At 65.8% G+C, this 54,316-nt stretch carries 61 protein-coding genes, 4 tRNA genes and 2 pseudogenes; 31 read left to right on the top strand and 36 right to left on the bottom strand.

Annotation, left to right across the window (positions count from 1 at the left end):
• Window positions 1-34 precede the first annotated feature (34 nt).
• The gene (locus EYZ64_RS06000; protein WP_135452652.1) at window positions 35-1,024 is read right to left on the bottom strand and encodes an LLM class F420-dependent oxidoreductase; all 990 of its coding nucleotides are present in this window, start codon (window positions 1,022-1,024) and stop codon (window positions 35-37) included.
• Window positions 1,025-1,080: 56 nt separating this feature from the next.
• Between EYZ64_RS06000 and EYZ64_RS05995 the strand changes: the two genes are divergently transcribed.
• Together EYZ64_RS05995 and EYZ64_RS05990 are read left to right on the top strand one after the other, a co-directional pair.
• Window positions 1,081-1,506: a pyridoxamine 5'-phosphate oxidase family protein gene (locus EYZ64_RS05995; protein ID WP_135452651.1), complete on the top strand. Its 426-nt coding sequence runs from the start codon at window positions 1,081-1,083 to the stop codon at window positions 1,504-1,506.
• Window positions 1,507-1,510: 4 nt separating this feature from the next.
• A pseudogene (locus tag EYZ64_RS05990) lies at window positions 1,511-2,099 on the top strand (class I SAM-dependent methyltransferase).
• Between the two features lie 104 nt (window positions 2,100-2,203).
• Here EYZ64_RS05990 and EYZ64_RS05985 read toward each other — a convergent pair.
• The 3 genes from EYZ64_RS05985 to EYZ64_RS05975 form a co-directional block, all read right to left on the bottom strand.
• On the bottom strand, window positions 2,204-3,214 hold the full coding sequence (locus tag EYZ64_RS05985) for a zinc-dependent alcohol dehydrogenase family protein (RefSeq protein WP_286174645.1): 1,011 nt from the start codon (window positions 3,212-3,214) through the stop codon (window positions 2,204-2,206).
• A gap of 175 nt (window positions 3,215-3,389) precedes the next feature.
• The gene (locus tag EYZ64_RS05980; RefSeq protein WP_135452649.1) at window positions 3,390-3,842 is read right to left on the bottom strand and encodes a hypothetical protein; all 453 of its coding nucleotides are present in this window, start codon (window positions 3,840-3,842) and stop codon (window positions 3,390-3,392) included.
• 182 nt (window positions 3,843-4,024) lie between these two features.
• Window positions 4,025-5,860, bottom strand: coding sequence for a S9 family peptidase (locus EYZ64_RS05975; protein WP_286174644.1), 1,836 nt, complete (start codon window positions 5,858-5,860; stop codon window positions 4,025-4,027).
• 234 nt (window positions 5,861-6,094) lie between these two features.
• Between EYZ64_RS05975 and EYZ64_RS05970 the strand changes: the two genes are divergently transcribed.
• From EYZ64_RS05970 to EYZ64_RS05955, 4 genes are read left to right on the top strand one after another with little or no spacing between them, the layout of a single operon-like run.
• The gene (locus EYZ64_RS05970) at window positions 6,095-6,919 is read left to right on the top strand and encodes a type VII secretion target (RefSeq protein ID WP_135452648.1); all 825 of its coding nucleotides are present in this window, start codon (window positions 6,095-6,097) and stop codon (window positions 6,917-6,919) included.
• Between the two features lie 18 nt (window positions 6,920-6,937).
• A complete protein-coding gene (locus tag EYZ64_RS05965; protein WP_135452647.1) occupies window positions 6,938-7,696 on the top strand; it encodes a hypothetical protein in 759 nt (252 codons plus the stop codon).
• A 12-nt stretch (window positions 7,697-7,708) separates the two neighbouring features.
• Window positions 7,709-9,061, top strand: coding sequence for a bifunctional WXG100 family type VII secretion target/C40 family peptidase (locus tag EYZ64_RS05960; protein ID WP_286174643.1), 1,353 nt, complete (start codon window positions 7,709-7,711; stop codon window positions 9,059-9,061).
• A 30-nt stretch (window positions 9,062-9,091) separates the two neighbouring features.
• A complete protein-coding gene (locus EYZ64_RS05955) occupies window positions 9,092-9,802 on the top strand; it encodes a sensor domain-containing protein (protein WP_135452646.1) in 711 nt (236 codons plus the stop codon).
• Between the two features lies 1 nt (window position 9,803).
• Here EYZ64_RS05955 and EYZ64_RS05950 read toward each other — a convergent pair whose 3' ends face one another.
• Entirely contained in the window at window positions 9,804-10,349 is a 546-nt protein-coding gene (locus EYZ64_RS05950) for a TetR/AcrR family transcriptional regulator (protein ID WP_167857723.1), read from the bottom strand.
• 75 nt (window positions 10,350-10,424) lie between these two features.
• On the opposite strand from EYZ64_RS05950, the gene EYZ64_RS05945 reads away from it, so the two are divergent.
• Genes EYZ64_RS05945 through EYZ64_RS05935 form a run of 3 tightly spaced genes read left to right on the top strand, consistent with a single transcriptional unit; the run spans window position 10,425 to window position 12,543 of the window.
• Entirely contained in the window at window positions 10,425-11,630 is a 1,206-nt protein-coding gene (locus EYZ64_RS05945) for an FAD-dependent monooxygenase (protein WP_135452645.1), read from the top strand.
• Window positions 11,631-11,662: 32 nt separating this feature from the next.
• On the top strand, window positions 11,663-12,085 hold the full coding sequence (locus EYZ64_RS05940) for a PPOX class F420-dependent oxidoreductase (RefSeq protein ID WP_135452644.1): 423 nt from the start codon (window positions 11,663-11,665) through the stop codon (window positions 12,083-12,085).
• Between the two features lie 11 nt (window positions 12,086-12,096).
• Window positions 12,097-12,543 (top strand): TIGR03618 family F420-dependent PPOX class oxidoreductase, encoded by a 447-nt coding sequence (locus EYZ64_RS05935; RefSeq protein ID WP_210115473.1) that lies wholly within the window; start codon window positions 12,097-12,099, stop codon window positions 12,541-12,543.
• A gap of 64 nt (window positions 12,544-12,607) precedes the next feature.
• Here the strand turns inward: EYZ64_RS05935 and EYZ64_RS05930 are convergent, their stop codons facing one another.
• Both EYZ64_RS05930 and EYZ64_RS05925 read right to left on the bottom strand, forming a co-directional pair.
• Window positions 12,608-14,755, bottom strand: coding sequence for a 3-hydroxyacyl-CoA dehydrogenase NAD-binding domain-containing protein (locus EYZ64_RS05930; protein ID WP_135452643.1), 2,148 nt, complete (start codon window positions 14,753-14,755; stop codon window positions 12,608-12,610).
• A 15-nt stretch (window positions 14,756-14,770) separates the two neighbouring features.
• Window positions 14,771-15,982, bottom strand: coding sequence for an acetyl-CoA C-acetyltransferase (locus EYZ64_RS05925; RefSeq protein ID WP_135452642.1), 1,212 nt, complete (start codon window positions 15,980-15,982; stop codon window positions 14,771-14,773).
• A gap of 432 nt (window positions 15,983-16,414) precedes the next feature.
• Between EYZ64_RS05925 and EYZ64_RS05920 the strand changes: the two genes are divergently transcribed.
• Entirely contained in the window at window positions 16,415-16,924 is a 510-nt protein-coding gene (locus EYZ64_RS05920) for a hypothetical protein (RefSeq protein WP_135452641.1), read from the top strand.
• Window positions 16,925-17,119: 195 nt separating this feature from the next.
• Window positions 17,120-17,587: a hypothetical protein gene (locus tag EYZ64_RS05915; RefSeq protein ID WP_135452640.1), complete on the top strand. Its 468-nt coding sequence runs from the start codon at window positions 17,120-17,122 to the stop codon at window positions 17,585-17,587.
• Between the two features lie 47 nt (window positions 17,588-17,634).
• Here the strand turns inward: EYZ64_RS05915 and EYZ64_RS05910 are convergent, their stop codons facing one another.
• The gene (locus EYZ64_RS05910) at window positions 17,635-18,729 is read right to left on the bottom strand and encodes an alkene reductase (RefSeq protein ID WP_502703007.1); all 1,095 of its coding nucleotides are present in this window, start codon (window positions 18,727-18,729) and stop codon (window positions 17,635-17,637) included.
• 156 nt (window positions 18,730-18,885) lie between these two features.
• Here EYZ64_RS05910 and EYZ64_RS05905 point away from each other — a divergent pair, with 156 nt between their 5' ends.
• Window positions 18,886-20,052 (top strand): pyridoxal phosphate-dependent aminotransferase, encoded by a 1,167-nt coding sequence (locus EYZ64_RS05905; RefSeq protein ID WP_135452638.1) that lies wholly within the window; start codon window positions 18,886-18,888, stop codon window positions 20,050-20,052.
• Here the strand turns inward: EYZ64_RS05905 and EYZ64_RS32320 are convergent.
• Entirely contained in the window at window positions 20,049-20,420 is a 372-nt protein-coding gene (locus EYZ64_RS32320) for a WhiB family transcriptional regulator (protein WP_353653665.1), read from the bottom strand. The two genes, EYZ64_RS05905 and EYZ64_RS32320, sit on opposite strands and share 4 nt — an antisense overlap.
• A gap of 249 nt (window positions 20,421-20,669) precedes the next feature.
• Here EYZ64_RS32320 and EYZ64_RS31990 point away from each other — a divergent pair, with 249 nt between their 5' ends.
• From EYZ64_RS31990 to EYZ64_RS05890, 3 genes are read left to right on the top strand one after another with little or no spacing between them, the layout of a single operon-like run.
• Window positions 20,670-21,020, top strand: coding sequence for a hypothetical protein (locus tag EYZ64_RS31990; RefSeq protein WP_167857722.1), 351 nt, complete (start codon window positions 20,670-20,672; stop codon window positions 21,018-21,020).
• On the top strand, window positions 21,017-21,985 hold the full coding sequence (locus tag EYZ64_RS32315; RefSeq protein ID WP_286175362.1) for a hypothetical protein: 969 nt from the start codon (window positions 21,017-21,019) through the stop codon (window positions 21,983-21,985). Before EYZ64_RS31990 ends, EYZ64_RS32315 begins: the two co-directional genes overlap by 4 nt.
• Complete coding sequence (locus tag EYZ64_RS05890; RefSeq protein WP_286175256.1) at window positions 21,885-22,454, top strand: sensor domain-containing protein; 570 nt, start codon at window positions 21,885-21,887, stop codon at window positions 22,452-22,454. Before EYZ64_RS32315 ends, EYZ64_RS05890 begins: the two co-directional genes overlap by 101 nt.
• Here the strand turns inward: EYZ64_RS05890 and EYZ64_RS05885 are convergent.
• On the bottom strand, window positions 22,451-23,368 hold the full coding sequence (locus EYZ64_RS05885) for a TIGR03564 family F420-dependent LLM class oxidoreductase (protein WP_135459834.1): 918 nt from the start codon (window positions 23,366-23,368) through the stop codon (window positions 22,451-22,453). The genes EYZ64_RS05890 and EYZ64_RS05885 overlap by 4 nt on opposite strands.
• 457 nt (window positions 23,369-23,825) lie before the next feature.
• Between EYZ64_RS05885 and EYZ64_RS05880 the strand changes: the two genes are divergently transcribed.
• A complete protein-coding gene (locus EYZ64_RS05880) occupies window positions 23,826-25,190 on the top strand; it encodes a hypothetical protein (protein ID WP_135452634.1) in 1,365 nt (454 codons plus the stop codon).
• 61 nt (window positions 25,191-25,251) lie between these two features.
• On the opposite strand, the gene EYZ64_RS05875 is transcribed toward EYZ64_RS05880, so the two are convergent.
• The 4 genes from EYZ64_RS05875 to EYZ64_RS05860 form a co-directional block, all read right to left on the bottom strand.
• Window positions 25,252-25,695 (bottom strand): SRPBCC family protein, encoded by a 444-nt coding sequence (locus EYZ64_RS05875; protein WP_135452633.1) that lies wholly within the window; start codon window positions 25,693-25,695, stop codon window positions 25,252-25,254.
• Window positions 25,696-25,778: 83 nt separating this feature from the next.
• Window positions 25,779-26,657, bottom strand: coding sequence for a universal stress protein (locus EYZ64_RS05870; protein ID WP_135452632.1), 879 nt, complete (start codon window positions 26,655-26,657; stop codon window positions 25,779-25,781).
• Complete coding sequence (locus EYZ64_RS05865; protein WP_135452631.1) at window positions 26,650-27,555, bottom strand: universal stress protein; 906 nt, start codon at window positions 27,553-27,555, stop codon at window positions 26,650-26,652. The genes EYZ64_RS05870 and EYZ64_RS05865 overlap by 8 nt, the downstream gene beginning before the upstream one ends.
• Before the next feature lie 58 nt (window positions 27,556-27,613).
• A complete protein-coding gene (locus tag EYZ64_RS05860; protein WP_135452630.1) occupies window positions 27,614-28,696 on the bottom strand; it encodes a CaiB/BaiF CoA transferase family protein in 1,083 nt (360 codons plus the stop codon).
• A gap of 17 nt (window positions 28,697-28,713) precedes the next feature.
• On the opposite strand from EYZ64_RS05860, the gene EYZ64_RS05855 reads away from it, so the two are divergent.
• On the top strand, window positions 28,714-30,381 hold the full coding sequence (locus EYZ64_RS05855; RefSeq protein WP_135452629.1) for an alpha-keto acid decarboxylase family protein: 1,668 nt from the start codon (window positions 28,714-28,716) through the stop codon (window positions 30,379-30,381).
• 12 nt (window positions 30,382-30,393) lie between these two features.
• Here the strand turns inward: EYZ64_RS05855 and EYZ64_RS05850 are convergent, their stop codons facing one another.
• Window positions 30,394-30,834, bottom strand: a complete 441-nt coding sequence (locus tag EYZ64_RS05850; RefSeq protein WP_135452628.1) for an SRPBCC family protein — start codon at window positions 30,832-30,834, stop codon at window positions 30,394-30,396.
• A 33-nt stretch (window positions 30,835-30,867) separates the two neighbouring features.
• On the opposite strand from EYZ64_RS05850, the gene EYZ64_RS05845 reads away from it, so the two are divergent.
• Complete coding sequence (locus EYZ64_RS05845; protein ID WP_135452627.1) at window positions 30,868-31,215, top strand: UBP-type zinc finger domain-containing protein; 348 nt, start codon at window positions 30,868-30,870, stop codon at window positions 31,213-31,215.
• Here EYZ64_RS05845 and EYZ64_RS05840 read toward each other — a convergent pair.
• Both EYZ64_RS05840 and EYZ64_RS05835 read right to left on the bottom strand, forming a co-directional pair.
• On the bottom strand, window positions 31,212-32,768 hold the full coding sequence (locus EYZ64_RS05840; protein ID WP_135452626.1) for a phytoene desaturase family protein: 1,557 nt from the start codon (window positions 32,766-32,768) through the stop codon (window positions 31,212-31,214). The genes EYZ64_RS05845 and EYZ64_RS05840 overlap by 4 nt on opposite strands.
• Window positions 32,769-32,817: 49 nt before the next feature.
• On the bottom strand, window positions 32,818-33,423 hold the full coding sequence (locus EYZ64_RS05835) for a TetR/AcrR family transcriptional regulator (RefSeq protein WP_135452625.1): 606 nt from the start codon (window positions 33,421-33,423) through the stop codon (window positions 32,818-32,820).
• An 88-nt stretch (window positions 33,424-33,511) separates the two neighbouring features.
• On the opposite strand from EYZ64_RS05835, the gene EYZ64_RS05830 reads away from it, so the two are divergent.
• Window positions 33,512-33,988: a DUF2834 domain-containing protein gene (locus EYZ64_RS05830; protein ID WP_135452624.1), complete on the top strand. Its 477-nt coding sequence runs from the start codon at window positions 33,512-33,514 to the stop codon at window positions 33,986-33,988.
• On the opposite strand, the gene EYZ64_RS05825 is transcribed toward EYZ64_RS05830, so the two are convergent.
• Genes EYZ64_RS05825 through EYZ64_RS05815 form a run of 3 tightly spaced genes read right to left on the bottom strand, consistent with a single transcriptional unit; the run spans window position 33,981 to window position 35,438 of the window.
• Complete coding sequence (locus EYZ64_RS05825) at window positions 33,981-34,580, bottom strand: TetR/AcrR family transcriptional regulator (RefSeq protein ID WP_135452623.1); 600 nt, start codon at window positions 34,578-34,580, stop codon at window positions 33,981-33,983. The genes EYZ64_RS05830 and EYZ64_RS05825 overlap by 8 nt on opposite strands.
• Window positions 34,581-34,604: 24 nt before the next feature.
• On the bottom strand, window positions 34,605-34,847 hold the full coding sequence (locus EYZ64_RS05820) for a hypothetical protein (protein WP_135452622.1): 243 nt from the start codon (window positions 34,845-34,847) through the stop codon (window positions 34,605-34,607).
• A gap of 21 nt (window positions 34,848-34,868) precedes the next feature.
• The gene (locus tag EYZ64_RS05815) at window positions 34,869-35,438 is read right to left on the bottom strand and encodes a YdcF family protein (RefSeq protein ID WP_135452621.1); all 570 of its coding nucleotides are present in this window, start codon (window positions 35,436-35,438) and stop codon (window positions 34,869-34,871) included.
• A gap of 288 nt (window positions 35,439-35,726) precedes the next feature.
• On the opposite strand from EYZ64_RS05815, the gene EYZ64_RS05810 reads away from it, so the two are divergent.
• From EYZ64_RS05810 to EYZ64_RS05795, 4 genes are read left to right on the top strand one after another with little or no spacing between them, the layout of a single operon-like run.
• Window positions 35,727-36,635 (top strand): TIGR04222 domain-containing membrane protein, encoded by a 909-nt coding sequence (locus EYZ64_RS05810; protein WP_135452620.1) that lies wholly within the window; start codon window positions 35,727-35,729, stop codon window positions 36,633-36,635.
• On the top strand, window positions 36,632-37,498 hold the full coding sequence (locus tag EYZ64_RS05805; RefSeq protein ID WP_135452619.1) for an MbnB/TglH/ChrH family RiPP precursor modification enzyme: 867 nt from the start codon (window positions 36,632-36,634) through the stop codon (window positions 37,496-37,498). The genes EYZ64_RS05810 and EYZ64_RS05805 overlap by 4 nt, the downstream gene beginning before the upstream one ends.
• Window positions 37,495-37,677 (top strand): SCO6045 C-terminal-like domain-containing protein, encoded by a 183-nt coding sequence (locus EYZ64_RS05800; protein ID WP_286174642.1) that lies wholly within the window; start codon window positions 37,495-37,497, stop codon window positions 37,675-37,677. Before EYZ64_RS05805 ends, EYZ64_RS05800 begins: the two co-directional genes overlap by 4 nt.
• Window positions 37,678-37,716: 39 nt before the next feature.
• On the top strand, window positions 37,717-38,535 hold the full coding sequence (locus EYZ64_RS05795; protein ID WP_135452617.1) for a L,D-transpeptidase: 819 nt from the start codon (window positions 37,717-37,719) through the stop codon (window positions 38,533-38,535).
• A 120-nt stretch (window positions 38,536-38,655) separates the two neighbouring features.
• On the opposite strand, the gene EYZ64_RS05790 is transcribed toward EYZ64_RS05795, so the two are convergent.
• Entirely contained in the window at window positions 38,656-38,856 is a 201-nt protein-coding gene (locus tag EYZ64_RS05790; RefSeq protein WP_135452616.1) for a helix-turn-helix domain-containing protein, read from the bottom strand.
• A 163-nt stretch (window positions 38,857-39,019) separates the two neighbouring features.
• Between EYZ64_RS05790 and EYZ64_RS05785 the strand changes: the two genes are divergently transcribed.
• Both EYZ64_RS05785 and EYZ64_RS05780 read left to right on the top strand, forming a co-directional pair.
• Window positions 39,020-39,523 carry a hypothetical protein gene (locus EYZ64_RS05785; protein WP_135452615.1) on the top strand — a complete coding sequence of 168 codons (504 nt, stop codon included), beginning with the start codon at window positions 39,020-39,022 and terminating at the stop codon, window positions 39,521-39,523.
• The gene (locus EYZ64_RS05780) at window positions 39,523-39,993 is read left to right on the top strand and encodes a hypothetical protein (protein WP_135452614.1); all 471 of its coding nucleotides are present in this window, start codon (window positions 39,523-39,525) and stop codon (window positions 39,991-39,993) included. Before EYZ64_RS05785 ends, EYZ64_RS05780 begins: the two co-directional genes overlap by 1 nt.
• A 384-nt stretch (window positions 39,994-40,377) precedes the next feature.
• On the opposite strand, the gene EYZ64_RS05775 is transcribed toward EYZ64_RS05780, so the two are convergent.
• The 5 genes from EYZ64_RS05775 to EYZ64_RS05755 form a co-directional block, all read right to left on the bottom strand.
• Window positions 40,378-40,839, bottom strand: a complete 462-nt coding sequence (locus EYZ64_RS05775; RefSeq protein WP_167857720.1) for a hypothetical protein — start codon at window positions 40,837-40,839, stop codon at window positions 40,378-40,380.
• Between the two features lie 48 nt (window positions 40,840-40,887).
• A complete protein-coding gene (locus tag EYZ64_RS05770; RefSeq protein ID WP_135452613.1) occupies window positions 40,888-41,667 on the bottom strand; it encodes a DUF2185 domain-containing protein in 780 nt (259 codons plus the stop codon).
• Window positions 41,668-41,676: 9 nt separating this feature from the next.
• On the bottom strand, window positions 41,677-42,732 hold the full coding sequence (locus EYZ64_RS05765; protein WP_135452612.1) for a hypothetical protein: 1,056 nt from the start codon (window positions 42,730-42,732) through the stop codon (window positions 41,677-41,679).
• Between the two features lie 61 nt (window positions 42,733-42,793).
• Window positions 42,794-44,077 (bottom strand): hypothetical protein, encoded by a 1,284-nt coding sequence (locus tag EYZ64_RS32200; RefSeq protein WP_210115472.1) that lies wholly within the window; start codon window positions 44,075-44,077, stop codon window positions 42,794-42,796.
• Window positions 44,074-44,352 (bottom strand): hypothetical protein, encoded by a 279-nt coding sequence (locus EYZ64_RS05755; RefSeq protein WP_135452611.1) that lies wholly within the window; start codon window positions 44,350-44,352, stop codon window positions 44,074-44,076. Before EYZ64_RS05755 ends, EYZ64_RS32200 begins: the two co-directional genes overlap by 4 nt.
• Window positions 44,353-44,773: 421 nt before the next feature.
• On the opposite strand from EYZ64_RS05755, the pseudogene EYZ64_RS32735 reads away from it, so the two are divergent.
• Window positions 44,774-45,854: pseudogene (locus EYZ64_RS32735) on the top strand (site-specific integrase).
• Window positions 45,855-45,995: 141 nt separating this feature from the next.
• Here EYZ64_RS32735 and EYZ64_RS05745 read toward each other — a convergent pair.
• The 3 genes from EYZ64_RS05745 to EYZ64_RS05735 form a co-directional block, all read right to left on the bottom strand.
• A tRNA-Phe gene (locus EYZ64_RS05745) sits at window positions 45,996-46,072 on the bottom strand.
• Window positions 46,073-46,113: 41 nt separating this feature from the next.
• Window positions 46,114-46,190 (bottom strand) — tRNA-Asp (locus EYZ64_RS05740).
• A gap of 35 nt (window positions 46,191-46,225) precedes the next feature.
• Window positions 46,226-46,298, bottom strand: a tRNA-Glu gene (locus EYZ64_RS05735).
• A gap of 133 nt (window positions 46,299-46,431) precedes the next feature.
• Between EYZ64_RS05735 and EYZ64_RS05730 the strand changes: the two genes are divergently transcribed.
• Window positions 46,432-46,504 (top strand) — tRNA-Lys (locus EYZ64_RS05730).
• Window positions 46,505-46,779: 275 nt separating this feature from the next.
• Here the strand turns inward: EYZ64_RS05730 and EYZ64_RS32300 are convergent.
• Window positions 46,780-47,013 (bottom strand): hypothetical protein, encoded by a 234-nt coding sequence (locus EYZ64_RS32300; RefSeq protein WP_286174638.1) that lies wholly within the window; start codon window positions 47,011-47,013, stop codon window positions 46,780-46,782.
• Between EYZ64_RS32300 and EYZ64_RS32615 the strand changes: the two genes are divergently transcribed.
• The 3 genes from EYZ64_RS32615 to EYZ64_RS05715 all read left to right on the top strand — a co-directional run bounded on the left by EYZ64_RS32615 (window position 46,982) and on the right by EYZ64_RS05715 (window position 49,170).
• Window positions 46,982-47,299: a DUF732 domain-containing protein gene (locus EYZ64_RS32615; protein ID WP_353653702.1), complete on the top strand. Its 318-nt coding sequence runs from the start codon at window positions 46,982-46,984 to the stop codon at window positions 47,297-47,299. The genes EYZ64_RS32300 and EYZ64_RS32615 overlap by 32 nt on opposite strands.
• A gap of 74 nt (window positions 47,300-47,373) precedes the next feature.
• A complete protein-coding gene (locus EYZ64_RS05720; protein WP_135452609.1) occupies window positions 47,374-47,934 on the top strand; it encodes a DUF2510 domain-containing protein in 561 nt (186 codons plus the stop codon).
• Between the two features lie 321 nt (window positions 47,935-48,255).
• The gene (locus EYZ64_RS05715; protein WP_135452608.1) at window positions 48,256-49,170 is read left to right on the top strand and encodes an LAPAL motif-containing putative phage structural protein; all 915 of its coding nucleotides are present in this window, start codon (window positions 48,256-48,258) and stop codon (window positions 49,168-49,170) included.
• A 440-nt stretch (window positions 49,171-49,610) separates the two neighbouring features.
• Here EYZ64_RS05715 and EYZ64_RS05705 read toward each other — a convergent pair whose 3' ends face one another.
• Complete coding sequence (locus EYZ64_RS05705; protein WP_135452604.1) at window positions 49,611-49,808, bottom strand: hypothetical protein; 198 nt, start codon at window positions 49,806-49,808, stop codon at window positions 49,611-49,613.
• A gap of 187 nt (window positions 49,809-49,995) precedes the next feature.
• Here EYZ64_RS05705 and EYZ64_RS05700 point away from each other — a divergent pair, with 187 nt between their 5' ends.
• The gene (locus EYZ64_RS05700) at window positions 49,996-51,039 is read left to right on the top strand and encodes a ParA family protein (RefSeq protein ID WP_210115471.1); all 1,044 of its coding nucleotides are present in this window, start codon (window positions 49,996-49,998) and stop codon (window positions 51,037-51,039) included.
• 170 nt (window positions 51,040-51,209) lie between these two features.
• On the opposite strand, the gene EYZ64_RS05695 is transcribed toward EYZ64_RS05700, so the two are convergent.
• From EYZ64_RS05695 to EYZ64_RS32195, 5 genes are all read right to left on the bottom strand, one after another.
• Window positions 51,210-51,626, bottom strand: coding sequence for a hypothetical protein (locus tag EYZ64_RS05695; RefSeq protein WP_135452600.1), 417 nt, complete (start codon window positions 51,624-51,626; stop codon window positions 51,210-51,212).
• Window positions 51,623-51,865 carry a holin gene (locus EYZ64_RS05690; RefSeq protein WP_135452598.1) on the bottom strand — a complete coding sequence of 81 codons (243 nt, stop codon included), beginning with the start codon at window positions 51,863-51,865 and terminating at the stop codon, window positions 51,623-51,625. The genes EYZ64_RS05695 and EYZ64_RS05690 overlap by 4 nt, the downstream gene beginning before the upstream one ends.
• A gap of 11 nt (window positions 51,866-51,876) precedes the next feature.
• Window positions 51,877-52,896 (bottom strand): hypothetical protein, encoded by a 1,020-nt coding sequence (locus EYZ64_RS05685; RefSeq protein ID WP_135452596.1) that lies wholly within the window; start codon window positions 52,894-52,896, stop codon window positions 51,877-51,879.
• Window positions 52,893-54,053, bottom strand: coding sequence for an N-acetylmuramoyl-L-alanine amidase (locus tag EYZ64_RS05680; protein WP_135452594.1), 1,161 nt, complete (start codon window positions 54,051-54,053; stop codon window positions 52,893-52,895). The genes EYZ64_RS05685 and EYZ64_RS05680 overlap by 4 nt, the downstream gene beginning before the upstream one ends.
• 72 nt (window positions 54,054-54,125) lie before the next feature.
• A partial coding sequence (locus EYZ64_RS32195) for a hypothetical protein (RefSeq protein WP_210115470.1) occupies window positions 54,126-54,316 on the bottom strand: 191 nt, incomplete at its 5' end.

The following is a 54,316-nucleotide window of genomic DNA, read 5'->3' as shown; positions in this document are numbered from 1 at the left end:
CTTTGCGCGCGGGCGGCGTCCGTGGTCGGTACGCCTAGCTGAGCGCGGGGATGACCTTCTGCTCGAACAGTTCGATACCGGACCGGTCGTAGGCGGCCTCCGGGAAGTACAGAATCGCGTACTCACACCCGAGGTCGCGCATCCTCTGGAGCTTCTCGATGACCTGTTCGGGTGTACCGCTTGCCGATTCGGGGGCGGTGACGTTGGCGAGCATGGCATCGACGGTCGCCTCACCGGCCACCGGCACCTGCCGTGCCCGCAACCGCGCGACCCGCTCGGCGACGTCGGCTTCCGAGTCGCCGATGACGGCGTTGAAGTTGGCTGATCGCACGATCGCGCCGTAGTCGGTTCCCACGTCGCGGCAATGGTCGGCCAACACCTGTGACTTGTGGGCAAAGCCCGCCGGCTCAGAGGTGAAGTTGGTGTACTGCGCATACTTGGCGGCGATACGCAGCGTCACCTTTTCGCCGCCGCCGGCGATCCACAACGGGATGCCACTGTCCTGCAAAGGCTTCGGAGCGACGATCGCACCGTCGACCTGGTAGTGCCTGCCCTCGAAGCTGACCCGCCCGTCACGCCATGCATCACGCATGATCTGGACGCCCTCGTCGAGCCGGCCCAGCCGCACCCCGGCCGACGGGAAACCGTAGCCGTAGGCCCGCCATTCGTGTTCGTACCAACCGCCGCCGATACCCATCTGCACCCGGCCGCCCGAGATGATGTCGGTGGTGGCGGCGATCTTGGCCAGGTAGACCGGATTGCGGTAGCTCATCGCGGTACACATCTGGCCGAGCTTGATCCGCGACGTCGTCGCGGCATACGCCGCCATCAGCGACCACGCCTCGTGGGTGGCCTCGTCGGTCGGCACCGGAACGGTGTGGAAGTGGTCATAGACCCACAGCGAGTCCCAGGTGCCTGCGTCGGCGTAGGTCGCCAGGTCACGCATCACCTGCCACTGGCTTTCGATGGGAATGTCGACGAGGTCAAGGCGCCAGCCCTGCGGGATGAAGAGTCCGAAGCGCATGAATGCCGACTCTACGACGCCGACGCGTGTCGTGGCACGGCGCTAGCCTGAGTTTTATGGCCCTTTCCAAAGAAGAACGCGAACAGTTTCTGGCCGAGCCGCACATCGCCGCCCTCTCGGTGTACGCGGGCGACAAGCGCGGTCCGCTGACCGTCCCGATCTGGTACCAGTACAGCCCTGGTGGGGAGCCGTGGGTCCTGACCGGGGTGGGATCACGCAAGCACCGGCTGATCGAGGCGGCCGGGCACGCGACGCTGATGGTCGAGCGGCTGGAACCGACGGTGCGTTACGTCGCCGTCGACGGTGCGGTCTCCCGCATCGAACCGGGCACCGACGAGCAGCTCGTCGAGATGACCAAGCGCTACCTGGCTCCCGAGAAGGTGGAGCCGTATCTGGAGTTCGCCCGCAGTGAGCACGGTGAGAGCGTCGCGGTGTTCTTCAAGCCCGAGCACTGGCTGTCCTCTGACCTGGGGGCGCTGTGACGCCATGAGCTCGCGCCAACGGGTGTTCCGGTGGCTCTACCGGCTCGGGGTCACGCCCTGGGACGGCCACCCGTTGGCGCACAGCCTGACCGATCTGGTCGAGAGAACATCGTTGCCCCCCGGGACCGCGCTCGATCTGGGCTGCGGGACCGGGGACAACGCGGTGTACCTGGCCCGACACGGTTGGCGGGTCACCGGTGTGGACTATGTGGCCAAACCGCTGAAGAAGGCTCGGGCCAAGGCTGAGGGCCTGCCCGCGTGTTTCGTCAAAGCCGATGTGACACAACTGAGTTCATCAGGCTTCGGGACGGGGTTCCAGCTGATCATCGACAGCGGATGCCTGCACGGCATGAACGCCGCCGACCGCGATGCCTACGTCCGGGAAGTCAGCGCGGTAGCCGCCCCCCGGTACACAACTGCTGATCGTGGCGTTCATCCCGGGAGCGTCGATGGGCGTACCCGGCATCGGGTTCGATGAGGTGCAACGACGTTTCAGCGACGGCTGGACGTTGCTGTCCAGCGGGGATGAGCCCGTGATGGACCAGAACGGCGCTCACCGGGCGCGGCATTATCTGTTCGCACGTGCGGCATAGATGTGGTTCGAGCACTGAGATAACCCGACCCTCATCGAATCACGCTACGGTGCAGTGCAGTTGGCGCGTCGTCAACGGGAGCATGTTTGCCCGCCGGATCTGCGCTACGGCTCGAACACCAGCAACGGCTTGCCTCCGTGCTCGGGAGCTTCGGCCAGATGGACAGCATCGCTGAACTTTTCGACCGGAATCGGCTGGCCCTCCGGAACCCGCAGGGCCCCGCCGGCCGCGAGTTGGACCGTCCGGTCGATCGTCGCGGCCATCCGGTCTTTCGGGGTCTCGGTGAACCAGCGGAACAGCCAGAACCCCCGAACGGACTTGGTTTCGTAAATCAGTGAACGCGCGAAAATCGGGATGGTGAGTTTGGCGGGGTCGGTCTGGCGGTGCGTGGACAGTGCACCGTAGACGACCAGCTCGCCGTGCGGTGCCAGAGCCCGCGACACGTCCGCACCCACCTGACCGCTGACACAGTCGATCGCTTTGGACACCCCACCCTCGCCCGCTATGTCGGCCACGCGCTCACGCAGGTCCTCGTCCTCGGTGCAGATCACCGCGGTGCCACCCAACGCGAGAATGTCCTCGACGGCGGATCGACGCCGCACCACATTGAGGGTCTTGAAGCCGACGTGTGTCCCGAGTTGGATGACCAACTGACCAACGGTTGATCCGGCCGCCGTCTGCAGCAGCCATTCACCCGGCCGGACGTCGAGCACGTCACTGGTCAAGATCACGGCGGTGAGCGGATTGCTGAGAAGCTGCGCGGCCGTGGACGTGCTCAGGCTCGCGGGAATTGGCAACACCCGCTCGGCATCGGCAACGATGTACTCCTGCCACGTGCCGGTGACCCCGATCGTCACGACACGTTGCCCGACGGTCAGACCTTCTGTGTCGCTGCCGATTTCGTCGATCTCACCGACAGATTCGATGCCGGGCACCGCCGGGAACTCCGGGGTGAATCCGTATCGGCCGCGGATCGTGTGCAGATCGCTGGCCTCGACAGGCACCGCGGCCACCCGGATCCGAACTTGGCCGGGACCGGGCTTCGGAATTGGGCGGGCCTGTAGACGCAGCACCTCGGACGGTTCGCCGACCGTCTCGGCGACGACAGACCGCATCGTTGCCATCATCCTGCTGCCCCTTCAGTCGGATCCCGATCTCGGGGTGGTTCGGTGTCCAGAGCGTCATCCCCAACTCATGATGCTGCCACCATGACGGCGTTGTCGGTGCAAGGAAAGCGACGACGCCCTGGCCTCGCGCAATGACTACCGCGACGGCGATACGGATCGCCGCTCAGCTCTGGACGGCCGCGCGAGCCTCGATCGCCTTGACGCTGCTACTGAACGCCTTGGCCAGCGAGCGCTTTCCCACTGTGCCGAGAACTCCCGCGACAATTCGTCCTCTGAGATTCTTGCCCTCGCGCACGAGCACAGCGTCGATCTGAGTCGTGCCGTCAGGTTGTGGTGTCAGCGTGTAGGTATGACCCGAAGCGCCACCGAACAGATTGGAGTCGATGGTGGTGAGCTTCACGTACTGCGGATGCGACCAGTCGTAATGCAGACGTTCCCAGATACCGCCCGAGCCCTCCGTTACGTCAGCCTCATGGAGCCCCAGGCTGTGCACCTTCAGGTAGCCATCGGCGCTGTTCTTGAAGAGCTTCGATCGACCGGGCCCGAAATCGGTGAGCCCGGCGATGAACTGTTCGGGTGTTGCGGTGGTTGTCTCGTGAAAACGGATGATCGCCATTGGACAGTCCTCTCAACAGGGGTTTGTTGTCGATAGACCCAACAACCGCCCGCCATCCGTCGCCGATTCCGCCGATTGGGCCGCCAGCCAGTCCCTGTCATTACCGGGATTGGCAGGGACAGTTTCCCGACAAGCTCGTCGTAGCGTCGAGGGACGGCCGCACACTCCCTACCAGGCGGCACTCACTCGGCGCGACCGCCGAGATGCTTGGCCAGGAATCGGTCGGCCCGGTGGTAGAAGTCAAGGCGGTTCTCGGGTTTGACGAAACCGTGGCCCTCGTTCTCGTACATCGCATACTCGTAGTCGAGGCCGCGTTCTTCCATTGCCGCCACGATCTGCTCGGACTCCGCCCGCTTCACCCGCGGATCGTTCTCGCCCTGACCGATCAGGATCGGAATCCGGATGGCATCCACCCGCGACAGCGGCGACCGGGACCACAGGAAGTCCGGGTCCTCGCCAACTCGCTTGTGCCACAGCATGATCATCGGCTTCCAGTACTCGGGGAACGACTCGATGAGAGTGTTCAGATTGGACGGGCCGACCATCGAGATCGCGCACCTGAACACCTCGGGTGTGAAGGTCGCACCGACCAACGCCGCATACCCGCCATACGAGCCGCCGTAGATCGCCACCCGATCCCGGTCGACGATCCCCTGCCCGACCAGGTGATCGATGGCGTCCAACAGGTCCTCGTGCATTTTGGCGGCCCACTCATGGTTGCCGGCGTTGAGGAAATCCTTGCCATAGCCGCTGGAGCCGCGGAAGTTCACCTGCACACAGAGGTAACCACGGTTGGCCAGCCACTGCGCCTCGGGATCGAGGCCCCAGCCGACACGGCCCCACGGCCCGCCGTGCACGTCGAGGACGGCGGGTAGATCCTTGCGGTCCACCCCCGGCGGGAACGACAGGTAGCCGTGGATCGTCAGGCCGTCGCGGGCGGTGTAGCTGAACGGTTCCATCGGCACCAGCGGGTAGTCGTTGAGCTCTGGCCGGTGATCGAACAGGAAGGTCGCCGTTTGCGAACCACGGTCCCAGCGATAGAACTTCACCGGCCCGCAGTCTTGGTCGAACGCGACGAGCCAGGTGCTGTCGTCATCGTCGCGGTCGCTGATCACCAGCTCGCCCGGATGCAGCTGCTCGAGTGCCTCGACGTCGCCACGAATCGACTCGTCGAAGATCCGGTATTCCAGCCGCTCGCCGTACACCGTCACGCCCTGGACTTCCCGGGTGTCGGGATGGATGATCACGCCGCTGATGTCGTAGGTGGGATCTTCGGCGATCACCTCGGTCGCGCCCGATTCGATACCCATCCTGACCAGGCGGCTGGTGTTCGAGCCGACCGAGGACTGCAGATACATCGACCGGCCGTCCTTCGTGAAGCCAACGGGGCCGGTGGTTTCCGCATCCTCCGGTCCGACCTCCAACAGTGTCCGCCACGGCGACGTCTCGTCGTCACGAACCACGATGATCAGGCCGCCGTCGGGGGTCGGGGCGGCCGCGCCGCGCACCTTCAGGTCATCGTCGACCACCCAGCCGAGATAGCCGGGGTTCTCGACGATCTTTCGCAACTCGCCCGTGCTCAGATCGAGGTGATACACATCGTGCAGCTGCGGGTTGTCCTTGTTGATGCCCACCAGCACATCGTTGGGAAATCGCTTGCGGTGAGCGATGAGTCGACATTGCACATCATCGATCGGCGTCAGGTCGCGCTCGACTCCGGTCTGCAGGTCGACATCGAACAGCCGGAAGTTCTCGCTGCCGTCCTTGTCCCGGATGTACATGAGGTGGCGATTGTCATGCGCCCAGAAGTAGCCCTGTATCCCGCGGTCGGTGTCGCGGGTGACCGGTTTGTCATTACCCGACCCGGAGTCACCGACGAACACGTTCAACACGCCCTCGAGCGGGGCGATGTAGGACAACCGCGTGCCGTCCGGCGATATCTGTGCCGCGGCCCGTTCCGGCTGGCCCAGCAGGACCTCGAGTGGGATGAGTTTCGCGTCTTCCATGTCACCGGACATTCCAGCCCCCTCGTTCGATGTGCCGTCAATCATGCCTACCCGAGGTTCCGGCCGGAACATATTGGCGGGTCTGAACAGGAACCCGGCGATCGGACCGGGACACAGCGCACCTGCCGGACACCCGAAGGCAACACCCCGCACCGCTCCGCAGGAAACCCACAGATACTTCACAGCGGCTCTGCCGCAACGGAATTCGTGTCATGACGGGCTCCCAAGCGCCGTTAGGCTTCCGATATGACCTCGCCGCTGCGCGTGAATCCCGCCGCCCTCCGGTCGGCCGCCGGCGATTTCGACCACCTGGGCACCAACAGCGCCAGCACCGGCACAGAGCTGCAGTTCTCCGCACTTCCCGCTCAGCTTCCCGGCCTGAACAGCGGTGACGCCTGCCAGCAGGCCGGGACAGCCGTGGACTCCGCATGCCGGCGGGTCGCCGACCAGTACGCCAAACTCTCGACCAATCTGAACTCGGCGGCCGACACATACGAGAAAACCGACGCCCAGCTCGGCAAGGATGTGAAGAAGGCCGGTGACGGCACCGATGAGCCCGGCGACGGAGGCGACGGCACCACTCCCCCGCCGGCCGGCAAACAGGGGCCAGAGGCCATCCCGGTGGATCAGGTGACCTACGACAAAGGGTCCTGGCCATCGGGTCAGGACGCCACCCGTAACTACATCAACCAGGCGCTGGATCAGCGCGGCGTCACCGATCCGGCGGCCCGGCAACGATGGATGGACGCCTACCTGACCCTGACGGAACACGAATCCTCGTACAACCCCATGTCGATCAATGACTGGGACGTCAACTCGAAACCACCGAACTCGACCTACAACGTGTCCGATGGCTACGGCAACGGCTGCTCCCGCGGGCTCGCCCAGTGTGTTCCAGGAACCTTCGCCCAGTACCACCAGCCTGGAACGTCGAACAACATCTACGATCCGGCCGCCAACATCGCCGCGTCGATGAACTATCTGGTCGGGGAGTACGGCGTGAATCCCGACGGATCCGACATCCGGGCGAAGATTCCGCAGACAAACCCCGGCACCCATCAGGGGTACTGACCGATGACAGGAGAATTGGTGAAGCTCACGCGCGCAGTCTCGATCGTCCTCACCGCGGGCGCCGTGGTGGCGGGCCTGACGGCATGTCAGAACACCCCGGTTGCCGGGACACCCAGCCCCGATGCCTCCTCGGCCACCGGCATGGTGCACCCCGCGACGAGTCCCGCGGCCAGCCCGGTGTCGACGACGGCTCCACACGCCACGTCCGTACCCACGGCTGCGTGGATCCACTCCAACCGCCTCCCACTCAACGACTCTCAGCACTGGCCCGATCTGTCTGATTCGGCACAACCGCTGGGCAACAACACTTTCCAGATCGACAGCCTCTGCGCAGGTACACCGACGCAACTCGGTGGCGGCGAGAACGCTCGCTCTTTGATCGATCGTGGCGACAACAACTGGTCGGCTCAGCAGGTGATCGTGCACTATCCCGGCGATCCCTGGACCATGGGCCAGACCGCGCACGCTTCGTTCACCGCCCTGCAGGGCACGCTGACCGGATGTCAGGCGACATCGCCGACGGCGCAACTGACCGTGACTACCCCGAAGCAGTTCTGCCCGAGCATGCAACGCGGCGGCTGCAATCAAGTGGCAGCCGAAATTCGGCTGCCGGACAAGAACGTAACGGCGCACATGTACCTGGCAGTCGTCGGAAGCACGGTGACCGAACTGAGCGTGTGGTCCACGGGAACACCCGCAGCGCAGTGGCAGGCGCCTGCCGACGAAGATGTGTTCGCCGCGATGAACCCTCAGCTGTGCTCGGTATGGGAATGCTGAGGACCGCCAGACATGACGATGACGATCTCCGGGGTGAGCAACTCTCACCCCGAGCAGTTGACCGACGCCGGACGCCGCGCGGCAGACTCCGCCGGCAAGGTTTCCCAACAGATCGCCGACGGGCACGGCACCCTGAAACGGCTGGACGACGGTTGGAAGGGCTCGGCCGCTGATGCCGCAAATGCCGGCGCGAACCGCACTTTCACCGATCACCAGAAGGTGGCCGACACGTTGCAGCGGCTGCAAACGGTCCTGACAGACGGCGGCGGGAAATTGTCATCCAGCCGAAGCAGCCTGATCAACGACGTGGACAGCCTCAAACAACTCGGCTTCCAGGTGGCCGACGACGGGACTGTGTCTGTCCGTCCGGGTGGCCCACTGGATGCGGTGGCCAAACTGAGCCCGGTGACGGCCCTTGAGCTCCGGCAACTCGCCGCCGCCAACTCGGTCAAGCTCAAGACCCTGCTGGCCCAATTCGACAGCCAGGACCGGGAACTCGCCGACGCGATACGCAAGGCCACCGACGGCCTCAACCCGTCCGAGGACAAGCCCAAAGACCCGAATACTCCGCAGCAGCCGCCTCCAGACCAGCCGAAGCCCAACACCGACGACACCAACGCGCCGGTTCCGGGCCCGGATGCCAAACCGGGCGACCCCGGGTACAAAGTGCCCCACGCACCCGGCGACCCGGCGGAGGTGCCCCCGAAGCCAGGGTGGAAGGTCGACGCCAAGGGAGAGACGAATCCGCCCGGATACCCCCCGCAGCCGCCGGGCGAAGCACGCGATCAGAATTGGCGTGACTATCTCAACGGCAAGAACGGCGACGGCACCCAACGACCAGCGGGGCAGCCTCCCGAGGCCTACCCGCTGCCGGAGGCGGTCACCGACAAAAAGCTCAAGATCGTCGGTGCGGCCGAGAATCAACAGGGCACACGGTATGTCTGGGGTGGCGGAAGCAAGGACGGCGCAACCTCTGGGGCACCGGCGCGGGGAACAGACAAGTACGCGGACAAGATGCACGACTACGAACACACCGGATTCGATTGCAGCGGCCTCTCCGAATACGCCATCTATCAGGCCACCGGGTACGACCCGGGCAAGGGAACATCCGTGCAGTACGGGCACATGACCGAGGGGGCCGGGGCGTTCGGGTCGGTGGTGCAGACCGGGCCGAAGCTGGACACCTCGCAACTGCAACCCGGTGACGTCATCTACTACGACGGCGGCCAGGGGGTCGCGGGGGCACACGTCGCGATCTACATGGGCAACGGAGTCACGGTCGAGACCAGTGAGTCCGGCACACCCGCACACTCACAGGCAGCCACCACCTCCGACGGCACCGTCCGCGTGGTGCGGCCCAACTGATTCCTCTACGATCCGAGCCAGGAGACCAACATGAGAACGACCGCCCTCAACGCCCTTTGCGCAGCCACCTTGCTCACCGTGAGTGCCTGCCATTCGCAAGGCCCGTCGACCGTCGGAGCCACCCCGTCCGCCAGTCCCGTCCACGCGGCCTCCGTCACCGCGACCCCGGTGGACACCACAACCGCACCTACCGATCCGGCAACGCTGACGTTGTCTGTTGATGCTCTGAACAGCGTTGTGCAGCAGGCAAACCCCGGCGCCGCAGAATTCGACGCACTGGACCCGGCCGAAACCACACCGCGCGTACCGGACCCGGGTCCCATGGCTGTGTGTGACGCGGTGAACACGCTGTACTTCGCCGCGGGTACCCCAGCCACTACCAAGTACGTCTCGCAGTGGGCGGGCGCGCCCGGCCAGCACTATGTCAGCCAGACCATCGCTCTATATGACACCGCTGCCGCTGCATCGCAGAAATTCGGACAGCTCACCGCGGGGATTCCAGCATGCGCCAAGGCGTCAGCGGGTGAAGGCATCCCGTTCACCGTCACCCCGGGTGAGGCCGGATCTGACGTCGCACGCTTCACCGAGAAGCGCAAGCCCAATCCCAGCTTGTCAGGCGGGAGCTCCGGCGACGCCTCGGAGTATCGACTGGCGGGCTCGGCGATCGTAGGGGTCTCATCCAGCGAATCTCCCGCCGTCGTCGCCGCGGTCGCCGACAAGCTCGTGAGCAAGCTCGGCTGAGTCACAACCCGAGTGCGGCCATGGCACCGTCCACGGTCGCCGTACGCAGCTGCTCGTAGGGAGTGTCGGGGAACTGCAGGCAACAGTCCTGCAGGCCGCCGAAGGCGATGACCGAGCGGGTGGACTGTTCGAGCGTCGGGCGCCGGCCGAACACCAGCACCCCCAGCCTGGCCCGCCAGGCCAGCAGTTGGTCGATCAGCCCCAGATCGGCCAGGGTGGTCAGCTCGGAGACGATCAGCACGAGGTCGGCCAGGTGCCGGTAGTGGAAGTCGAAGTAGCCCTCGAGGAGCTCCCGCGCCGAGGCCCGGTTCGCTCCACGCCTGCTTTCCTGCTCGGCGATGAAGGCTTCACCCTCGTCGATGAGGGGTTGCACGATGCTGCGGACCAGGTCCTCACGCGACCGGAAGTGGTAGTACAACGCGGGTTTGGTGATGCCCAGACGGTCGGCGATGTCCTGCAGACTCGTGCGCACAACGCCTTTCTCGGTGAACAGCTCGCGCGCCACATCCAGGATGCGTTGCCGGGTATCCAATGCAGGCTTGGCCACGTAGCCAGCCTAACTTACTTAACGATAGGTAAGCTCACGACAGAATCACTTACCGACCGTTAAGTAAGGGGAATCGTGAAGGTACTCATCTCCGGCGCCAGCATCGCCGGGCCCGTACTCGCCTACTGGCTGTCTCGACACGGAGTCGCCGTCACCGTGGTCGAACGCTCACCCGCACTACGCAAGACAGGTGGTCACGCCGTCGACCTGTTCCGGCCGGCGATGGAGATCTCCGAACGCATGGGCGTGCTGCCCGAGATCGAGGCACACGCCACCGGCACCACCCAGATGATCATCCATCGACCCGGCACGTCGCACCCCACCCGCCTGGACTACGTCAAGATCATGGGGGCGATGTCCGACCGGCACGTCGAGATCATGCGGGATGACCTCAGCGAGATCTATTTCCAGGCAGGCTGTGACGATGTCGAGTATCTCTTCGGCGACACCATCACCTCGATCTCGCCCGATGGGGACGTGACCTTCGAGCACAACCCACCCCGGCGCTTCGACGTGGTGGTGGGAGCCGACGGGCTGCACTCTGGTGTGCGTCGTCTGACGTTCGGCGACAACGTTTCCGAGAGCTTCCTCGGTGGATACCTCGCTGTGGTGTCGGTGCCGAAGGACATGGCCCGTGACGGCGAGATGACCGGCTACTTCAAACCCGGCCACATGGCCGGGATCTACACTGCCGACCACCTCGACGATGCGCGTGCGGTCTACATCTTCCGCCCGAGCCAACCGCTGGATTACGACTACCGCGATGCGGAGCGCCAAAAGGCGCAACTGCGCGCCGCGTTCGAGCACATGGCCCCCGAGGTGGACCGCTGGCTCGACGAGGTGCCGCGGACCCCGACGTTCTACTTCGACGCCATCACCCAGCTGCAGATGTCCACGTGGTCACGGGGCCGGGTGACTCTCGTCGGGGATGCGGGCTACTGTCCCGGCCCGGCCGTCGGCGGCAGCACCAGCCTCGCGGTGTACGGCGCCTACGTCCTGGCTGCCGAGATGGTCCGGGCCGGTGACGATTACGCCGCGGCGTTCGCCGCCTGCGAACGCACGATGCGCGCGCCAGTTGAAGGTAGCCGAAAGCTGGCGCGCGTCAATGCGAAAACCGTGGTGCCCATGAGTGGTTGGGGCATACGCGCACTCGTGGGCACGGGCCAGTTGATCTCGTTGCTGCCGCTGGGTGTGACCCAGGCGCTGGCCCGGCTCAACACCAAGGGGGTACGGCTCTACGACACCATGCCGCTGCCTACCTGGCCCGCCGCGCTTCCGTGATCAGCACTCGCAAGCGGGCGTAGCGTGGCCGCATGGGCGAACTCTCCGACGACGTGATCGCTTTTTTGTCCGAAGGCACCCGCACCGCGGTGCTGGGTTGGGTTGCGGCCGACGGCCGACCGTTGGCCGCGCCCGTGTGGTTCGTGGTGGATGACGGCGCGCTGGTCTTCAACACCGGCAAGGACACCGCCAAGGGGCGGGCTTTGGCCCGAGACCCGCGAGTGGTGCTGTGCGTCGACGACACCAATCCGCCGTATGCGTTCGTCCAAATCCAGGGCGTCGCCTCGATCAGCGAGGATCCCGGCGAGCTGCTCGACATCGCCACCCGCACCGGTGGCCGGTATATGGGCGCAGACCGCGCCGAAGAATTCGGCCGGCGCAACGGCGTGCCGGGCGAACTCGTGGTGCGGGTCAAGCCCACAAAAATCCATGCTGCATTCGACGTGGCGGATTGAAAGGAGCCATCGTGGCTGAAGTTTCCGCATTCGCCGAGATGTTGTCCCGCGATCACGGGCTCTGCGTGCTGAGCACCCTGCGCCGCGACGGCAGCATCCAGTCCTCGGTGGTGAACGCCGGCGTGATGGCGCACCCACGGACCGGTGAACCGGTCGTCGCGCTCGTAGCCATCGGTGGAGCGCGCAAGCTTCAGCACCTCCGGGCCGATCCGCGGGCCACGGTCGTGGCGCGGGCCGGCTGGCAATGGGTGACGGTCGAGGGCACCGTCGAGATCATCGGGCCCGACGACCTCGATCCCGACACCGACGCCGAGGCGCTACGAGTGCTCCTGCGCACCGTCTTCGAAGCGGCCGGCGGCACCCACGACGACTGGGACACCTACGACCGCGTCATGCGCGAGGAGCGCCGCGCCGCGGTCCTGATCACGCCGACGCGGGTGTACTCGAACCCCGGCTGAGATATCTCGATGCCGCGCACGCAAAAGCCCCCGACTCGCGCCGGGGGCTTTTGACGTTTCGCGCTTAGCTCTCGAGCGAGGCCGGCGGCAGGAAGCGGTCGCCATACTTGGCGGCCAGCTCCTTGGCACGGGCGACGAACGCCGCCTTGCCGACGCCACCGGGGCCCTCGTAACCGACGATGAACTGGGCCGAACCACCGGTGTACGGCGGGAAGCCGATACCCATGATCGAGCCGATGTTCGCGTCAGCGGTCGAGGTGAGCACGCCCTCGTCGATGCACTTCTGGGTCTCCAGCGCCTCGGCGAACAGCATGCGGTCGATCATGTCCTGCAGCGGCGGGGTCGAGGACCCGGAGTTGAATGCCTCGCGCAGGCCGGGCCACAGCTGGGTCCGCTTGCCGTCGACGTACTCGTAGAAGCCGGCACCCTTCAGACGCGACGGACGGCCGAGCTCGATCATCTTCTCCACGACGGCCTCGGCCGGGTGCGGCACGTAGGTGCCGCCCTCGTCCTCGACGCCCTTACGGGATGCCGTGGCGATCTTGTGCATGAGCTCCAGGTTGAGCTCATCGCTCAGCTGCAACGGCGCGGCCGGGTAACCGGCCTGCGAACCCGCCTGCTCGATCGAAGCGGGCTCGACGCCCTCGCCCAGCATGGCCAGCGCCTCGTTGACGAAGGTGCCGATCACACGGCTCGTGAAGAAGCCGCGGCTGTCATTGACCACGATCGGGGTCTTGCGGATCGCCAGCGTGTAGTCGAACACCCGGGCCAGCGCCTCGTCAGAGGTCTTCTCGCCCTTGATGATCTCCACCAGCGGCATCTTGTCGACCGGCGAGAAGAAGTGGATTCCGATGAAGTCCTCCTGGCGCTTCACGCCGGTCGCCAGACCGGTGATCGGCAGCGTAGAGGTGTTCGAGCCGAGCAGCGCGTTGGGCTCGACGATGTCCTCGATCTCCTGGAACACCTTGTGCTTGAGTTCCTGGTTCTCGAAGACGGCCTCGATCACGAAGTCGACGCCCTTGAGATCCTGCGGATCGGCGGTCGGGGTGATCTTGGCGAGCAGAGCCGCAGACTTCTCTTCGGTCGTCTTGCCACGCTTGAGCGCCTTGGCCTCGATGCCTTCCGAGTACGCCTTGCCCTTGTCAGCGGCTTCCTGCGTGACGTCCTTGAGGACGACGTCGTAACCGGCCTTGGCCGACACGTAGGCGATACCGGCGCCCATCATGCCCGCGCCCAGCACACCGATCTTCTTGATCTCCTGCTTGGCGATGCCCTCGGGCCGCGATGCGCCGCCGTTGATGGCCTGCAGGTCCAGGAAGAACGCCTGAATCATGTTCTTGGCGGTCTGGCCGGTGACCAGCGAGGTGAAGTAACGGCTCTCGATGCGGCTGGCGGTGTCGAAGTCGACCTGCGCACCCTCGACAGCGGCGTCCAAGATGGCCCGCGGTGCGGGCATCGGGGCGCCCTTGAGCTGCTTCTTCAGCAGGGCCGGGAAGGACGGCAGGATCGCGGCGAGCGCCGGGCTGGACGGGGTGCCACCAGGGATCTTGTAGCCCTTGACATCCCACGGCTGCGTGCCGGCCTCGGGGTTGGCCTTGATCCATGCCTTGGCGGCGGGGATCAATTCGTCGACCGTGCCGACGAGCTCGTTGACCAGGCCCACCTCCTTGGCCTTGGCGGGGTTGAACCGGGTGCCCTGGCTCAGGACCTCCATGAAGGCCTTCTGGATGCCGAACATGCGCACGGTGCGGGTGACGCCGCCACCGCCGGGCAGCAGGCCCAGGGTGACCTCGGGCAGACCGAGCTGGCTGCCCTTGACGTCCGCGGCGATGCGGTGATTACACGCCAGCGCGATCTCCAGGCCGCCACCGAGGGCGGCGCCGTTGATGGCCGCGACGACGGGCTTGGGGAAGGTCTCCAGCTTGCGCAGGTCGGCCTTCACGCCTTCGACCGTGTCGAAGGCTTCCTGGGCATTGTCGGGCCCGATGTTGATCATCGCCTTGAGGTCGCCACCGGCGAAGAAGGTCTTCTTCGCGCTGGTGATGACCACACCGGTGATCGAATCCTGCTCGGCCACAAGGCGGTCCACGGCGTTGCGCATGGATTCCTTGTAGTGCTCGTTCATCACGTTGGCCGAACCGGTCGGGTCGTCCAACGTCAGGGTGACGATGCCGTCGGCATCCTTGTCCCACTGAATGGTGTTCTCAGCCATTGATTCTCAACCCTCTCAGACGCGCTCGATGATGGCGGCCACGCCCATGCCGCCGCCGATGCACAGCGTGATCAGGGCACGCCGAGCGCCACGACGCTCGAGCTCGTCGACCATGGTTCCGGTGATCATGGCGCCGGTGGCGCCCAGCGGGTGGCCCATCGCGATAGCGCCACCGTTGACGTTGAGCTTCTCGTCGGGGATGTTGAGGTCCTTCTGGAACTTCAGCACCACGGAGGCGAAGGCCTCGTTGAGCTCGAACAGGTCGATGTCATCGACGGTCAGGCCGGCACGGTCGAGCACCTTCTGGGTGGCCGGGGTGGGGCCGGTGAGCATGATGACCGGGTCGGCGCCGCTGGTGGCGGTGGCCACGACGCGGGCGCGCGGGGTGAGATTCTGAGCCTTCCCTGCGCTTTCTGACCCGATCAGCACCAGGCCGGCACCGTCGACGATGCCCGAACTGTTGCCGCCGGTGTGGACGTGGTTGATCTTCTCGACGTAGTGGTACTTCTGCAGCGCCACGTCGTCGAAGCCGCCCATGGCGCCAAGGCCCTCGAACGCGGACTTCAGCTTGCCCAGGTCAGCCGCGGTGGTGCCGGGGCGCATGTGCTCGTCGTGGTCCAGGACGACGAGGCCGTTCTGATCCTTGACCGGGACGACCGACTTGGCGAAGTAGCCGCCGGACCAGGCCGCCGCCGCGCGCTCCTGCGACCGCGCCGCGTAGGCGTCGACGTCGTCGCGGGAGAAGCCCTCGATGGTGGCGATCAGGTCGGCGCCGATGCCCTGCGGGACGAAACCGATGCGGTAGTTGGTCTCCGGGTCTGACGCCCAGGCGCCGCCGTCGGAGCCCATCGGAACGCGGCTCATCGACTCGACGCCGCCTGCCAGCACCAGGTCGTCCCAGCCGGAACGGACCTTCTGGGCGGCCAGGTTGACTGCCTCCAGGCCCGACGCGCAGAAGCGGTTGAGCTGGAAACCACCGGTGGTCTCGGGCAGCTTGGCCACCAGACCGGCGGTGCGGGCGATGTCGCCGCCCTGGTCCCCGACCGGGGACACCACGCCCAGGATGACGTCGCTGATCAGCGTCTCGTCCAGGTCGGGGTAACGGCTGCGGATCTCCTCGATCAGGCCGACAACCAGGTTGACCGGCTTGATCTCGTTGAGTGCGCCGCCGCGCTGCTTGCCACGGGGCGTACGGATCGCCTCGTAGATGAAGGCTTCTTCGGACATGTCTGCTCCCCTGCCGTATCGGCGTCCAGGTTCAGGTTGGGTTGTGGAACCGCCCAGCGAATGTGGGCAGCACGCTGACCGCAGCCTAACAGGCTCGCCCAACCCGTTGGTTGGGCCTGTGCTCAGCATCTCCTGTCGGGCTGCATTAGGACACCGAGACGGACGAGGAGAACGGCGACGTGTGCCCCGAATCGATCGTCATCGCGCGACCACGGCGTCCGCGGTCGGCCTGGAGGCCCGGCTCGATACCGAGTCGCTGCAGAGCGACGGAATCATCGAGTCGAACGTGGAAGTCGCTCGAGGAGTGCTGCCGGATCCCTGCAGGTGTCCGGACGCGAACGCATCGTGTTCCTGGTGTGGGACTGACGGTCGCCGCCTTCACTCCATCTGGCTCCAGGGACGTGGCTCCAGCAACCCGACCATAATCGAGTCATGAGTGTCCCCGCGCCTGAATCCCCCTCGCACGAGCATGTCGACTTCGAGGCACTCGATTCGTTCCGTTTCCCGGACGGTAGCGGGTACCCCCAGAGTTACCGCGAGTTTGTTCGCTCCTGCGGCTGGGCCCGCACGTTCGGCCTGTGGCTCATCTACCCGCCCGTGCAACCCGGTTTCGCAGACGGGCGGGCCCGTGCAGCAAACCTCACCGAACACTTCCACACGGTCTTCCGCGACGGCGAAGAGGAGGAATTCGACTGGATGATCGAGCCCGACGGTAGCTGGGACCTCGCCGAACGACTCGAAGTCTTCGGCTGGAGCGAGAACGGCGACCTTCTCCTCTGGGACGTCGCAAGCCGCCATGCCGACGAGGAGTTTCCGGTGTGGGAATCGCGCGGCATGAACACCCTCCACCTACTCGGCTCGAGCCTTGACGAGGCGCTTCTCAAGCTGCGCGAGCGCTCCGAGGCCCAGGTCATTGAGCCGCTGAGACCTGCCCGTCTCTGACCCACAGCTCATCCGGATCCGCTCGAGGCTGAGATCCGCCGGCACGCCACCGAGACCCGAGGCGCTCCGGCGTCAAGCACCAGTGCCTGCAAGCCACGGACACGTTCACGTCGCGCTACACGCCGATCGCTCGTCACTCCGCGTTGACGTAGACCTGAGCCACAGAGCCAGAAGCTACTGAGGTTGACTTGCCGCATGAACGACCTACCCGAGGAAGTCGAGGTGCGGGGTACCGTGCTGGACCGCATCGGACTCTCGGAGGAGCTTGTCTGCTGGTCGGCCGCTCTGCCCGGTGACGAACCGCGCACGGTCAGCATCGTCGTGGAACCGGCAGGACCGCCGACGGATGCGGCCGTCGACTCCGCTGCAGAGGCGATCGCCGGATTTGACGGGCTCGCAGCCGCCGCTTCGCGCTATCTCGTCGCCGAGCTCACCGATCCTGTGTGGGCGCTCGACTCGGTGGACCGCGAACGGCTCGACGGGCCGGAGGCGCCGTTCGACATGCCCGAGGCGATCATCTGGGCCGACGGTTCCTGGATGATCCGCTTCGCCGAGTGCGGCCTCGCAATGGGCGAGGAGTTCGGCATCGGGGTGCGTTTCACCGGGTCGGCGCCGGTCGCCATCGAGGACTTGTCTAGCGCGACCGAGGTCGAGACGGACTGACCACACTTTTGCGCCTTCACCGCAGAATCAACGTGCGGTAGAAGCCGTCAGGCCGAGCGAGGCTCCTCGATCTCGATCAGCGTCGGATAGTCGGTATAGCCCACGGGTCCAGGCGCATAGAACGTCGCCATATCGGGTTCGTTGAGCGCCGCACCCAGGATCAGCCGGTCGATCAGGTCCGGGTTGGCCAGGAACGCCCGCCCGACCGCGACAGCGCTGACCGCACCCCACTGGGCGTAGCCCTCCAACTGCGAGAAGTCGGTACCGGTGGCCCGGCCGGTGTTGAGGACGAACGTCCCCGACCACAGAGCGCGGACGACGCCGAACGTGTGCTCGGCCGGGTCGATGAGCACATGCAGGTAGGCCAGCCCGAGCGGCGCGATGCGCTCCAACAACGCCTCGTAGGTGCCGACCGTGTCGTTCTCCTGCATGCCGCCGGCGGTGTTCCCGGGCGAGATGCGCAGCCCGACCCGGCCCGCGCCGATCTCGTCGACGACGGCCTCGACCACCTCGGCGGTCAGGCGGGCCCGGTTCTCCGGCGAACCGCCGTAGGCATCGGTGCGCTTGTTGACCACATCGGAGGCGAACTGGTGCAGCAGGTAGCCGTTGGCACCGTGGATCTCCACGCCGTCCATGCCGGCGTCGATCGCGCGTCGGGCGGCGGCCCGGAACTGCTCGACGATCTCCGGGATCTCCGCGGCGTCGAGCGCGCGCGGCGTCTGCAGCGGCTTCTTACCGGTGGGGGTGTGGGTAACCACATCGGCCGCGATCGCCGAGGGAGCGACGGGCTCGACGCCACTGATGTCGGGGTGGGCCATCCGGCCGACGTGCCACAGCTGAACGAACATCTTGCCGCCCGCGGCGTGCACGGATTCCGCGATCTCGGCCCAGCCGTGCTGGTGGCGGTCGGTGTAGATGCCCGGGGTGTTCATGTAGGCACCGTTGGCGGTCTCGGCGACGGCGGTAGCCTCGCTGATGATCAGGCCCGCACCGGCGCGCTGTGAGTAGTACTGCGCGGCCAGCGGCGACGGGGTGCCATCGGCGTCGGCGCGCGAACGCGTCAGCGGTGCCATGAACAGACGGTTGGCAGCGGCGGTGTCGCCGACCTGGATCGGCTGCAGCAATGCGGCGTCGGCGTTCATTTTGTAGGTCACGCCGCTCTAAAGCGTCGGGCGCGGCCGGATCATTCCCGCCGAGCCTGCGTCCAGGCCGCCGAGCCTGCGCCCAGATCGCGGATTCGCCGAATTTCGCGATCTCACCGCAGTCTCGGCGCGCAACCACGCCTACGCTCGACGCTCATGACCGTGCACAGACTGCAGCCCTTCGCCGTGACGATCTTCGCGGAGATGTCTGCACTGGCCGGCCGACTGGGCGCGGTCAACCTCGGGCAAGGCTTTCCCGACGAGGACGGCCCGGCCGAGATGCTCAAGGTGGCGCAGAACGCCATCGCCGAAGGCCACAACCAGTACCCGCCCGGCCTCGGCATCCCCGAGTTGCGCGACGCGATCGCCGCCCAGCGCAAACGCCACTACGGCATCAGTTACGACCCGGACACCGAGGTGCTGGTGACCGTCGGCGCCACCGAGGCCATCGCCGCATCGGTCCTCGGCCTGGTCGAGCCGGGCTCGGAGGTACTGGTGATCGAGCCGTTCTACGACTCGTACTCCCCCGTGATCGCGATGGCCGGGTGTGTCCGTAGGGCCGTGCCGCTGCTCGCCGACGGTGCCGGTTTCGTGATCGACGTAGAAGGTTTACGCCGGGCCGTGACGCCCAAGACCCGCGCATTGATCCTCAACTCCCCGCACAATCCGACCGGCGCGGTGGCCTCCGATGCCGAGTTGCGCGCCATCGCGGCGCTGGCCATCGAACGCGACCTGCTGGTGATCACCGACGAGGTGTACGAGCAGTTGGTGTTCGGTGTCGAGCACCTGCCGCTGGCCGGATATCCCGGCATGGCGGATCGCACGGTGACCATCTCCAGCGCGGCCAAGATGTTCAACGTCACCGGCTGGAAGATCGGCTGGGCCTGCGGGCCGGCCGAACTCATCGCCGGGGTCCGTGCTGCCAAGCAATATCTGAGCTATGTGGGGGGCGGCCCGTTCCAGCCCGCGGTGGCCCACGCACTCAACCACGAGGACGGCTGGGTGGCCGACCTGCGCCAGTCATTCGAGGCCAAACGCGACCGGCTGGGCAATGCACTGGCCGACATCGGGTTCGAGGTACACGACAGCCGCGGCACGTACTTTCTGTGCGCCGACCCACGGCCGCTCGGATATTCGGACAGCACGCAGTTCTGTGCCGAGTTGCCGCATCGGGCCGGGGTGGCCGCGATCCCGATGTCGGCGTTCTGCGACCCGGAGGCTCCGCACGCCGATCTGTGGAATCACTTGGTGCGCTTCGCTTTCTGTAAGCGCGACGACACCATGGAAGAGGCGATCCGCCGCCTCGGCGTGTTGCGGGGCTAGCCTTCGTCGCTCAACACGATGGCGCGCTCTCTGGCCGTCATCGCACCCCAGATGCCGTACGGCTCCGGGGCGGCCAGGGCATGATCGCGACACCGGGCCAGCACAGGGCAATCCCGGCAGATCGCCTTGGCGGCATCCTCCCGCTTGCGCAGCTGGCGCCCCCGGACCTGGTCCGGGAAGAACGCCTCTGCCGGATGGTCCCGGCAGCGCCCGTGCAGCTGCCAGCTCCACTCGTCGAGCGCGGGTGGTGGCAGGTTGCGGGGAGAGCGGTGGACCGGGATCGCCGGACGCGTGGCGACGGTATCGCGTATCGCTTGTCGCGCAACGAGTTCCAGCGGTGGTCGGCTGTCGAAAAGCGTGCGGGACAAGGCGTTCACTCCTTTGGGGGAAGTGGCGTGTGGCCTGCCATGCTTCCAGCCCAGCCGGAGCCGGCACGTTGTCATCATGTAAGGAATCGACCGCAGATCGCGACACTTTGTCGCGCCATTTCGGCACGCTGCCGGCGATCAAGTGATATGGCCGTCGCCGCCGAGGGCGCCGGCAATTCGAGTAGGCCGATACTCGCGCGCAGCCTCACCAAATTTGCCACCATCGTAAAAACACTGGTGGGAGGCGTAATGAAGCTCGGATCGACAACGCTTGGGCGCGCTGCCGGCCTGACTGCGATCGTCGCGTCGGCGGTGCTCGCGGTGGCCTGTAGCGGATCGGCGGACCACACAGACTCGCCACCGCCACCACCACCGGCGAGTGGGAGCGTGACCCTGCCCACGACTTCGACGACCCCGTCCGGACCGCCCACCACCCACAGGCCACCCACCACCACCAACGACGGCAGCGGTGGATACACCACGACCACGACCTCGACCACCACCACTCTTACGGTCCCGGAGACCACCACTACATTGCCCACCCCGACGATCACCACGACAACGACGGTTCCGCCCACCACGCAGGCGCCGCCGGCGTGAGCGACGAGACGAAATCGCTCACCCAGTCCGCGGAGCGGTGGCTGAGCCTGGCGGCCCTGGTCGTCGCACCGACATCACTGATCACCGGGCTGTGTTACTTCTTCGGCCTGCTCTTCATCCGAAGCAAGTTGCAGTATTTCGGTGTCGATCCGTCGACTCTGGGTTACACGTCGGCCGACTATGCCGTCACCACAGTGGGACTCTTCTTCTTCGCAGCCCTGCGCGTGTTGATCGTCCTCGCGGTGCTGGTGGTCCTTGGGGTCGCGTTCCGGCACTGGGCCGCCACGGGGCGCCGAATCACGTTGTTGCGCACCATCGCATGGCTATTCGCGGGCTTCGGCGCAGTGAGCTTGACCGTCGCCGTGGTCTGGCTGGCGTCCGAGCGCAATCTGATCAAATGGATAGTCGACAACCCCACCCAAATGCACATGGCGGTGGCAATCGCCGCCGGCATCACGCTACCGGCCACCGGCTACTGGACTCTGACCCTCACCGGCTTGGGCCGGCTACCCAAGATTGCCGAGCGAGCACTGCTCGTCCTGGCGGCCACGGGCCTGGTGGTGGCGCTGTTCTGGGTCACCGACCTGTACGCCGTCGACCAGGGCAAGGGCCACGGCGCGTTCGCCTCGACACAGCTGTGGGCCGCCGACGGTGATTACACCGCAGTGCAACTCGACACGTTACGTTCTGGTGCCGGCCAGATGGTCACGGGAACAGGGTTACTCCATCACCGTGACGCCCGACGCGACACACCGCATCACCGGCGTGGTGAACGCGACTCCCGTCGCGAAAGGACCCAGTATCGACCCGTACTGGCAATGCCCCGAAGTCGTACGTACTTTCGGGCAGCCCGACCTCGAACCCATTCTGCTCGGACCCGAGGCCGTACAGACGACCGTCGGTGCCGGCAGCCTGAAGGCCACCGGCCCGGACACCAACTCCGATGCCGCGCCTGCCACCGGTGACTCCACTCCGCCGAAAGGTTGTGTACCCGAGGGCGATCCATCGGGAATCCCCGCAGCGCTGCCGCCGTACCCGGCAGATGTACCGGCCGCGCGAGAACGCGAGTTCACCGGTGGAACCACTTCCGGCCCGGTGTGGTTGCGGCAACGGGCCATGAGATTCGCCAACCCCGCCGAGGCCACGAATTTCATGGCCTCGGTCCAGGACCACTGGGGTTACTGCGCGGGAAAGGCAGCCGCGGTGAACCGTCATGGCGAGGCTCAGCCCCGCACCCTCGGAGCACGTGTAGTGCAGGAAGGCATTCTGTCGGTGCCTGATTCGGCGCCGTCGAGCACGATCCCGGACTGCACCCAAGCCCTTACCGCCAAATCCAATATCGTCGTCGCGGTCGACCTGTGCGGCGCCGAGGAACCATCGCGTGCGGTCGCCGTCGCCTACTCCCTGCGGGAGCGCATTCCCACCGACTACTAGGGCAGCGCGGCGGCCACTGCCCACAACGCGGCCAGATCCTCCGGCTCGGTCCGGATCGGACTGAGCACCACATCGGTGGCACCGGCGTCGAGATAGCGCTGCAACTGCGCGCGGACCTGTTCCGGTGACCCGACGGCCGCCAGTTCGGCGACGCTGGAAACCTGTTCGCGGGCAATGACTTTCCGATAAGACGGAATGCTCTCGTAGAATTCCAGTCGTTGCGCGGCGGCGTCGCGGGCAGCGTCCGCGTCATCGGCGACGAGCGCCGGCACCATGGCCACCACCTTCGGTTGCGCCCGGCCCACCGCGGCGGCCGCCGCGGTGATCGTCGGCACGATGAACTCCCCCACTGTGCGCGGTCCGGCGAGGTACGGCAATGTCCCATCGGCCAATTCACCTGTCACGCGAAGGGCTTTGGGCCCCATCGCGGCGACGTACACCGGGACGGGGGCACCGCCGGCCACGTGCACGGGCCACTCCGGGCTCGCGGTGAACTCGGTGCCGTGGAAGTCGACCGCACCATCGTGAAGGATCGCGCGGAGCACCTGCAGATGTTCCCGTAGCCGGCCCACCGGATCGGGCCACGCCGTGCCGAAGGCCCGGTGTTCGGGTGCGTGCGAACCCAATCCGAGCCCCAGAGTGAAGTTGCCGTGCGCGGCGGCCTGCGCGGTCTGCGCGGCGGACGCCACCAGTAGGGGGTGACGGGGATTGAGCGGCACCACCGAGGTGCCCACGCCGAGACCGGGCACCGCAGCCCCGATCAACGCGGCCAGCGTGATGGCGTCGACGTCGAATTGCTGGGCGAGCCAGATCTGACGGACCCCGGCCGCGGACGCGGTGCGGGCCTGTGAGATCGCGGCGTCGACGACGTTGGGGGCGGACGGGTTCAGGGGGAGGACGACTCCGGTCGGCATACCGGCACCAACCGGCACGGCCGTCTGGGCTATTCCTTTCCGCTCACGCTGCGCCATACCCGCGACAGCCATCAGCAAACTTCTTCCGGGATCCTCGGCTACACCTTGGAAAGGCTCAGCTAATCGGCCGGCCCCCCGGCCGCCCGCGATTTAGCCCAGCAAATAATTTGCCACCGACCCCCCATCAAGATCAGCAGGTCTGGATACCTGTCGCCTGACAAGCGGCTATCAAACTTCCAAACGCAACGACCTTGATCCGCCGCCGACCGATGGATGCAAGCCCTCGTAGTTGATGCGCCCGTGGCAACTCAACCGGTATGAGCAGCAATAAATTGGCAGACGCTGACGAAAATATCTCGCCAGGACCGGCCGGTACGAACACGTTCCAATTTTGCGGATTTAAGGGATTTCTCAGGTACTCTCCCCGTGTCCAAGATCACCCACCGAAAGGGACTAGATGCCAGTCACACTTCGCTCACCGCTCGCGGCGGGAGTCGCCCTGGTCAGCGCCAGCGCTATCGCGCTCACGCCGATATCGGCGATCCCCGCGGATCTACCCGCGCCGGCAATCCAGTCGACGGCAGTTCAGCTAACCGCCTCGATCGATCCACTGGACGCCTGGGTGAAGCTGTTCACCAACACCGGGGTCAGCGCAACGACGCTGGCCGAGCAGATCCTTGCCGACCCCGCGCCGATCCTGAGCCAGATGCTGCACAACGGGGCCGGCTACGCCCAAACGATCGGCACCATCGTCCAGGGCATGGGCAATGGTGTGGTGCAGTGGGTGAAAGACGTGCCCATGTACGCGGACGGGGTGAAAGCCGCACTGGACCAAGGCCGGATCGACAACGCCATCATGCAGATGGTGTATCCGCTGTTCGGGCTGGCGATCGGTATCGCGATGCCGCTGATGTCGCTGTCGTCGATCACCGTCGGCATCACCGGGAACCTCTACAAAGTGGCCCAGACCATCGCCAACCCGATGACGCTGTTCGGTACCGTGCTCGGCACGCTGCAGATCATGTCGAGCACCGCCGGCCAGCTCGGTGTCGGCCTGCAGTCCTTCGTCGACTCGGTCAAAGCCGGCGACGCAGTCGCGGCGGTGAACGCCCTGATCGCCACGCCGGCCTTGGTTCTCAATGGCCTGATCAACGGGACTGAATACACGCCCGGAATCCTGACGCCCGAAAGCCCCACGTCGTCCCCGTTGCCCGGCCCGATCGCCGGCGTGATGGTGCAGGTGCGCCGGGCCATCGCGCAGGCACTCGGCGCCCCGGCACCCGCATCGCCGATGGCGTTGCGCACCGCGCCCGACACCGTGGCCCCCGAAAGCCCAGCGGCCCTGCCGTCGGCCACGGCCAACACTGTCACGGTCAACCTCACCACCGACACCGCGGTGAAGACCGCAGTGACTGAGGCTCCGGTCGAAAATGTCGTCACCGAGAAGGCCACCGAGACCGACTCGCAGACCACGGTGTCCGATGCGGACACCAAGACGGAGCCCGCGAGCACCGAAACCAACGAAAACACAACGGTTTCAGACGACGCCGGCACCACGGTTACAGAGAAGACCGACACCGCCGCTGACGCAACCAACACCAGCAGCACCCGCGTCACGGCCAAGGTCCAGTCCACCAAGGCTGCCGAGAAGATTCGCGGCGACATCAAGAAGTCTGCCGATTCGGTTGGCAAGAACGTGGATTCGACGGTCTCCAAGATCCGCGACGGGCTCAAGAAGGGCATCAGCAAGCCCGCCAAGCCCGGCACCAAGAAGACCGACAGCGGCGCAGGCAACGCCGGCTCCAGCGAGGGCAGCGACTAACCACACCCCCTAGCCGTCGGCCCCGCCTTCCTCCACAAGGCGGGGCCGACGTGCTGGAGCGTTACTGCCGGCGCGAATTGCTCATGACGCGCTGACGCAACCGCTCGACGGCGACGTCGAGGACGAGTTTCCTCGCGCGCTTGACGAGGAACTCCGGGACCGGCATCGCGAGGTCGACGATGATGTCGAACCGCACCCGCGTCCTGTCCAACTCGGGCATCAGGTTGTATTCGACGTGCTGGCCGCGCTGCTGCAGGTTGGGCTCGGCATCCCACACCATCCAGTAGTCGCCCCAGTGAAATTCGAGCATTTCCGTGTCGGTGATGCCCAACAACCGCATCGTTGCCTTGACATGGTGCGGCCTGCCGTCGGGATAGCGATCGACGACCTTGACGTGACGATGCAACGTAGACCAGGACGGCAGCGCGTCGACATCGGCGAGCACCTCCATGATCGCCTCCGGCGAGGCGTCGAAGACCTCCTCGCGTGATGCCTGCACGGCCACGCCTCCGAATCTAGCGAAGCGTGCCGCCCAAGGCTGTGGTTCTGCGATGCCAACCCGCCGGCGAGAAAGCAGCGCGGGACTGATTAGCTGGGTTGCCGCGCGACGATCACCGGCGATATGGACGAATGAACCACTGCCGAGCTGACCGAACCGAGCAGCATTCCGGTGAATCCGCCGCGTCCACGATTGCCGACCACCACGAGCTGCGCGGTCTCTGCCTGGGCCAGCAATTGTCGGGCGGGCTTGTCCGGCATGACCACGCGCCGCACCGTGACATCGGGGTATCGCTCGCACCAGCCGGCTAGCTGCTCGGCGAGCGCACGTTCGGCTTCCGCGCTCAGGTCTTCCCACTTCACGTCGGGGAACTCGAAGTTGAGGTCGGTCCAGGTATGCACCACCACAAGCTCGACACCGCGTCGCGACGCCTCGTCGAAGGCGATCTCGGTGGCGTATTCGGAGGCACGCGACCCGTCGACCCCGACCACCACGGGCCCGTCCGACGGGTGTTCGCTTTCCGGGATCACCGCGACCGCACCGTGGGCGTGAGCCGCCAGGCTCGAGCTGACCGAGCCGAGCAACCGGCGTCCCCATTTACTCAGGCCACGGGAGCCCACAACCACCAGATCGGCATGCCGCGAGTAATCGATCAGCGTGGCCACCGCGTGTCCGGGAACCGCTTTCGCGATGATCCGAGGTTCCTGCTGGCCGGCAATAGTCTCGACCGCAACACGGCGCGCATCATCGAGGACCTCCTGCCCGCGCTCGTCCTGATAATCCCAATAGTCCTGGGGCAACGCGACATCCAGCCAGACCGGTGACGCAGCGCCCGGGAGCGCGTGGACCAGCGTCAGCCCGACGCCCCGCAACACGGCGGAGCGGGCCGCCCAGGCCACGGCGGCGTCCGACGAGGGCGACCCGTCAACCCCGACGACGATGCCGTGCCGGACGTCATGGTCACTCATGCGAATCTCCTTGTGGTGCAGAACGACAGATCATCACCGGCACCGGACTGTGGTGCAGCAGGTTCAGGCTCGTCGAACCCAGCAGGACACCGGCCAGTGCGTTGCGGCCCCGGGACCCGACCACTACGAGCCCAGAGTCGGCGACATGCTTCAACAGCGCCTTGCCGGGCGAGTCCGGCTCGATGAAACACTTGGCATCGACGCCCGAGTGGCGCTTGTTGTGGACGTCGACGGTCTCGGTGAGGTCGGCCAGTTCGGCGGCCTCCACGCCATCCCAGTCGATCAGCAGCGGGATGGTGACACCGGTCTCGGCGGGCGCGGCCAACGACAGCGAGCGCACGGCGTTGACCGCCAGCCCGAACCGATCGGCGAACTCGAATGCCGTCTCGAGTGCGGCCTGCGCGGCGGGGCTGTCGTCCACCCCGACGACGACGGGACCGTCACCGGGCGCCACCTTCTCCCCGCGGAAGGCGACCACCGGGCACGCCGCCCGCGTCGCCACGGCCAGCGCCGTCGATCCGAGCAGCAGCGCCGCGGCGGGCGTCACCTTCTTGCCGCCGAGGACGACGAGGCGCGCATCGGCGCTGGCGTCGATCAGCACCTGGTCGGCGGGTTCGTTGAACGAGACCGTGGACACCGACAGACCGGGATGATCGCCGCGCACGGCTTCATCTGCGGCCTTGAGGAACGCCTCGGCCATGTCGCGTTGGTAGGACATCATCGCCGCGGTGAACGCGGCCGCGGTCTGGGTCAGATTGCGGCCGACCGACGGCAGTGCGTGCACGATGCGCAGCGGAGCGCCGAACCGCTCGGCGACCGCGCCGGCCCACCGGGCGGCATCGAGCGCGCCATCACTGCCGTCGATTCCAACCACTACAGGTGCGTTCGAGGAAGTCACCCCTTCATCGTGGCGGCTGCGCGTCACTATGGCCAGGGACCAAAGACCTCAGGCGCTCCTAGTCCCAGCCGATGTCGGCGATATCGGTGCTCGACTGCGGCGGCTGCCCGGGTGTTCCCGGCGCCGTCCGGGAGAACCGCGGAGCCGGGGCGGCCTGCGCGACACCGTCGACGGAGATCAGTGTCGACCGGTCCAGCAGATGCTCACTCTTGGCGGCCTCACCCCAGGTCAGCACCGGTGTCACGCAGGCGTCGGTGCCGTCGAAGATCGCGGTCCACTCGTCGCGCGTCTTGCTGGCGAACCGCTCGGTGAAGATGGCCCGCATCTCGTCGTAGCGGGCCAGTTCGAACTGCCCGGGGATCTCGCCGGCGTCCAGGCCGAGACCGGCGACCAACTGCGCGAAGAACTGCGGCTCGATCGACCCGACCGCCATGTAGCCGCCGTCGGAGGTCTCGTAGGTCCGGTAGTACGGGGCGCCGCCGTCGAGCAGGAACGACTCGCGTTCGTCGCGCAACGATCCGGTGGCCCGCATGGTCCACATCATCTGCGCCAGCATGCTGACCCCATCGACCATCGCGGCGTCGATGACCTGGCCCTTGCCGGAGAGCTCGCGCTCGTAGAGCGCGGTGACGATGCCGATGACGACGAGCATCGAGCCGCCGCCGAAATCGGCGACGAGGTTGAGCGGGGCCACCGGCGGGCGGTCGCGGTAGCCGATCGCCGAGAGCGCACCCGTCTGCGACAGGTAGTTGATGTCGTGGCCGGCCGTGGTGGCCAGCGGGCCGTCCTGACCCCAGCCGGTGATCCGGGCGAAGATCAGCCGCGGGTTGACGGCCTCGCACTCGGCCGGACCGATACCGAGCCGCTCACAGGTGCCCGGCCGGAAACAGTCCAACAGCACATCGGCTTTGGCGACCAGATCCAGCAGCTTGCCCGGCTCGTTCTTCACATCGAGGTCGACGATGCGCTTGCCGCGGTGCAGCACGTCGACGTTCTCGGCGGGCATGGTCAGGCCACCCGGCCGGCGCACCCGCACCACATCGGCACCCAGGTCCGACAGCATCATCGCGGCGTGTGGCCCGGGGCCGATGCCGCCGAGTTCGATAACTCGCACTCCGGCGAGCGGTCCGGTGTTGGTCATGCGAGGCACACTAAGGGATGGGCGAAATCGGTTACACCGTCGGTGACTATCTCCTGGACCGCCTCGCTGAACTCGGGGTGACCGAGGTCTTCGGCGTCCCCGGCGATTATCAGCTGGAATTCCTCGATCACATCCTGGCTCACCCGACGCTCCGCTGGGTGGGCGGCGCCAACGAACTCAACGCCGGGTACGCGGCCGACGGCTACGGCCGGCTACGCGGCATGGCCGCGCTGGTCACCACTTTCGGGGTCGGTGAACTGTCGGCCGCCAACGCGATCGCGGGCAGTTACGCCGAACATGTGCCGGTGGTCCACATCGTCGGCGCGCCGTCCAAGGATTCCCAGGGTGCGCGGCGCATCGTGCACCACACGCTCGGCGACGGCGACTTCGAGCACTTCCTGCGGATCAGCCGTGAGATCACCTGTGCGCAGGCTAATCTGGCGCCCGCGACAGCGACCCGCGAGATCGACCGGGTGCTCTCGGAGGTGCGTGAGCAGAAGCGGCCCGGCTATCTGTTGATCGCCACCGACGTGGCCCGGTTCCCCACCGAACCGCCCGCTGCACCGTTGCCCCGCTACACCGGCGGCACGAGCCCGCGCGCACTCGCGATGTTCACCGCAGCGGCCGCCGAGATGATCGCGGACCACCGGCTGACCGTGCTCGCCGATTTCCTGGTGCACCGCCTGGACTGCGTCGACGAACTCAATGCGCTGCTGGCGGCCGACACCGTCGCCCACGCCACCCTGATGTGGGGCAAGAGCCTCGTCGATGAGAGCTCACCCAACTATCTGGGCATCTATGCCGGTGCGGCCAGCGAGGATTCGGTGCGCGAGGCGATCGAGGACGCTCCCGTGCTGGTGACCGCGGGGGTGTTGTTCACCGACATGGTCAGCGGGTTCTTCAGCCAACGCATCGACCCGGCCCGCACCATCGACATCGGCGTCAATCAGAGTGTGGTGGCCGGGCAGGTCTACGCCCCGCTGGACATGTCGGCTGCGCTCGACGCGGCCACCGCGATCCTCACCGAGCGCGGCATCACCTCACCGGCGCTGCCGCCGCATCCCACCCGGCCGCACACCGACCCACCCGGCCGGGATGCGGCACTGACCCAGGAAGTGCTGTGGGACAGGCTTTCTGAAGCACTTACCCCGGGAAATGTGGTGCTCGCCGATCAGGGAACATCGTTCTACGGGATGGCCGGACACCGATTGGCCTCCGAGGTGACGTTCATCGGCCAACCGCTGTGGGGCTCGATCGGCTACGCCCTGCCTGCCGCACTCGGCGCCGGGCTTGCCGCCCGGGACCGCCGGACGGTGCTGCTCATCGGTGACGGTGCCGCCCAGCTGACCATCCAGGAACTGGGCGCCTTCGGCCGCGAGGGCCTGTCCCCCGTCGTGGTGGTGGTCAACAACGACGGCTACACCGTGGAACGCGCAATCCACGGTGTCACAGCCGAATACAACGACATCACCGGCTGGCGCTGGACAGAGCTACCCGCGGCGCTCGGAGTCGCCGATGCGCTCACCTTCCGGGTCAGCACCTACGGTGAGCTCGACGACGCGCTGAGAACGGCGGCGGCCACACCGGACCGCATGGTGTTCGTCGAGGTGATGCTGGGCCGGATGGACATCCCGCCCCTTCTGGCCGAGTTGGCGCAATCCGCCTCGGACGCCAATTCGAGCTAATCCGGCGGCTGTCTACCCCTTCTTGACCTTGAGCACCTGCTTGCGCAGACCTTCGGTGGCGGTCTCCACGCCACCCTTCATGGTCCGCTTCAGAATGAAGCCCGGCAGCGGCACCGACAGATCGATCGTGATGTCGAACCGGACCCTGGTCTTGTCGCCCTCGGGGGTCAGGGTGTAGCTGGCGTCCTGGGCCTTGAGCTGGCCGGCGCGCACCAGCGTCCAGCTGACCTTGTTCTCGCTCCAGGTGTATTCGATGACCTGCTCATCGGTCAGCCCGGCTGCCTTGACCGTCATCTTGACCTGCTTGGGCCGGCCGTCGTCGTAGGACTCGAGTACCTCGGCACGCTGGTATTGCGGCGACCAGGTCGGCGTCGCCTCGACATCGGCGACGACGTCGAGGATCTCCTGCGGGGTCGCCTCGATCACTACTTCACGGGAATCGCTGGTTGCCATGCGGTGAGATTACTCGGGGCTACGCTCGGGGATATGAGCAATGCCGTTGATCCCACTGCTCGGCCCAGCGGAACCGGATGTGCGGAGTGCACCGCCGCGCATGGCTGGTGGGTGCATCTTCGGCGGTGTGCGGCGTGCGGGCATATCGGTTGCTGTGACGACTCGCTGGCCCGTCATGCGTCGGCGCACTGGCGTGAGACGGGGCATCCGGTCATCCGCTCGTTCGAGCCGGGCGAGAGCTGGTTCTGGAACTTCGAGACCAACGACTACGCCGACGGGCCCGAACTCGCCCCGCCGCATCATCATCCGAAAGATCAGCCGGTGCCGGGCCCGAAAGGGCGCGTGCCCAGAGACTGGGCCGAACAGCTGCGTAACCGCTAATCGCCCAGCACGGCCTTGGCGGCGTTGTAGCCGGGGATGAAGGTGATTCCCGGTCCGCCGTGGCACCCGGCACTGGCCAAATAGAGACCGTCAACGGGAAGCGGTTGGCCGACATATCCTTTGGGGCCAGGCCGGTTGGGACCCATCTGCTCGGGATGGATCAGCCCGTGGCAGTAGTCGCCGCCCGGTGCGCCGAACATGGTGCCCATGTGCCGCGGGGTGAACGTGGTGTGCCGGATGATGCGGCGCTCGAAATCCGGTGCCAATCTGGTGATCTTCTCGATCACGCGTCGGCCCATCTCGGCCTTCAGCTCGCCGTACCCGGACGTGGACTCCTCGACCGGGAACCACAGCGCGAACGCCGAAGCCGCGTGTTTGCCCGCCGGGGCCAGCGTCGGATCGTGGGCCGACGGAATCTGGAAGGCGATCGCGGGATCGGCGGGCACGATCCCGCGGCGGGCATCCTGCCACTGCTGCTGCAGTTCTTCTGGAGTGCTGAAAAGGCCGATGGCAGCCTGCATCTCAGGGTCGTTGAGCATCTCGTACGGGGCATCGAAGGTAGGGGCTCCGTCGAGAGCGAAATGCATCTGCAGGTAGCTACCGCGATGGTCGATGCGGGTGAACCGCTCGCGCACCTCGGCGGGCAGTGCCTCGGCGTCGATCAACTTGGTGACCGTCGTGTCCGGGGCGATCGCCGACACCACAACGGGCGCGGTGATCGCCGTACCGTCAGCCAGTCGCACTCCGGTGATCCGGCCGCCATCGACCGATATCCGATCCACGCTGCTGCGCAACCGCAACTCACCACCGGCGGCGGTCAGCAGTGCATGCAGATGGTCGGTCAAGGCACCGATACCGCCCACCAGTTTCTTCATCAGCATGGCGTTCTCGTCGGGCACCGCGAGTCCGTAGGCGAGGGCGGCCGCGCTGCCCGGCGTCTCGGGCCCGCGGTAGGTCGTGTTGACCGCCAGGAAGGCCAGCATGCCGCGCAACGCGCCGTGCTTGTCCCGGTCCGGCAGATACCGGTCCAAGACACCGCTTACCGATCCGAACAGCAGGTCATCGATCGCGGAACGTTCGGATTCCGTTGTCGCACAGGCATACATCTCATCGAGCGTGCGGGGCGGACGCCCCGCGTCGAATCGGCCCAGCGCCCGGGTGGGCGCCAGGCTCCACGCCATCAGGCCGGCCATCCCGGCCACCGCGTCGGCGCCGTGGACCTCACCGAGATGGGCGAGCATCTTCATCGGATCGGCGTAATAGACCACCGGCGGGTCACCGATTCCGCGCAGAGACACCGACATGACCTCCAGGTCCACTGTCGGCAAGGTGTCCAGCCCGAGTTCGGTGCTGACCACCGCCGAGGTGGGGAACTGCAGGGACCCGGCGATCTCGAACCGGTAGCCGTCGAACAACTCGACGGTCGAAGCCATACCGCCGGCGTATCTCTTGGCCTCCAGGCACAGGGTGCGCATTCCCGCCCGCGCCAAGAGGGCCGCAGCGGCCAGCCCGTTGTGCCCGGCCCCGATCACGATCGCGTCGTAGTCCGCCATCGACTGAGGCTGACACCGAGCTGGATGTTTTGTCAATAATGACAAAACATCACGCCAGCCCGGTGCGCAGCCCTTCCAGCGCGGTCCGGCACATCCGCGCCAGTTCGGGGAGCGTTCGCTCCCCCGCCTCATCGCCGACCATCCACAGCTCCATCGCGCCGAACACCGCGGCGGCGACGCATCGAGCCGTCACCACGATCTGCAGCCGGTCATCCCCCTGCGGCATTCGGCCCTGGCGCGACACCAGCAGCTCGGCCACCGCATCAGCGAAGTCGGATTCCACCTGACGGATGTGCCGCACGATCCGGTCGGGGTCGAGTTCGACCGCACGCATGCCGGCGATCTTCGTCACCGCATCGACGTCATACGGGAAGGCCAGGACCGCGGACTGCACCGAGTCGAGGATCGATTCGGTGGCCGGCCGCTCGGCCAGCGCGGCTCGGAACCAGTGCAGGCCAGCGTCGTAATCGGCGAACAGCAGGTCGTGTTTGGAGGTGAAGTGCCGGTAGAACGTGCGCAGCGACACCCCGGCGTCGGCAGCGATCTGTTCTGCCGAGGTGTCCTCGACCCCCTGGGCCAGGAACCGCACCAACGCGGCCTGGCGCAGCGCCTCGCGGGTGCGTTCACTGCGCGCGGTCTGCGCGGGTCTGGCCATGGCAGTGAAATTACCGCACGGCCGATCGATCCCCGGACACACAAATGTCAATATTGACAAAACTTGGGATCGAGAGTGTGCTCACGCCATGGTGTCGATCATCGTTCATGCAGTTCTGGGCGTGGCCGTCGTCGCGCTCGTCATCCGCCTCAATCCGCATGTCTTCTCGCGCCCGCCCGGGCCGGCGCTGTCCCGCGTCGAGCTGGCGTACTACGTCGTCGGCCTCGCCTCGATCCCGATCTGCTGGTACTTCAACATGAAGTTCGTCGCGCAGTACGCCCAACCGGACGGCAACCCGATCTGGGGCCCGGGAAGTTGGCAAGAGTTCATCGCGCTCGGGTACACCAACCCCGCGGCCGGCTCGGCCAGCGCCGACTACACGATCGCCAATGTCATACTGCTGCCGCTGTTTACGATCATCGACGGGCTGCGCCGCGGCATCCGCCACCCCTGGCTGTTCTTCGTGGCGAGCCTGTTCACCAGCTTCGCGTTCGCGTTCGCCTTCTACTTCGCCACGATCGAACGGCAGCGCCGACACCAACAGGCGGCGGTCCCCGTCAGCTGAGCGGCGTCAGCATCGCAGTGCACGCCAGCACCGCGTCCTCGGTGATCTCCCCCACCTGGTCCCCGCTCTCCACGGTGATCGCGGTGAGTTCACGCAACCCGCCGATCATCATGATGATCCGACGCCGCGAGATCGACACCCCGGCCGCGCGGAACGCTTCGTTGTTCGTCATGGCCTGCACCATGGCGATGAAATGCTCCATCGACTCGCGTTGCAGCGCCCGCGCCGCGGTACCCAGCGTCGGCAGATCGCGAATCCAGGCCAGCATCAGCTCCGGATTGGCCTCGTAGGAGGCGATCCACGCCTCGACCGCCTGACGGACCTGGTCCTGCCAGGACGCGCTCCGGTCGACTCCTCCCGCGACCTCACGCACATGCTGGGTATTGACGCTGGTCAGCAGCGCGACAAAGCACTCTTCACGGCTGGCGAAATGTTCGTAGAAGGTACGGCGCGAAGTCTTCGCCCGGCGCACGATGTCAGCGACGGTGGTGTTCTGATAGCCGTCCTCGACGATCGATTCGTTCATGGCGGCGAGCAGGCGCGACCGGAACGCGCTCTTGTCGGCGTCAACCGACGTCGTGGGACTGTTCATCTCGGGCTGTCATGGTAGTGCCGATCAGCGACGCACGGTGGGGGTGTGGCCAACACTGGACCGTGCACCCGGACTGGCGGCCGGTGGACGGTTCTGCCGGAAACTCAGACAGACACCCAGGTTGCCGCCCACGCACGGAACCCCGTTGACTGTGGGCACCGGCCCACCGGAACGATTCCCGGTCGGATCCAGGGCTGCCGGTTCCGCAGCGGCAGACGGCGCCAGCAACACGGCCAGCGCACAGACCCCGATGACGATCCTGCCCATTCCCGCAGCGTAACCCGGTGGTCAACCGATCGGCGTCAATGGACTCAGCACATCACGCACGAACTGGGCGATGTTCACCGACGGATTGCCGTCGGGGAAGCTTACCGTGGCCAGCACATTGCCGCCGGCGTCGGCGAAGTTCTGATCGGCGCGGCCCTGATGCGTCGACGACGTCACCACGATGATGCCGGTGGCGCCGGCCTTCTTCGCCAGTGGAACCGAGAACTGCGCGTTCTGCACGGTGCTGTTCGCCCGGTCCTCGACGATGATGCGGCGGGCCGGAAGACCAAGCATGACAAGCAGATTGCGCATCTGCGCGGCCTCGGTTTGACCGTTCTGCGGATTGCCGCCGGTGACGATGACCGGAGACTGCGGAAACGCCTGCGCGATCGCGAGGCCGGTGAGGACGCGGTGGTACAGGATGGCGCGCATGGAGCCATCGGGTTTCAGCCCGTACCCGAGGATGACGATGGCGGGTTTGGTGAAATCCTTGCCGGCCACGGGCGGGACGGCCTGCGCGGTCACCGGACTAGCGGTCAGGGTCAGTGCGCATGCCAGCGCGACGACGAGAACCCTCAGGCAGTTGCGCATTTCACTCCCGACAGCCGCGACGCTTGTGAATGCCGTTGCCCATGGGGTTGATGTTACCGATCGGACGGATGTGGCATCCGCGCCTGCCGACCTGCTCACCCGGTGACAGCACGGATTTTCCTCATCCTCAGACAACAGCCACCAAGTCCTCAACGGCCCCTGTCCCCCGCCGTGCACGCTGGCTGGTTCAGCGGCGCCGCACGACCGGGGTTTCGCCTGAAAGTTGTGACCGGTAAGGGGCATTGACGCGAGCAAGGTGATCCAAACCGAACACCAGGAGGTGATGTGATGTCGATCGAGAACCTGCTTGATCGGTACGCCGAGGCGATAACCCCAGTGGGGTACGGATATCTGGCCGCATTGGCAACCGCGATCGTCTGCGCGGTGGTCTGGCGGATCGCCATGACTCCGCGGCGGCCTGCGGTGACGGAACCGATCAGCGCGTCCGAGCTGGCATTCCTGCGATCGGACATCGCCCCGGTGGTGACATCACTCGCAAGCCTGCGCGCCACCGGACGGATCACCGCGGACGGACGGGTGGACCGCGCCGTGCCCAGCCCGGAGACCGACCGGTTCACCGGGCAGGTACTGGAACGGGTCGCCGCCGATCCGGAGCACACCGTGCCGGGTCTGTATGCCGCATCGCGGGACGAACTCGCTGCGCTCGAAGAGCAACTGAGCCAGCGCGGCCTGGTGCGGACCGGGGCCGAACGGGCCCGCATGCGCTGGGGCACAGCGCCGTCGATCGTGGTGATGACGCTCGGTATCGGCTACGGCGTGTACCTGGCGACCCAGTTGTCCGACCACCCGATCCACGCGGTCACGTTCACCGCGGTTGTGCTCGCCACGGTCCTGTGCGCAGCACTCGTGCTCCCACACCTGCTCGGCGTCGACCGCCTGACCCGCGCGGGCCGTCGGTTACTGGCCGCCCAACAGAAGGAACTGGCTTATCTGGAACCGGCGAAGCAGCCCGCCTTCGACACCTACGGTCCGGCGGCGGTGGCGATGTCGGTGGCACTGTTCGGTACCGGCGCGCTGTGGGCGCTGGACGCCGACTACTCGACCTCCGTGCAGCTGGCCGGCAGCTCCTCCAGCGGAGCCGACGGCGGCGGCTGCGGTGCGTCCTGCGGGGGCGACGGTGGCGGCGGTTGCAGTGGGTGCGGTGGTTGTGGCGGGTGCGGAGGTTGCGGCGGATGAGCACCGCGACCCGCACCGTGCCCGCCCTGGGCGACGTGGGTATCGGCTGGCGGCGTGAGATCGCCGGGGTGATCACCGATCTGCGGCCCGGGTTCTGCGAGGTGATCGCCGAATCGATCCCGGTCCGCCGCCGTCGAGCCCGGCCCGAACCGGCCCTGGCGGATCTGGTCGCCCGCGGTGTTCCGGTGGTACCCCACGGCGTCGCACTCTCGCTGGGCGGCGCAGAACCCGTGCAGCCCAGGCGGGTCCGGCGGCTGGCCGCCTGCGCAGAAGCGCTCGACGCTCCGGTGGTCAGCGAGCACATCGCCTTCGTCCGGGCCGGCGGGATCGAGGCCGGGCATCTCCTTCCGGTGCCACGCACCCGGGAGGCGCTCGACGTGTTGACGGCGAATATCGACCGCACCCGGCGCGAACTGCCGGTGCCGCTCGCGGTGGAGAACATCGCCTCGTTTGTGGAATGGCCGGAGTCCGATCTCACCGAATCGGAGTTCCTCACCGAGTTGGTGGAATGCACCGGGGTGCTACTGGTCCTCGATGTGGCGAACGTCTACGCCAACGCCCGCAACCGTGGACGTGATCCACTGCGGGAGATCGCGCGCCTGCCGGTGGAGCGGGTGGCCTACAGCCACGTCGCGGGCGGTCGGGAGGGCGAGGACTTCTACCACGACACCCACACCGATCGGACTCCGACGGAGGTGCTGGACCTGGTCACAGCGCTGCGGGAACGGGTCGATACCCCGTTCATGCTGGAGCGCGACGGCCGGTTCCCACCCGCCGCAGAGCTTTTCGATGAGCTGGACGCGATCGCCACGGCGGCCGGAGCTCCATCGATCACCGCCGGGGCGAGGGAGGCGTGGGCATGAGAGACACCTTGGCTCAGCGGCAGGAAGCCCTGGTCCGGGCGCTGGTGACCGGCGGCCCCGTGCCACCCGGCTTCGATCCGACGGCAGTGGCCGCGGCCGGCGAGGTGTGTCGACACAAACGCGACGCGCACTCAGGTGCCACCCCTCGTCCGCGCCGGTGGTGGTCGGTGTGCCACTGAAACACCGGACAGGCCTGACCAGCGTGACACGATGGTGAGATGAGTGACTGGACGAGGGGAAGACTTTTCGGCGCTTTGAAGGCGGCCGGAGCGGCTTCGATGGTGGGCTGTGCGTTCATGTTGGGTGCCGGTGCTGCGCAGGCAGATCCGGGGCCGTTCGAGCCACCGAGGCTCGTCCCCGTCGACGGCTCGACCGTCGGTGTGGCCCAGCCGATCATCATCAACTTCCCCGGCCCCGTCGACGACGCCGGTGCCACCGAAAACGCCATCCATGTCTCGTCGGTCCCGGAAGTTCCCGGCAAGTTCTACTGGATGACCCCCACGCAGCTGCGTTGGCGTCCGCTGAGCTTCTGGCCCGCCCACACCGCGGTCACCGTCGATGCCGCCGGCACGGTGTCCAACTTCAAGACCGGGGACGCGCTGGTGGCCACGGCCAACGACTCCACACACCAACTGACCGTCACCCGCAACGGGGCCGTGGAGAAAACCATCCCGATGTCGATGGGTATGGCAGCCGGCGGCCACCAGACTCCGAACGGCACCTACTACGTTCAAGAAAAAATGCCGTCGGTGGTGATGGATTCGTCGACCTACGGTGTCCCGGTCAACTCGACGTACGGCTACAAGGTGACGGTCGAGTTGGCCGTCCGGTTCGACGACAGCGGCGACTTCGTGCACAGCGCTCCGTGGTCGGTGGACGATCAGGGCAAGCGCGACGTCAGTCACGGCTGCATCAACATCAGCCCGGCCAACGCGAGGTGGTTCTTCGACAACTTCGGCGCCGGCGATCCCATCATCGTTCAGAACTCCACCGGCACCTACTCCCGGCACGATGGCTCCAACGATTGGCAGATCTAATCGAGAAGCGCCGCGACGGTTCCGACGATCGTTGTCAGCAGTCGATCTGAGGCTCGGTCTACTCCGCGTTGACTTGGAGTTGGTGGAGCGTCGCCCGGGTGTCGTCGAGCTTCGGCTGCTTCACCGGAAGCAGGCGAACTGGCCCGCCGAAGTTTTCATCTGGGCGTAGATCAGCGACTCCGAGCACCTCAGGTACTCGGCGGCCTCCTTCACCGTCAGCATGGTGACGGGGGCGGACGGAGCCGCGGGCTGTGCTTGTCCGACGGCGGCCAGCAACGCGGCGACCGCGGTGGCGATGTCGGGTGACTGGTTCTCGTTCATGCACTAATCGCGCCACGGAGTTCGGACACCTCCAAGCGAGCCGGAATCACGTACTTTTTCGGCGTGTCGCGCTGAGCGCACCTCGCTGCGTGGTCTACATCTCGGCGTGGCGTCAGCTCGCTGACTCGGTCGGTCAGCATCTCGGCCCGATAGGTTCACCTTCATGGGAGTCCCCTCGCACGTGATGGAGTTCAGCAGCGGCTGGGCCACGACGAAGGGTGGTGGTTCCAGTCGCCTGCAGTTCGTCAGCCCGCTGCGCCAGCTGAACGGCACCGAGCGCTGGTTCATCACCTTCTACGCGCTGCCGCCGGGCAAGAGCTACGAGGAGGTCCGCGACGTGGCCACCGCGGAGTACATCCAGGCGGCCGGCCGAGCCGAGGCGATGATGTTGGACATCCGCAAGCCCGGAGGTGCGCAGTGGGGCGCCGATTGGGTGCGGTACTTCATCGGCCACCCACACGAGGGCGAGGCACCGCTGGACGTGCCGATCGAGTTGCCTCGCGGCCCGGAGTTCGTCAGTACCGCCGAGGTGTTCGACGCTGAGGAGGCAGCGGACATCTTCATCTCGTACTACAGGACCGGCGACATCCCACCCGGTTACGCGCTGCGGCCGGTCGAGGGTTACACAGCTGACGGCGACCTCATCGACCTGCGAGGTGTCCTGTGATGGACGAGATGACGGCCTACCAGCTCTTCGGTGAGTGGAGCAAGGACCGCCAGGAAAGAGGCGTGTTCATCAACGGGGACTTCGCACCCCAGGAAGAGGCCCGGGAGTGGGCCGACGAGTTGATCGGCGGCATGGTGGTGGCCATGGCCCACGCGGACGTCCTCGTGCAGCGTGGATCGATCCGTGCCCACGACGGGAAAGTGTTCGTCGAACTCGACGGGGACGACTTCATGGTCCGTGACATCGACGGTGAGGGCAGTCGGGCATCGGCCAGCCTGGAGCGAGTGCTGTCGCGGTTCGCGACGATCGCCGCGCGACGCGGCTGCGCGCAACGCTGGTTCTACTGGTACACCGGGGATCCGGTCGGCATGGCGTACTTCGTGACGCCCGAAGAGCTGGTCACCTCCGCGGGGATCGATGTGCGCGAGCTGAACACCGGCGAGTCCTGGTACGAGGCACAACCCGACTGAGGCAGCTACCCACGCGGGTACCAGTCAGGAATCTGGTCGGCGGGGCGCGGGTACTTCTCCAAGTCTGCGATGTACGTCTCGTCGGCGGGCTGCACGGTCCAGTTCGGTCGGGCGTCGTAGTTGTAGTCGAACGTGCACTTGCCGTCCGGTGTGGCGGTGAGGACGGCTGAGAGCCAGGCTCCGCGGCCGTGACTCGCCAGTGAGGTCTCTCAAGTGCTTCAACCCGAACCTGAAATCCTTCGCTGTTGGGATCAGCGCTTCGGTGCCATCAGCACTCACGAGCCTTGCCTGGGTCTCGGCGATCGAGCTGAGCGTCCGGTAGTCGACTGTGCATTCGGTCCAGCCGCCGTCCGGAAGGAAGCCAAACAAGCCCTCCCGGCTCAACTATCGGGCCAGCTCCCAGTACTTCTCGGCGGTTGTCTCGACGTATTTACTCAACACGTCGGACAGCGATTCGAATCTGTACCAGTCGCTACGAGGATACGAACCCGCCGAAATCAACACAGCATCATCGGCGTCGACAATAAGCATGTCGGTGTCACCGACGAATTCACCCAGCACCCAGTCCGAATCCGAATCAACTTCGTAGCCGTCCTCGGCCCTCTCGCGCGACCGCTGCTTCGCCTGGGTGGGGTCGTGGAGCGTCAACCCGCATATTCCGAACTGCTCGTCAACGAGAAGTAGCCCGCCGGAAGTGCGACCCCAGAACTCGCGCAATTGCCATGTGACACCATCCGGGATATCACTGTTACTGAGGCCGGAACCCAGGCTGCAGGTGAGCGTCACGCCCTCCATCTCCGGAGCGGGGATGGTCACGTTCCGGTAGTTCTCCACGAACTCAAACACGTGCGGAGCAGCCCGTCGTCGTTTGGTTGCCGGGCAGCGTGAACCCGTTCATAGTCTGTTCTTCACCGACCGCACCAGTGCCTGCGCTGAGGTCAGATCGTCGCCGGTGTCGAAGTACACGGCCAACTGCACGTGGCCGGCGCTGCTGACCGCGAAGCCGTAGAGCGCCGGCAGCCGGCCGTCTCCAGCCGCTTCGGCCAGGCGGTACGTCAGGTAATGCACACCGTCCTCCGACCACTCGGTGTGGTCGAACCCGCGCGGCGAGACATGACCCCGCACCTGCTGTAAGCGCACGGCGGGGGCGTCGTTCCTCGGATTTCCCCACGGCGTGAGCATCGCCGTCAGGCCCGGCCGCCAGAACACAGCCGAGGACGAGCCCGAGTCGCGATCGATGCGGAAGTTCATCGGTTCGGGCACCGTGAGAACCCACGATTCGGTGAGCTCGTGGTCACCGCTGATGACGGGGAACTGCGGGTTGAGCGCAGGCGGTGTCGGCTCATCCGGCTCACGCGGCGCGCCCTCCGGATCCTCCACGAAGGCATCCCCGTGCCGGATGAACGCAGCCCCCGGCGGACTCTGCAGGTACGGGACAATCGCGCGGTCGTAGTTCGCGATCACGTTGAGCGACACCACGTTCAGATGACCGGGTTCGGCAAGGTACTGCGGCGTCTCGTCCCCCGCGGTGAACACCCATCCCGATCCGTCGCGGTACATGTAGCCCACCGGGCGGCCGTCCACGAGGACTCGGTCGGTTGCAAGGCCGCCGTCCTCGGGAGCGAGGCCCGGCACGATGTGCTCGGCTGACAAGTAGAACTTCTTGTTCGCCACCCCTACCTACTAATCACGGTCGGTGTCCGCGCCCGGGAACAGCACCGCCGGATCCACCGTGCGGATCAACGCACGCTGAACGGACCGCAGCAGCGCGAGGGCTTCGACGTCGGTGAACGGGTTGACCAGCTCGAACTCCACCCCCGCGCCGATCATGTCGCTGGCCCAGCTGATCTCGGCCAGGAACTGGATACGGGTCCAGTCCAACGTCGACAGGTTTGGCCTGTTACAGGTGAGCTGGTCGCGGAGCCGGACAACGTCGGCGTCGAAGTCGGCCCTATCCGCGTAGCCGAGCGCATCGATCGGCACCGGCCGCCTGGCCGCGACCCCACCCCACACCGACAGCGCAGTGTCCAAGAACCGCTTCTGCTCCCCCGACAGCTTTGGGCCGGCCGCCACGTCACGTTCCAGCTGCTCGGCGTGGCCGGCGGCTGCTGTCGCAACATCAGCCGGTGTGGCACCGATGTGTTCGAGGAACGCGTCGCTCGCAGCGGCGGCGAGCGCGCCGATCCCGGAACCGAGCCGCATCCGCGGTCCCGCGGCAGCCGCGAAGATCTGCTCGACTACCAGACCCTGCTGGGGTTCCGTCGAACCCCGCAGATGCGTGCAGTACTCGACCCACAGCGACTCGTTGCTCACCGTGATGTAGCCGCTCGCGCGCACTCCCCACACCCCGGGCAGCTTCGGCAGCACCATCTCGCTGGTCCGGATTCCTTCGGCGTTCCAGTCCCGAAGGCCCCTGTCCACGTGAGTGATCAACTCGTCGGGATCCGGCACGCCGGTGAACCGGAAAGCGCTGAGCGCCTGCAGTCCCGCCCACCCGGGCCGCCCCTCGACCGTGGCTCCCACGACGCGCAGCGGAGTCGCGGCGGCGTCGGCAACCGACAGCGTCTGCCATCCCTCCGGTATCGGGGTGTCGGTCAGCCACACCGCCTCCGCCGCCGGCAACGGAGCCCACCCGTCGACCTGGGCCGAGATGAAGTCCAGCAACGAGGACTCGACCAGGACACGACCCCACGGGGACTCGTCCCCGTGACGGTGCCCGAACGCCGCGGTCTCACTCATCGCGCATCACCCCGAGTCCAGGTTCCAGCATCCGCATCTCCCTCACTACGAATCACCACCCTCAGCCCGGCGCCAAGAATAGGAACGCCAGTATCCCGGCAAGCCCCACTGCGCCCACTGTCGCCACGGGCGCACTGATCTGCCCCGGGCTCAGATCCACACCCGGGCCGGGCATCAACGGGGTGTTCGGGAGGATCAACGGACCCTCCGGCGACACCGGTATCGCGGGAAGTGACGGGTTCGCCAGCCACGGAGGCAGCCCACTCGGATCGGCGGGCAGCGGCGGCGGCAGCGGGGCGGGCACGTGTGGAGCGGGCTGCGGCAAGGGGTTCTCGATCGGGTGCGGAACCGTCGGTGGCAGGTTCGGAGGCGCACCGATGATGGGGGCGGCCCCAGCGCCGCCGATCAGTCGCACGAACTCGTCGAACCCTCCGGTCGGCCGATAGACCGTGCCCCCGTCCCCGGTCAACGGGTCGTGGATCACGACGATGCCGTCCTTGTAGATCGCCGTCGATGATCTCCCCGGAATCTGCCCCACGTGTAGCGACGGATCGGTTTGTGGGTTGCCGGTGAGCATGTCGTGCACGAGCTTGGCCAGCTGGTCTTGCGTCATACCCTTGAAGTCGCCGAGGTGCTTCTTCCAGGCGTGGCCGTAGGCGATGCGCTGCGCGTCCTCCATCACGGGGTCGTCGCTCCACCCGCCGGGTGGTTGTGGCAGACCTGGGTCGGAAGGCGGTGGGTCCAGCTTGAACTCGTTGCTGACGAACTGAACCGTGCCCTCGCTGCCGCGTCCCTCGCCCTCGCCGTCGAACGGGATCGCCTCCAGCTCCGCGGCTTTCGTCTGCAGGCGCTCCCCGACGAAGGAGTCGGCCTGCACCAGGCGCTCGGCGTACCAGCGGATGTCCTCGGCGTGCTCCTTGGCCGCCTTGTTCCGCTCGACAATCGTGGTGATGTCATAGCGGCGGGCGTCAGTCACCGCTAAGTCCTCGCCGACCCGGAACCCGTCGGCCTCGGCAGCGGTGATCGCCCCGACTGCTTCCTGCTTGGCTGCCCGAACATCATGGCCGCCGTTCTCGGCGATGTCGGCGGCCTCGTTCTGGACGGCGGTCTGCTGGCGCACCACCGCGGTGTCCGCTGTCACTCTGTCGAGAGCGGCGTCCTTCGCGTTGCCCTCCCACGTGGTTCCGCCGGGCGAGTCGATGTTGCGACGGTGCTCGTCGAACAGCGCGACGGACTGGCTGCCCATGCTGCGCAGTTGCGTGGCCGCGTCGTCGAGGCGCTGGGTGGGCCACTCCTCAATCTTCGACCGGGTGAGGGCACCCGAGCGCGAAGGGACTGCGCTCACACGGACACCGTGGTGATCGCGGCGGCGCCGTCGTCGTCGGTGGTGTCGTAGCGTGCGCCGCCCATCGAGAGGGCGTCGGCCTGGCCGGAGACGCGGTGCGACTGCCGGGTGCGGACGGACTGGGCGGCGGCCAGGATCGCGGCCACCCCGGCCTGGCTCGGGGTCGCGCCCGGCCCACCTCCTACGGCCCCGTTGGCCAACTGCGCGGCTGTCGCATCACTGCTAGCGGCCGCCGCCCACAGACCAGCCGCATCGACTTCCAACTCGTTTGCCATGCCAATCCCCCAACCGGCGAACACCTGGTCGTGAGGTTACCTGACACTTTGCGGCCGCATCGACACGAGACTGCGCGCCGCGGAGGTGGATTCAACGCTGTCGCCGCCGTGGTTGCTCGGGTACCCGTCGCAACGTGACCTGATTCGCCGGCACCCGTGTGGTGCGACCACAGCTCCCGCAGTGATAGACCCGATGGCCGGGGTTGCCCGGGTCCCAGCCGACCAGAGTCTGTCCCGGCTCGTGCTCCGCGCCGCACGCCTCGCACGCGCTCGGTGACACCTCGGCCCACGCCACCTGGTGAAGGTATTCCGGTGCAGGGACAGACACTCGGTCGCCGCTGCGCATCGAGGACACCCGGAAGCTCGGCGTGTCGTTCTGGTCGCACCGCCCGTACCGGCCGCGCCTGAGATGCTGCAGCGCATGGCGAAGATCCCCGAGTTTGTCACCGTGCGCGACTTCCCTTCCGTGCGCCGGTACGAGGTCCGAGTTGAAGTGACCGGCGCGGACGGCAAGCGGCAGCAGACCCGTCGTCGGTTCAAGACGCTGCGACAGGCAGTCGACTACTACCAGGGCACCGGGGCCGATCGCTCCCGCGGCGTACATGTCGCGCCGTCGGAGCTCACCGTGCAACAGGCCGTGGACAGCTGGCTGCTTGGGCAGCGGATACGCCCGAAGACCATGAGCGCCTACGTGACAAACCTGCGCCCGATAGTCGACCACCTCGGCGGCCGGCCGGTGCAGTCGATCACGAAGGACGACGTCGAGGCCGTGGTGCAGGCACTGCGGGCAGGGACGAGTCGCATGGGCACCTGGAACGCCCCAACGAAGTTGCGCTGGTGAAGTCCCTCTCGACCGACACCGAGAAGAAGATGCAGACGCTCACCGCCGAGCAGGTCTCCCAGTTGCTCGCCGCGACCGACAATCACTGCTACGGGATCGCTTGGCGGCTGGCAGTTCTCGGCCTTCGCCGGGGTGAGATCCTCGCCTTGTCGTGGGACGCGATCGACTTCGACGCCGGCACCCTCGCCGTGACGGCCGCTCGCCTCGCCACAGCGGGCGGCGCAACGACTGGAGCTCCGAAGACGAAGACCAGCGTCCGCACGTTGCCGATGCCTGAGGATCTGGCGGCTGCGCTACGCCGTGTTCGGAAGCGGCAGAAGGAGCAGAAGCTCGCGCTTGGATCGAAGTGGCAGGACTCCGGCTATGTCGTCGTGGACGAGCTCGGCGTCGCTCCGTACCCGGACACGTTGACCGCGGCCTGGCGCAAGGCACTCGCCGCTGCTGGTCTCCCACGTCCGGCTCCATGATGCGCGGCACTCATGCGCGACCTTGATGCACCTGAACGGCGTCCCCACCGTGGTGATAGCCGCGTGGCTCGGGCACCAAGACGCCGGGCTTCACGTTGCGGACGTATGCGCACTCCAGCAACGATGCCCTCGCCGAGGCCGCCGCGACCCTTGGGAGCATCACCGCGGGTAAGCAGAAGAGGGACGCGAAGTAGGTGCAGGACATGACACATCCGGTGTCACCTACGAGCGCCACCGGAGGAATAAGGAAGCCAGCGTGTCACCTCGTGTCACATCGGGCCGATCCGAACCTGACCCAGAAACGAGAAAAACCACCTGCTACCAGGTGGTTCTCTTGGTGGCCAGGGCCGGGATCGAACCGGCGACCTTCCGCTTTTCAGGCGGACGCTCGTACCAACTGAGCTACCTGGCCGGAAGGCACCGGCTCTCACAAACCGAACTGCCTCGCCGTGATGGCGACCCTGACGGGACTCGAACCCGCGACCTCCGCCGTGACAGGGCGGCGCGCTAACCAACTGCGCCACAGGGCCTTGCTTTCCTGCGTGCTCCGCGTTTCCGCGATGCGTACCCCCAACGGGATTCGAACCCGTGCTACCGCCGTGAAAGGGCGGCGTCCTAGGCCACTAGACGATGGGGGCCTAATCCGAATCTCTCCGGGGTGTTCACAACGTGTCCGTTGGGAGCTTCGATAGCTTAGGGTACGGATGCCCAAATCTTCAAACCCGGTGGTCGCAACACCAATTTCATCCATCTTGTACCCTGTCTTCTCGCGCCCCTATAGCTCAGTTGGTAGAGCTACGGACTTTTAATCCGCAGGTCGTAGGTTCGAGCCCTACTGGGGGCACTGGTCAAAGCCAGTACCGGCAGTAACGCTGTACCCAACGTTGCACCCTAAGGAGATTTCTGTACCCAAACTCGCTACCAGCGCGGATGCGGAAACCCGCTCCCGGCTGACGGTGGCGACGATTACCATCAGCGCATGGGGGATGGTGCCGACCCGACAGGGGTTGTGGAGTCGGTCGAATCTATGGAAGCAGCGGCGCCCACAGAGATGGCTGGTGTCGCCGAAGCAGACACTCAGTCTGCCTACGCCTGGTCCCTCGATGATCCTGATGATTATCAGAATGAGCCGGGATCGGGCCGGCCGTTCTGGGTGACGACTGCGGCTGTCTCGGCTGCCGCCGGATTGGTCACGATGGCCGCAGTGTTGGCGTACGTGCACATGGGACGCGAGTCGGCGCCAGCGACACCAGTTGCCGCAACGACCACGGTCGCCCCGCTCCCGAAGGCCGCACCTCCCCCACTGCCGCCCCCGCCGCCGGTGACCGTGACGACCGTGGTTGTGCAGTCCACTGTGCAGGTGCCGCAAGCCGCGCCCACTCCAGAGCCCGGCATTCTCCCGCCAGCAGTCGTGGAATCACTGGATCGGCAGTTCATCGCCAGCTTGAGGGTGAAGGGATGGGCAGTCGTCGACGAGGCTTCGGCAGCTCACGATGCGCACGTGACATGCGCATTTCTGCAGCAGGGCATGCCCCGGGGCTTAGTGAATGCGAAGTATGCGGAAGCGTCAGGGAGCGGCATAGTTCAAGCTGACCAGTTCACGCTGACAGCGATGCAGACCTACCCAAACTGTCCCTAGAGCACCGCTGCTTGAGGAATCCGTCAGATAGATTCCGCTCCGCGCCACCCGCCAGTGGCAGTAGCATCCCGCGCATGACACAGCCCGCAGCGCCTAAGCCCACCTCGAAACGAAAGGTGTGGCCTTGGGTAGCCGGGATTTTCGCCCTTCTGCTTCTGATGGGAATGTGCGGCAACAACGACAAGGATCACAAGGCCGAGGACCGGTCATCCGCCTCCAGCCCAACAACCACCGCAGAAGCTGTGGCAGCGGCGCCAGTTGTGCCCGTGACCCCAGAGGCTCCGAGCGCACCGTCAGGGGTGACCTTCAGTACCGAGCCTGGGTCTGCGGGTGACGTTGTGTTTGCCGAGTTCGAGATTCATGACAACTTGACGAAGGGCATGATCAAGCGGGGCGCCCAGATGAAGACGGTGGAGATCCTGCAGTACGCCCGAGGCAATTATCCGCAGGCTAGTCGGGTTGTGGTGCAGGGCAAGTTCCCCATGAAGGATCAATACGGGAACACATCGACTGACACGATTCTGAATGCGGTCTACACCCGCGAAACTCTGGACAAGATCAACTTCGGCGGCATCGACACTGATCAGATCTGGGAGATCCGCGACAGCGGAATGGTCCACCCGGAGCTCCAGTAATGGACCAGCCCGACAGCACGCGGAACATGGAGAGCATTGACGCGGAGCTCCGCGTTCTGGCCGTGTACCGGCGAGCACGCGCGGCCGCTGGCGAGCCAGTGCGGTCTACCGCGGTGGTCGATTCTCTCTTGGAGGAGCGCATGCGCGCGCATGTTGCCGGCCAAAGTTGCCCACAGACGCTGAGAGTGTGCTGGATCACGGTTTGACCAACGCGTTAATGACATCTTGCGCGCGGCAATACACTCACGCAGTCAAACGGGGTGCTGCAAGGGCTACGCCCAAAACAGGGTGGGCTAGCGGCGAAGTGAGGGGACGCATTTCGTGACCGACAAAGCCATCGTCGACTCACTGACGCTTCGTTTCGTCGGTGAGGACGAAAACGGCGTCACGCTGCATGAACTACGAGCCGCGCACGTCTCAGAGGTTCTTCAGGGACTCGCAGGCATAGTGAGCGACTTCGACAAGGCCCACGTCTTTCATGCGGAGGGTCCTGCCGATTCGGAAATGTGGGTGCGTCCAGCCCAAGAGGGATCTTTCATCATCGAGGCTGTACGCGTCGTCACCGAGAACTGGGAGGCGGCGAGGAACGTTGCCACGGCAGCGGGAGTTCCGTCAGTAGCCACGCTGATTTGGTGGTCGACCAAGTCCATTAGGGCAGATGTTAAGAACTTCGAGTACCTCACAAATGGCAATGTGAAGGTCAACTGGCAGGACGAAACGTCCGACGAGGTACCCGAGTCTGTGTGGCGGGAGCTGAACAAGCGAAAGCGACGACGCAAAAAGCACCTGAGAGCGATCATGGCGCCGCTCAGCGACACGCGAGTATCCGAGCTAGACGTCAGTGGCCCCGCGCCGAGCCGCGATGAGAGCGGCGAGGCCGACAACGCGCCGGAGCAGTTCGCGCTTAAGCGCGCCGATTACAACAGCGTCGCCCCTACGGACGACGTCGCGGAGACCGTGGAGACCTTCGAGGTGTCAGCTCAGATGCAGACCATCGACTTCGCCGATTCAACGAAATGGAGGGTGAAGCCAGCAGGCGGACGGGCGCGAAAAGCGGTGGTCGAAGACGCCGAGTTCCTCAAGCAGGTGGCGAAAGGGCTGCCGATCAGCAATAGCGATGTCTTCCGCCTCCAGGTCCGTGAGGATACGATCGTGAAGAACGGACGCACGCGCACCAACTGGACCGTTCTGAAGGTCGAAAGTCACAGGAGGACGGCAGGTGACGACGACATATAGGCGAGCTTCGCGCCGCCGGCTCGATGTTGCCAGCCTGGCGCTGACATTGATCGGCCTGGCCTCTGGTGCGTTCTCCTATTGTCTGGTCACCTACGCAGACGCCAATGCGCTGGTTATGACCCCCTCGATTGTCGCTGTCACAATCGGCATCACTCACCTGATAAAGCGGGAAGCGCCTCGCGGCTAACCGCCGATAGCCCAGTCGCGGCGCCCAGGCCCTGCGAGCGGCTGGCATCCCTCAGCTAGTGGTGGCCCGTATGTCACCGCATCGCACTGCAGACAACGCCACGTCGTGTGTCCGCCGCGCTCATCGCATCCGCATGGCGCGTGTCCGACGAGCACCTTGCCGCCAGTGAGCGGGTGGCCGGCCGGGCAGTGCTGTGGTCGCAGGACCATCCACTTGCCGTCGGTCGTACGGACCAGATCGCCGACGACAGGCATCAGGAACCCGGCGGTGCGAGTGGCAGCGACTCGACCTGGCCGCCGTGCTCGGCGGCGTAGAGCTCAGCTTCGGCGCGCTGGTCGTCGGTGAAGGTGCGGATCTCGAACGGGTTACCCGGTGGCCGGACGATCAGCGTCAGATCCGCAAGGTCGGCGTTCGATCGGGGTTTCTGGCGGACACTCAGCGGCTCGGACACGAGGCGTCACCATAGCTTGGATCGTCGACAACGCCTAGGTCGATCTGGGTGATACTCGCCAGACCTGCACCACCTGCAGTATTTTCATCCACCTGCACCACCTGCGTGTTACAGTGTCACCTGCACAACCTGCAGATTCTGCACCGTACAGCGATTCTCCTCTACCGAAGTGCAAAGGATGCCCACTTTGACGCAATCCGATTTAGACCGCGTGCTCGCGATCCACAAGGAGGTGGTCGAGGACGGCCATGTCCGGACCGGAACTCCGCGATATCGGACGTACGCCATTTCAACGCTGCGTGGCGGCGTGGGAAAGTCCACACTGTCATTCAACCTCGCCTACGAACTGGCAAAAAGCCGCTCGCTGCTAGTCGCCGACCTATGCGCCCAATGCAACATGTCCGAGGCGTTGATGCAAGAGGCTGACGATCCGCCGGTAAATATCGTCCATGCTCTGCAGCCCGTGCTGCTGGGGCCAGCGTTCGGGACGCCCCCGTCGGATGTGGCATACAGGGTCTCCAAGTACTGCGACTCATTCAAGGCAGTGAAGCCAACCTGGGTAATCCCCGGATCTCCTGAGATGTTCGCGTTCCCATCAACTCTCTATCAGCAGCTGCAGATCGCCAACGCACAAAGCAACCCAAGCGCTGTTGGTGCGCTACTAGATTCACTCCGTGTTGTTCTCGACGGCCAGGCCAACGAACTGAACGTTGAAGGCATCCTGCTGGATACAAGCCCGTTCTACGCGGGTGGAACACACCTCGCCTGGTGTGCGGCCGACGCAGTAGTGATCCCCGTCCGAGTTGACGAGCACTCGATCGCATCACTGGAGCTCACCCTCGAACTGCTATCGAATCCGAACAAAGACTTTGCAATATGGAACGAGCGCGCTGGTGGCCGAAATGCGCCACGTGTGGCCGCGATTGTGATGACAATGGTCGGATCCAAGAGTCAGCAGCAGTCCACTCCAGACCGAGCGTCCCGCATGTACATCGAACGCGCCCTATCAATCGCCAATAACTACTCGCATCTCTTCGACTGTCCCCCAAGCGAATCATTCGTCGTCACTGATGATTTCGTATCATCCGGTCGCATCAGCGGGGCTAAGAGCATTCCTATATCACAGTTGAAAACCGGACAGTTCCACACCGTGGAGGGCAAGCGCCTACAGGTGAATTCGTCTGTGTTGCGTTACCAGCGTGAACTGGCATACCTGGCTAGCGTTATCTAGACAACGACAAAGCCGCCCCCGACCGAAGTCGGGGGCGGTTTTGCCAGTGCGGCGGCGGCGCTACATCAGCAGCACGGCTGTCAGCAACACCGCGCACATGCCGATGACGAACGCGATGTAGATAGTGCGGTGAACTTCAAGCTGAGGATCAGTCACAGCAGCTCCCGGGCCTAGTCCCGCAGTTCGTTTTCTAGTTCGGTCGGCGGGGCGGGCATCACCTCTCCGGGCCACCGACTGGAAAACCATGACGCAACCTCCCGCAAATAACTCAATGCCGCCTTGTACAAACTCTCAGCGTGAGCGGCACGCGCTTCAGCCGCCGACGCCCGTACTTCGGCCGCATCGAGGCGAGCCTCACTAGCGCTGGACCGTGTTTCGACCGCGCCGAGCCGCGCCTGCAAACTGTCAGAGAAGGCTTTCCAGTCGGCGGTTACGGCCTGGCGTGCTGACGCTTGCGCACCATGCACCGCGGCGTCCGCTTGCCTGAGTCCCGCGCGACGGCCGATCAAAGCACCCACGACGATGCCGACGCAGGACAGGATCGGAGTGAGGATCAGGGCAGCCGTTGGAATCCAGTCCATACTCATCCGAGGGCGTCCAGCTTCACCGGGGTTGCCGAGTCTGGCATGCCGATCGGCAGCTTGCCGACCAGCCCGGCCTTGATCAGTGAGCCGAGCGCCGCGATCACCGTGACGTTGATAGCGGCCTTCCAGTTCACCGACCACAGGTCAAAGCCGTCGATCGACACCAGGTAGCCGATGAAGGCGAACGCGGCGGTGGACAGGACACGGTCGGCGGCGTCCTTCCAGAACTGCAGGGTGAGCATGGTGATGCCTTTCAGTTGCGTAGGTAGTCGATTGCCGGCTGGATGCCGTAGTTCACGTGCGGGCCGGTCTGTTTGACGAAGAACATGCCCGCATCGATCAGCGCTTTGAACGCGGCGATGATCCGAGGTATCGGCATCTCTGCGAGTTCGATCACTTGCGCCAGCAGCGAATCGGGGCCCGTGAACACGTTGAGGTCGCGCACGATCTGCCATATAGCGTTCTTGTCCTGCTGGGAGTCGCCCGGCTCACACGTTGCGTACAGGTCGCCCTGGTGGGCGTAGTTGCGCCACCAGTCGGGGGTGTCGCGCATGCCGTTCGACGACACGCCTTGTGAGGTGTAGGAGGCCATTGGGGATCCGCCGTTGTCGGGCCACACCTTGCCCGCTTCACGGTTCGGGTTGCCCCACGCAACAGCCTTCGTCAGGTACGGCTTCGCCCAATGCAGCGAGCCGCCGTCGGGTTTGATGTGGTTCTCCCACAACTCCGAGATCACCACCGCACCTTGCGAATACCCCGCCAAGGCGAGACCGTATTCCTCGATGCGTTCGCGGTGCATGAACCCCGGATCAGCACGATTGAACTGGGTGTGGCACTCAGCGTTCGCAGCGGCGATCGACTTGCCCATCGGGAACGGTGCGGCCGGATACCCGACCGGCTGCCAAAAGTACTGCGCCTCCAACGCGCGGGCAGTGTCAGCGTCCGGGCCCACCCACCACGGAACACCGGTACCGCACACCGTGATCAGCAGCGGGCGGGTGTCGATGACGGGGCGTTTCAGATAGCCCATGGCGTACTTGGTTTCAGCGTTGATGACACCCGAGATGTACAGCCCGGCCTTCAGGTCACCGTCGGCGTTGTAGCGGGATTGCATCTCGGCGACAACGGCCGTCATCTGCTCGTCGTAGAACGGTGTATCCGCGAGATTCCCGGCGTAGGAACGGAACTTGTTCCGCATGAACGCTTTGATCTTGCGGATTTCGTCGGAGCTATCCCCAAGACCGAGACCGACGTAATCGCCGGCGATCCTCACTTCTCGGCCTTGGTGTCGTAGCAGCCATCGATGCCGAGCTTTGCGCCGATCGCGCCGGCCGCTTCAACGAGAGTGCGGTCACCGAGGCACTTGAACCGCGTGACGAGCTGAAGGTCAGCGTCTTCGCGCGGGATCGGCGTCGGGCCAGCCGGGGCGGGAGTCGTTGTGTCAGTCGCGTACTTCTTCACCGCCGCGGCGAACACGTCCCACGGGAACTGATCCCCCACGTCGGTGTGTGATCCGTCCTTGAGTACCTGAGTGACGTAACGGTGGTCCGAGATGCCGGGGATGCGACCGGTGTATGGCGGTGCGATGACTGTGGTTGGGATGCCGTACTTCTTGCAGTCCTGTACCGCGAGATACGCCGCGACATCGATGGCCTTGGCTTGCTTCATCCACTGGTCCCGGGTCCATGACGCGCGGGATCCGGCGAAGCACAGGTTGATCGATCGACTGTTCGCTGAGAGGACCGACCAGCTCATGTAGTCGGTATCCACTACGTCGACTACGGTCACACCGCCGTCGGACGCCTGGCTGATCGTGTAGTGGTAGGAGACTTGGTTGGCTGGGTTGCCGAGGTACTTGGCGAGGTCTTCGGCTGCGGAGTTGCCGCCGCCACCTTCCTGAGTGTGTAGAAATACGGCGTCGATCTTGGTTCCGCCGCGGCTGCTGTTGCTTGGTGACCACAGGGGGAACTCGTTGAAGTCGGGTCGGGTGTCGGGCACCGTGGTTCCTCCTGTTGTGGGCCAGTACTTGTCGAGGTAAGGCGTCACAGTCGCGATACGCGACTTGATCTCAGTGAGGTAGGCGCGCCGACCGTTGACGTACCAGTAGGCCGCGCTCTCCCAGTTCGGGGCCTGCTGCATCCAGCAGATGTTCAGCCAGATATCGGTACTGACGCCGGGCTTCTTGCGCCAGGTGTCGAGCTTGTCGAAGAACCCCTTGATCTGAGCTGCAGCGCCGTCGAACCGGTTCGGGTATGAGCCGTCCTGTTGCGCGATGCCGTATGTGGTGTGGGTCGGGTCCCAGATGGTCTCGGACCAACCCGATTCCTGGTACAGCGCTGACTTCACGGCCAGGCACTCATCGCGGGTGTAGCCCCGGGCCTTCGCCTCAGCGACGATGAGCTGCGCGACTTGTTCTTTGGTGGCGGCCATCGGGGTCCTTTCACGACGAAGCCCCGGTCACCGAGTGGTGCCGGGGCGAACTATTCAGCGAGAGCTACGAGTTCAGAAGTGGTGGAGTGTGTCGATGAGGATTCCGTCGACGCCGAGCCAGCCGCGCATGAACGCCAGGAACGCGACAGTGAACACGCCGAGGCCGAGGGCAGTCCCGGCGGCGAGTGCGCGGATCACCACCACACCCCGAGCCAGATGGCGAACCCGATGATCGACACTGGGACGAGGATCGCAGCGAGGAT

This window comes from Mycobacterium sp. DL99, from assembly GCF_004762045.1.
Classification (GTDB): Bacteria; Actinomycetota; Actinomycetes; order Mycobacteriales; family Mycobacteriaceae; genus Mycobacterium.
This window is presented reverse-complemented; position numbering and strand designations above follow the sequence as displayed.

Coding starts and splice junctions, on each gene's coding strand:
- EYZ64_RS05790 (WP_135452616.1), bottom strand. CDS start 38,856: ATGAACGAGAACCAGTCACCCGACATCGCCACCGCGGTCGCCGCGTTG.
- EYZ64_RS05940 (WP_135452644.1), top strand. CDS start 11,663: ATGGGCGAACTCTCCGACGACGTGATCGCTTTTTTGTCCGAAGGCACC.
- EYZ64_RS05960 (WP_286174643.1), top strand. CDS start 7,709: ATGACGATGACGATCTCCGGGGTGAGCAACTCTCACCCCGAGCAGTTG.
- EYZ64_RS05880 (WP_135452634.1), top strand. CDS start 23,826: ATGCCAGTCACACTTCGCTCACCGCTCGCGGCGGGAGTCGCCCTGGTC.
- EYZ64_RS05925 (WP_135452642.1), bottom strand. CDS start 15,982: ATGTCCGAAGAAGCCTTCATCTACGAGGCGATCCGTACGCCCCGTGGC.
- EYZ64_RS05755 (WP_135452611.1), bottom strand. CDS start 44,352: ATGGCAAACGAGTTGGAAGTCGATGCGGCTGGTCTGTGGGCGGCGGCC.
- EYZ64_RS05930 (WP_135452643.1), bottom strand. CDS start 14,755: ATGGCTGAGAACACCATTCAGTGGGACAAGGATGCCGACGGCATCGTC.
- EYZ64_RS05835 (WP_135452625.1), bottom strand. CDS start 33,423: ATGGCCAGACCCGCGCAGACCGCGCGCAGTGAACGCACCCGCGAGGCG.
- EYZ64_RS05975 (WP_286174644.1), bottom strand. CDS start 5,860: ATGTCCGGTGACATGGAAGACGCGAAACTCATCCCACTCGAGGTCCTG.
- EYZ64_RS05970 (WP_135452648.1), top strand. CDS start 6,095: ATGACCTCGCCGCTGCGCGTGAATCCCGCCGCCCTCCGGTCGGCCGCC.
- EYZ64_RS05870 (WP_135452632.1), bottom strand. CDS start 26,657: ATGAGTGACCATGACGTCCGGCACGGCATCGTCGTCGGGGTTGACGGG.
- EYZ64_RS05765 (WP_135452612.1), bottom strand. CDS start 42,732: ATGAGTGAGACCGCGGCGTTCGGGCACCGTCACGGGGACGAGTCCCCG.
- EYZ64_RS05920 (WP_135452641.1), top strand. CDS start 16,415: ATGAGTGTCCCCGCGCCTGAATCCCCCTCGCACGAGCATGTCGACTTC.
- EYZ64_RS05805 (WP_135452619.1), top strand. CDS start 36,632: ATGAGCACCGCGACCCGCACCGTGCCCGCCCTGGGCGACGTGGGTATC.
- EYZ64_RS05830 (WP_135452624.1), top strand. CDS start 33,512: ATGGTGTCGATCATCGTTCATGCAGTTCTGGGCGTGGCCGTCGTCGCG.
- EYZ64_RS05885 (WP_135459834.1), bottom strand. CDS start 23,368: ATGCCGACCGGAGTCGTCCTCCCCCTGAACCCGTCCGCCCCCAACGTC.
- EYZ64_RS31990 (WP_167857722.1), top strand. CDS start 20,670: ATGAAGCTCGGATCGACAACGCTTGGGCGCGCTGCCGGCCTGACTGCG.
- EYZ64_RS05680 (WP_135452594.1), bottom strand. CDS start 54,053: ATGGCCGCCACCAAAGAACAAGTCGCGCAGCTCATCGTCGCTGAGGCG.
- EYZ64_RS05825 (WP_135452623.1), bottom strand. CDS start 34,580: ATGAACAGTCCCACGACGTCGGTTGACGCCGACAAGAGCGCGTTCCGG.
- EYZ64_RS05910 (WP_502703007.1), bottom strand. CDS start 18,729: ATGAACGCCGACGCCGCATTGCTGCAGCCGATCCAGGTCGGCGACACC.
- EYZ64_RS05915 (WP_135452640.1), top strand. CDS start 17,120: ATGAACGACCTACCCGAGGAAGTCGAGGTGCGGGGTACCGTGCTGGAC.
- EYZ64_RS05690 (WP_135452598.1), bottom strand. CDS start 51,865: ATGCTCACCCTGCAGTTCTGGAAGGACGCCGCCGACCGTGTCCTGTCC.
- EYZ64_RS05720 (WP_135452609.1), top strand. CDS start 47,374: ATGACACAGCCCGCAGCGCCTAAGCCCACCTCGAAACGAAAGGTGTGG.
- EYZ64_RS05980 (WP_135452649.1), bottom strand. CDS start 3,842: ATGGCGATCATCCGTTTTCACGAGACAACCACCGCAACACCCGAACAG.
- EYZ64_RS05815 (WP_135452621.1), bottom strand. CDS start 35,438: ATGCGCAACTGCCTGAGGGTTCTCGTCGTCGCGCTGGCATGCGCACTG.
- EYZ64_RS05840 (WP_135452626.1), bottom strand. CDS start 32,768: ATGGCGGACTACGACGCGATCGTGATCGGGGCCGGGCACAACGGGCTG.
- EYZ64_RS05860 (WP_135452630.1), bottom strand. CDS start 28,696: ATGACCAACACCGGACCGCTCGCCGGAGTGCGAGTTATCGAACTCGGC.
- EYZ64_RS05780 (WP_135452614.1), top strand. CDS start 39,523: ATGGACGAGATGACGGCCTACCAGCTCTTCGGTGAGTGGAGCAAGGAC.
- EYZ64_RS05810 (WP_135452620.1), top strand. CDS start 35,727: ATGTCGATCGAGAACCTGCTTGATCGGTACGCCGAGGCGATAACCCCA.
- EYZ64_RS05820 (WP_135452622.1), bottom strand. CDS start 34,847: ATGGGCAGGATCGTCATCGGGGTCTGTGCGCTGGCCGTGTTGCTGGCG.
- EYZ64_RS05985 (WP_286174645.1), bottom strand. CDS start 3,214: ATGCGGTCTGTCGTCGCCGAGACGGTCGGCGAACCGTCCGAGGTGCTG.
- EYZ64_RS05995 (WP_135452651.1), top strand. CDS start 1,081: ATGGCCCTTTCCAAAGAAGAACGCGAACAGTTTCTGGCCGAGCCGCAC.
- EYZ64_RS05905 (WP_135452638.1), top strand. CDS start 18,886: ATGACCGTGCACAGACTGCAGCCCTTCGCCGTGACGATCTTCGCGGAG.
- EYZ64_RS05695 (WP_135452600.1), bottom strand. CDS start 51,626: ATGAGTATGGACTGGATTCCAACGGCTGCCCTGATCCTCACTCCGATC.
- EYZ64_RS05785 (WP_135452615.1), top strand. CDS start 39,020: ATGGGAGTCCCCTCGCACGTGATGGAGTTCAGCAGCGGCTGGGCCACG.
- EYZ64_RS05850 (WP_135452628.1), bottom strand. CDS start 30,834: ATGGCAACCAGCGATTCCCGTGAAGTAGTGATCGAGGCGACCCCGCAG.
- EYZ64_RS05795 (WP_135452617.1), top strand. CDS start 37,717: ATGAGTGACTGGACGAGGGGAAGACTTTTCGGCGCTTTGAAGGCGGCC.
- EYZ64_RS05845 (WP_135452627.1), top strand. CDS start 30,868: ATGAGCAATGCCGTTGATCCCACTGCTCGGCCCAGCGGAACCGGATGT.
- EYZ64_RS06000 (WP_135452652.1), bottom strand. CDS start 1,024: ATGCGCTTCGGACTCTTCATCCCGCAGGGCTGGCGCCTTGACCTCGTC.
- EYZ64_RS05800 (WP_286174642.1), top strand. CDS start 37,495: ATGAGAGACACCTTGGCTCAGCGGCAGGAAGCCCTGGTCCGGGCGCTG.
- EYZ64_RS05855 (WP_135452629.1), top strand. CDS start 28,714: ATGGGCGAAATCGGTTACACCGTCGGTGACTATCTCCTGGACCGCCTC.
- EYZ64_RS05955 (WP_135452646.1), top strand. CDS start 9,092: ATGAGAACGACCGCCCTCAACGCCCTTTGCGCAGCCACCTTGCTCACC.